The organism is Blastocatellia bacterium (assembly GCA_035275065.1).
GTDB lineage: Bacteria > Acidobacteriota > Blastocatellia > UBA7656 > UBA7656 > DATENM01.
This window is the reverse complement of sequence record DATENM010000105.1, coordinates 1-57,671: the sequence shown is the minus strand read 5'-3', so window position 1 is coordinate 57,671 and position 57,671 is coordinate 1. Positions and strand designations below refer to the sequence as shown.

Genomic DNA, 57,671 nt, shown 5'->3' with positions numbered 1-57,671 from the left:
TTAGAATTCGCCGACATCAACGCGGTGAACGGCACGTAATTGAGGTATTTGTCGGGAACAATACAAATCTGTTTCCGGCTGTCTAGAAAGGGTTCAATAGGACTTATCAGCAGGGTGTATAAGTCTTGCGCGTAACGGATCGCTTCGTCGCTACTGCCCGCCTTTTGTTTTGCGACCAGTTCCCAAAACTTTTTGATCTTTCCATTCAGCTCGTCTACATCTATTTGCTGCTGCTCGCAATGAAAATCCTCCCTGGAAATCACCCAGATCAGAAGCTTGTTGTCGAGAACCGAATACTGCACAATCTGTGATTGCTCAGGCAGGCGCTGCCTGATCTCAGCCAGGGTTAAGGGGCGCGTACTGGATTCGAGTTTTATTTCCGGGCTCCCCGGCTCATCAATCAACTGAACGGTCCCACCCACCATCTCTAATAACGACCGTGCGTGGCTGATCTCGGAATAATTGAAGGCCCGCGCCGAGTCATTCAAGCGCGCCTGGGTAAAGTCTATTGCCAAATCATAGATGCTCTGGGCGAGGTCAAAAAAGTTATTCCTGGCATGCTCCTCTTTAATCTTAGGCCGATACGCCTCGACAGCGGGTAGAGCCACCTCTATCTCTTTGCTCGCCCCATCGTCATCATGCAATTCGATGAGAGAGGAGAGTTTTCCCTTGTGGGCTTGAAAGGTGTAAATGTCTACATCCAGCCTCTGGTGAAGTTGGATCGCTTTATTATAATAATCCAGCGCGTCGGTATAATTCTTGGATTCCATGTAAATCTCTGCCAGGCTCAGGAATGAGCTGGCGATGAGATTGGTTCTGCTCTTTTCCCCGGTGATCTTCTGCGCCTCGGCAAGCGCCAGTTGAATGTCGTCTAGCGCCTGTTGGTATTCTCCCAACTTCTGATGGATCAGCCCCGAAAGCCCGAGCGAACGCGCCTTCAACAGCGGCATGCCGGAAGCGACAGCCAATCCCAACGCCTGGTCTTGAAAATCGCTCGCGATCCTGGGGTGACCGAGCGAACAAAGGTTCGAAGCGGCCTGGTGATAAAATGTCCATAACTCCTGAGGCTCTAGAGACAACGTTCTGGCAAAATCAAAGGCGCTCAGAATCAGTCCTAAAGATTTTAGATAGTCACCGCATTGCTGGTTCACCAGCACAGGGAGTTGTAGGTTCCTGAGCGCTCCCTTGAGGTCCCCGATCTCTTCTGATATCTCAAGCGACTGCTTAGCGCACCTGAGGGCTTCCGAGAAATCTCTTTTACTGGTATGGGCATCAGCAAGGGAATTGAGGGCCTGAGCGAATAGCCATCTGTAGCGTTTCTCTTGTAGCTTTGGCAACAACCGCTCAAGAATCAGCAGGCTACGCTGCGGCGCTGTGCGCAGGTAGCAGGAAGCCTGCCAAATTTGCGCAAATACGGCCTCCTCAGAATCACCTGCCTGCTCAAATCGCCTCTCCGCATTTGAAAAAAGGCCGCCGGCTTGCTCGTATTCGCCGAGTTTGAAATGATCACCGGCAGACTTTAGCAAGGCTCTTGCTTGGGCAAGGGTCTTGCGCTGGGCTGGATTCGTTAGCTTATAAAACCGTGCCAGGTCTTTTGTAAACAGATCTTTTGCCGATTCAGCTTCCAGCTCGCCGGCGTATAACAAGGTTGAAATTTCACGGCTGGCTTCAGGGGAGAGGGGCTTCTCTGATAAAGCGAGAAAATCGTCAAGCAGTTTTTCGGTGATAACATTTCCGGTGCGAGCGCGGCTCTGGTTAAATGCCTGCCAGGCCCTCTGATCATCCCTCATTTTATAAGCATCGATGAAATCATCGAATATCTCGGCCTTACTTCGTGAAGGCGGATTTCGCTCCTGCTCACTTACTTTTAATTTTTCCCGGATCTCGTCTGCCCATTTAGAGTTCGGGTCATTCTCAAGGTAGGTCTGCCAATCTTGATAAGCTTTCTCATGCAGCGACATGTATTCGTACCAGAGGCCACGATTGAAGCGCGCGGCTAGCAGTGAACTGTCCGGCTCAAGCGCTTTATCAAAATGCGCACGGGCTTGTATCAAATCCGCAGGCCGCTCATTAGGGCTCGCGCGGCGGCGAGCCCGCTCGAATAACGCTGCCCCGAGGTCGCTATTAATCTGCGCGTTGTTCGGGTCCATCACCAGGGCCTTTCCGAACTCCTCAATGGCTTCGTCAAACTTCTGTTCGGTGAGATAGACTTGCCCCAGCGAGTAGTAAGATTCCGCCTTGGGGTGATCAGCAACCTCGTTGAGCGCAATCAGCTCCGCACGGTCACGTTCCTTCCGGTTAATAAAGGGTTCCAGACTTCCGCGCTCCTGTAACAGAGGCGCATACTTTAGTCCGACTATGCGTGACTCAAAAGGCCGTTGGTCACGGTAGGCATTGGAGAGGGAGGCCAGTACTTTGTTATGAGGGGATTGGTAGAACACTGCCCATAAACCAATGACAATCCCCAGAATTAAGGCGATTGCGGCTGCAAGTCCGGCTGGAGAGACAAGGAGCTTACGCAGGCGTGATCGTGAAATGTAAAGCCGCTCAAGGCGGGAGCGTCCCCCGTCCACCCTATTATGGGAAATGTACTTCTGAAGAATCCTGGCAAATCTCAGTCTCTCCTTCCTGCCGGGTGATGATAAAAAAAAGGTTTCGAACCTGTGCCGCTCATGCCGAGAGAGTGTGCCTGCCAGATATCTATCTATTAACTCATTCTCTGCGACTTGGAGTTCGTCGAACGCCATTTCGTCTATAAAGAAATTGGCTTCAATCTTGCGCATAGCCTCCTCGTCCAATTCACCCAACAGATACTGAATTAACAGCGCTTCATTTACGGCTTCATTTTCCATATCGGAATAGCCTACTCTTAGTGCCAAAGGGCAAATTTTTATTTCATGTATCAGATGACTGCTCGAGACAGTCGGTCACACACTGCTCCAAGCGCTTCCTTATGCGAAGGGCTTGGATTCTTAATGCGTTGCCGGATATGCCTAATTGCCCGGCGAGCTGCTTTCTGTGTCTTATCTTTGCGCCCCCCACATTCTGGTAGTACTGAATGATCAATTTTCGGTTTGCAGATGAGATTTGTTCCAGACATTGTTCTAAACATTCCATCTCCCGATCAGGCGCGGGGGGCGGCGCCTCAGCCTCCCCGGACGCCGTAAGCTTTTCTATAAGGCGTATCTGACTTGAAGAATCATCGAGTGATAGAGATTTTACTGATGGGTCGCTCCAGGATTCTTGTAGGACCTTATACGCCACCCCGAAAAAATAAGCTGACGGCTTAGTCGTATGAATTTCCACTCCTTCGCTGATACGTTTCGCGACCCGGTTGATTGTGACGTCAGTTAAATCCTCAGGAAAGTGGCAGCCGCGACACTCGAAGAAGGCGACCAGCTTCTTCCGAATCCTCTCATACTCATCAGCAGCGAGGTCGCGGTCAGGATTCAGGAACGCCAGTAAGGTGTCAAAGGACTCTTTAGTTATTAGCCAGGATTTCTTCAATGATGGAACCACCCCACAGGTAGTCATGCCTGATCAACTAACGCTTGCCATCACAACTTAAAACTCTTCTGCGGCACAAAGCAGGCACCGATTTAAGAGAAGGGTTGAGGAGAGACCGGCCGCTCGTTATATGATTTAAGACCCGACTCGGGTCTAATGACATTTGTAGGAAATACTCTAAGCCAAACGATGTTTAAGATTATACGGCCATATGTAATCACAGACGCCAAGACTTTTCAAGCGCCACCAGCAAGAGATTTGACTCCAAAACCGCACAAGTATTAACCCTTGGCAGGCGGCTGGCTTGGGATAGTCCTCCCGACCTTAGAGCGGTTTTCAGATGGGTGAAGCCTGGGAGCGCGGGCATCTTGCCCGCCCGTCTTGCGTATATGAAAGAAAGCGGGCGAGACGCCCGCCCTCCCAGGCCATAGGCAATTGATAACCGCTCTAGGGTTGGCGCAGTCATTCGTCGTTCGTCTAAGCACCTGATTGTTCTCGCCATTCAGCCAACTGCTCACGCACCTTTGCGGCTTTAGGATGGTTGATCTGCTCAAAACGCACAAGGGCAGTCTCAGCATTAATAATCGCTAGCGCCCGTTCTCCAAAAGCATAGAATGCTTGGGCTATATTAAAGAGTGCGACGGCTTCGCCGCGACGGTCGTGAGTGTCTTGAGCCAGCAGTAAGGCTTTTTGGTTAAGATCCATAGCGCGGGCGATGTCGCCGGCTTTCAAGTAAACAATGCCTAAGTTAGATAATGTTCTACCTTCATTCCGCCTATTACCAACCTCCTGCGCAATTTTTAGCGCCCGCTCGTGGAATTCAATCGCAAGACCATACTCACTGGATTCAAAATTCGCTATCCCTAAGTTACTCAATGAGCGATATTCACACCGGCGATTTCCTATGTTTTCAGCAATCTCTAGAGCTTGCTTACAATAATCTACAGCTCGGGTGTATTCACCTAGCGCAATCTGAGCCATTCCTAGATTATTCAGCGCCGTACATTCGTTACGCCTATTACCTATATGGCGTGCAATCTTTAGAGCCTCCAAACAGGATGTAGTAGCTAATTGATATTCACCCAATGCAACATATGCCAAACCTAAGTTACATAATACCGTCCCTTCGCCTCTATAATCATTCAGGTCACGGGCAATAGCCAAACGCTCGTTATAAAGCTCTACCGCGCGGCGCATCTCACTCAATGCTGCGTATGCAAGCCCCATGTTACCCAATAAATTACCCTCAGTGCGCCTGTCACCTATCTTGCGGACAATTGCCAGACTCCTCTCATAGAAGCTAATGGCGAATCTAGGGTCACCTATATTTTGATGAACGATGCCCAAATTCATTATCGCAACGCCTTCATTGTGCGGTTCGTCTAACTCACGGGCTATTAGCAAGGCTCGTTCGTGACACTCAATGGCTTTATTGAACTGGCTTGTATCTTTGTACGCTTTCCCCAGGCTACTAAAGTGGAGCATCTCACTCGATGTATCTTGCAATAATTGAGCTGTTTTAACGGCTACCTCAAGCCAGCGAACTCGTTCACGAGGATGCAGGCGCAACGAAAGCAGGTTTCCTCCGGCACGCGGGTAAGAGTTACATAACTGTGCCGCCTTAGCATCTCTTTCATACTCCATCTCAGCCCACTGTTGTCCGGCTCTGATATTCTCCCATTCTGATTCGTATAGAAGCAGACCCAGACTCAGAGTTTCGCCGCCTTTTCTATAAAGGCTATTTGCTTTGCGCAGCACCTCCTTATAATATGCGGCGTGTCGTGATTGGGCTTCATGAAGACTAGGCATTGATGTCTCGGCTGTCTCAGTTAGGGCATGTCGCTCAAGGGGTAGAGGCTTAGCATTATTGATTACGAATCCGTGCAAAGAGATTTTGCGTGCATTGCAAGCAAGGCGTGCATCTGAAATCTGCCATTGCCGACTGGCTCAAGTAAACCGTGACCGACTAAATCACGAACAACCGGCTTGGGGTCAGCCACTTCCCAGACAGCTTTCATTGCTGCTAAGTCAAATGTTGCTGGTTTCGGTGCGAATGCTCCAAGGTACGCGAAGCACTCTCGGTTAAATTCCGACAGCATAGCAGTGCTCTTTTGTAGCAACGCTTTTACGGTAGGTATTTCTTCTCCTTCAACGCGATCAGGTGGGGCTTGCGCTTCAATTACCGCTGCCCCCTCACGTATATCATTCAGCAACTCTGAAATACCCCATCCAAGACTGGATTCCTTTCGAAGTAGTCGGGCAGCAACATGCAACGCTAAGGGCAGGCATTCGAGGTCTCTGACTAATTCACGGCATTCGGCAGAATGTTGATTCACCACATCTGGTGCAAGAATTCGCATCAGTTTGAGCGCATCATCTTCTGTCAAAACGGGTAAGTTATAGATTGTCCTTTCATCCTGTGCCAACGCATTTGCGACATCTAATTTTCGCGTCGTGAATAGTAGCCCGCAATCACGCCCCCTGGCCTTCAGAAAAAGCGCTCCATGCCCTTCTTCCCATATATCATCTACAATCAGAAGCATCCGCTTACGCTGTAAGATGGCGGCGATTTGCTGAACCGCTTCTTCTGGAGTTGGCACTCGTAGAAGATCATCTCTTCCGAGACCGCGTCCCCACCCGGCCAGTATAGACATTAACGCCGGTCTCTGATCCAGAGAGGTCCAGAGCACACCATCAGGGTACGCCTGCGCAATATCCGGATCTCGTGACAGCACACTTACCAAAGTTGTCTTTCCCACCCCAGGCCAGCCGCGTACAATCGCTTGTTGCGATTGAGAAGAACTGGCCCCCTTAATTCCTAATAGCCCTTTGATATGCAGTAGTGCCTCTTCACGGCCAATGAAAATGAGTCCGGGGAAGGGTGGCGGGATGCCATGAGGCGTAGGGAAGGTCTGCTCTTTCAGCCGCTCGTAGGCAGTTTCATCAAGATCAAGCCTGATCTGGGCTTGGTCGCCAGTGATGATGATCGCCCCGGTCGCATCCCCGCCGATGGCGACACTGCGCTCCCCCGCCGCGTAGACAATGTTGCCAGCAAGCATGGCATGCTGAACAACGCGACGGTCGTCATCCGTTGCAGTTCCGGCAACCAAACGCTCAAGGGATGATTTCAGCGCCTCTGCACTAAGCATGGCTTATTCTCCTACTATCACTTGTCTGACTCATCCCGCTTGTCGGTCCCTACAGTATTCTGATCACCCGCGATTATTACATTCCGCTTCGCGTCACGTCCTATCGCCACACTTCGGTCACCACTAGCAATCACATCTCCGCCAGCGCGTCTGGCTTCCTCTAGATTAAATTCTGGCTTTGACATGAAAGTATGGCTGAGGTAAATCCTCAGCCATACTTTCATGATCGTTGACAATTCATGTGCTTACCCTTGTCAAAATATTCCCTGAGATTGTCAATTAATGCCTGCACTCACAAATCAAACTTTGGCGAGTGTCAGCCCTTGCTGGTCTTGATACTTGCCGCCGCGGTCGCTGTAAGTCGTCTCGCACTCTTCGTCGGATTCAAAGAAAAGAATCTGAATGAAGCCCTCTTCGGCGTACAACCGCACCGGCAGGTTGGCGGCGTTGTAAAGCTCGACGACCAGCCGCCCACGCCACGCGGCTTCCAAAGGAGTCGTATTGGCTATAAGACCGCAGCGGGCCATTGTGCTTTTTCCGATGGCCAGTGCTGTGACGTTGCGCGGCATATTGAAGCGTTCGATAGTGACGCCGAGCGCATAAGAATGTGGCGGCAACAGCCAGTATTCCGAGCCGTCTTCGGCTTTGCGTATGGGTACGTCGAGCAGGCTGTTGGTGTCGAAGTTCTTCGGATCGATCTCGGTGCCGGTGACCGGCGAAAAGACTTTGAACTCGTCGCGCGCCAGGCGGCAATCATAACCATAGCTCGACAGGCCGCAGCTAATGATGCGGCGACCGTCAACGGCGCGCACCAATCGTTCTTCAAACGGCTCGATCAACCCTTGCTCGCGGCACATCCGCTTGATCCATACGTCCGATTTGATTGACATCTCACCTCCACGCCAGTCTTTTTGCAGGCGAAAAATGTAGCCGTCGGGTCTACTGAAAGTCAAATCGCCGACCGCCGCGCTGCTTTGCCTGTGCCGTGGTTTTCGCTAAGATGCTGGCATGACCGCAGGCACCTACGCCAACCTCCGCGAGCTGCTCGAACATCGAGTCGAGCATTATCAGGACAAGCCGTTTCTCTTTGTCGAAAGCGACGGGCGCATGTTCACCTACCGCGAGTTCGACCGCGAAGTGAATCGCCTGGCCGCGTTGTTAACCGCGCTCGGGGCGCGCAAAGGAGATCGCGTCAGTCTCTATCTGACGAACAGCGCCGAATACTTCATCGCCTACTTCGCCTGCTTCAAGATTGGCGCGTGGGCCGGGCCGGTCAATGCGCTGCTCAAGCCTCAGGAGATCGAATTCATCATCTCGAACTCGGAAGCGTCAATCGTGCTGACGCAGCCCGACCTCTACGACAACCTCGCCGCCGTCCGCGACTGCCTGCCGCTCGTGCGCCACGTGGCAGTGGCCAGTGGCCAGTGGTCAGTGGTCAGCGAAGGAGAATCACAAAGCGATTCGCCATCGGCGCGGTTTGATTCAGGAGGGACGCCTCCGGCGGATGAACGGGCAACGGGCAACGGGCAACTGACCGAGGAAGACGAGGCGATCATCATTTACACGTCGGGGACGACCGGCAAGCCGAAAGGCGTTTTACTCACACACGGCAATTTGCTGACGAACGCCCGCGAGATTGCCGAGTGGTTGCAGTTGACCGAAGCCGACCGCTCGCTGATGATCATGCCGCTGTTTCACGTCAACGCCTTGATGACCACGGGGCTGGCGGCGCTGTGGGCGGGCGGCAGCGTCGTGCTGGCGCCGCGCTTCAGCGCCTCGCGCCACTGGCAGACGATCAGCCAGTACGGCGTCACCTACTTTGGCTCCGTAGCAACTATGCTCTCGCGGTTGAATCATGCCTATCCCGAAGGCGTGCCCGATGGATTAGACACCAGCGGTTTGCGGTTCGCGCTGTGCGGCTCGGCGCCGGTGCCGGTCGAAGTGCTGAAGATGTACGAGGCGCGCTTTGCTTGCCCGGTGATCGAAGGCTATGGGTTGTCGGAATCCACTTGCCGCTCGACGTTCAACCCGGTTGACGGCCGCCGCCGGCCCGGCTCGGTCGGCTTGCCCATCGGCAACGAGATGAACGTCTTTGATGATAAAGACTGCGAGCTTGCGCCCTTTCAAGTCGGCGAGATTGTCTTGCGCGGCGCCAATCTCTTGAAAGGCTACTACCAAAACGAAGCCGCGACGCGCCAGGCGTTTCGCTCCGGCTGGTTTCACACGGGTGATCTGGGTTACAGAGACGACGACGGTTTTTATTACGTCGTTGACCGCAAGAGCGACATGATTATTCGCGGCGGCGAGAACATCTACCCGCGCGAGATTGACGAAGTGCTGTACCAGCACCCGAAGGTGAAAGACGCGGCGACCGTCGGCGTCGCCGACGAGTTGTATGGCGAAGAGGTGAAGTCATTCGTCGTGCTGCGCGACGGTTGCGCGGCGAGCGAAGAAGAGATCATCGCCCATTGCCGCGCTCATCTGGCGGATTACAAGTGTCCGAAGGCCGTGGCCTTCTTAGAAGACATCCCCAAAGGGCCGACCGGAAAGTTATTGAAGCGAGAGCTGGCCAAATCGTAAGCGCTAACGGACCGCGCGGCTAACCGACCATCAGCAGGGCGATCCAGAAAGCAAGCCCCAGGCAGGCGAACACCTGCAATCCGCAGACGACCGCTTCGCTGATTCTGATCGCCCGTGTGCCGACGACCTGCGGATAGCGCTGCTCGACCCAGAAGATCGTCAGGACGACCCACGGCGAGGTGATGATCCAGAAAATGACGCCAATGGCAATGCCAATCAGCGCGGCGATGATGCGCAAGCGACACACTCCTTCAGCGAATTTATAAGCCTAGTTCATCGAGCAAGCGCCGGGGCCGCGCGGGTCGCCACAACTGCCGCACGGGCCGGCAGTCGCACGCTGCGGCGCCACGGCCTCCCCTTTGACGCTCGTGGCAAAGACCGAGAGTTGTTTCTCAAGCCGTTGGCCGGCGCACGACGGACATTCAACCACCGTCGAGCCATTGACGATGGCTTCAAACCGATACTCGCAGGTCTTGCAGAGATACTCGAAAATCGGCATAGACTTTCATTCCTCCAAACGCCCTTATCTTAGCACAGCCGGGGCGGCGGGCAGTACCCCTGCTTGTGAGGCGCGAGCGTCGCAGAGTACACTTTCTCTGAGCGCCCATCACGCGACGGCGATTTATAAACCATGACAGTCAACCTCAAGCCATTCCCGATTGGTCGCCTGTTCGGCATTCCGATCCGCGCCCACTATTCGTGGCTGCCGGTCATCCCGCTCTACGCCTGGGCGATTGCCGGCGGGCTGCTGCCGCGCGAAGCGCCCGGCCTGCGGTCCATCGAATACTGGTCGCTCGGCGTGCTGACGACCTTGCTGTTATTCGCTTCGGTGCTGGCGCACGAGCTGGCGCATGCGGTGATGGCGCGCGCCGAAGGGCTGGGCACAGGCGAGATCACGCTTTATATGTTCGGCGGCCTGGCGTCATTAAACGGCCAGCCGGCGCAGCCCATGTCGGAATTCAAGATTGCCATTGTCGGCCCGGCGGCGAGCTTCCTGATCGGCATGATCGCTTACCTGATCGTTGACCTGTTCATTCAAGGGACGACGCACCGCGCGGTCGGGCAGGTCTTTCGCCACCTCGGTTTCGTCAACTGGTTCCTGGCCGGCTTCAACATCCTGCCGGGGCTGCCGCTCGACGGCGGGCGAGTCTTTCGCGCGCTGCTGTGGAAGATGAATAAGAACTTTCGCGCCGCGACGCAACTGGCCGTGCGCTCGGGCTTGATGATCGCGCTAACGTTGATCCTCACCGGCATGTATTACTTTTTGAAAGCGCCCGATTACGGCATCACAGGCATCTGGCTGCTGACGGTTGGGTTGATCATCGCGCTGATGCTCGGCACCACCGAAGGGCGCAATTTCGGCGCGTGGCGCGTCAAGCGCGGCACCGTCGAAGACGTGATGAAGCGCGACGTCGTGCAGGTGCCGCCGACCATGAAAATCTCGGACTTCGTCAACAAGGTTCTGAGTAATAACCATTACACCAGCTTCCCTGTAGTAGATAACCGGCGGCTCCACGGTCTGCTGCTGCTCGACGAATTAAAGAGCGTTCCCCAAGCGCAATGGCCGCAGTTGCTGGCGCGCGACGTGATGCGTCCGGTCAACGATGCCATGTTCATGAACATCAATACGCCGCTGGCGCAGGCAGCTTCACTGTTGCAGAGCAACGGCATTGGCCGCGCCATCGTGCTGGACGCCAACGGCTACATCGCCGGCTACGTTAGTCTGAATGATCTGGCGGCAACGCGGTAAATCGCGACGCGTCTCCGCGTCCCCGCGTCACTTCTTCTCCGCCGGGCGGTTGCGTTTCAGGTAGGCATTCAATCCCGCAAAAAGCGAGGCCGCGACGCGGTCGCGGAACTGTGATGTTTGTAACAAAGCATCGTCCTGGGGATTTGATAGGAAAGAGACTTCCGCGAGCACGCTCGGCATGGCTGCGCCCAGCAGCACGACGAACGCCGCGTGCTTGACGCCGCGATTCATCGCCGTGCGCGGCGACGCCGCGCCGATGCCGCGCACCAATCCCGATTGAATGTAACGGGCCAGCTCGCGCGATTCAGCGACGCGGTTGCCGACCGTGACGCTGGCGACAACCGGACGGGCTTTGTCCGCCGGCGTCTCTGCGGCAACGCGGGCGTTTTCGCGCGCCGCGGTGTCGGCGTCTTCTTGCGGCGCGCGGTCGGGACTGAGGAAATAGGTTTCGACACCCGAAGCGACGCGCGCCGGGCTGGCGTTGGCGTGAATCGAGATGAACAAGTCGGCGCGGCGCGAGTTCGCAATCGCCGTGCGTTCTTCGAGCGCGATGAAGCGGTCGCTGTCGCGCGTCATAATCACTTCGACATCCGGATACCTGTGCTTGATGTATGCCTGTAGCCGACGCGCCACGTCCAGCACCAGGTCTTTTTCGCGCATGCCGCTGGGGCTGATCGTGCCTGTGTCGTGGCCGCCGTGACCGGGATCGATGACGATGCGCTTGATGGGCGCTTCGGCGGCTTTGGCGTCCACCTTTGCGCCCAGCTCCTGTGCCGCTGCCGGCGCGTCGGTCGGTTTCGTCGCGGCAACTGAGCTCATCGGCAGAATCGGCTCGTTGATTTCCGGCAAGCTAAAGATAGCGTTGCGGTCAGCCGTATTCGCGCGCGGTCGAGCCGTGTCCGTGCCGCGCGCCGCGGCTCGTACGGTTGCGGCGGTTGCGGCCGCGGTTTCGCTTACGGCCCTGGAGTCCGCGGCTTCTTTGTGCCGGGCCGCGTCAACCTCTCGTGCCGTGTCGCGCGCCGTTGCACTGGCCGCGCCCGCGGCGTGCAGGTCAACGACAATGCGGTCGGGTTGCGACAGCCGGAAGGCCGAGTAATCCATCAGCGAGCCGACTTCGATATCCACCTGAACCGCGGCGCCGGCTGTGGTGTTTGTCGGCGAGGCCGCGTTTACCGCGCCGCTTTCGGCGACCGTGATGCGCTTCAACAAGGAAGAATCGCTGACGATGAACCGCCTGCCGTAAAGCGACGAAGCGACCAGCGCGCTCGCCAGTCGAATCGTTAAATGATTGCCGGCGCGCTGTTGCTCAAAACCGGCTTCGTTCGACAGATCGATGACGATGCGCGCGTAATCCGGCCCCGCGAAGCTACGGACGTTCATCAGCCGCGGCGGCCCTGTCAGCTCATCCGTGCCCGCGCTGCGGCGTTCGCTGGCCATCATCACGTCAACCGGGCGATGCGCCAGTTGGGCGTCGAAGCGCGCCAGCACGGCGCGGGCTTCGCGCGCCAGGATCGAATCGGGAAAGTGGCTGATCAACTCCCGATAAGCGCCCGCCGCGCCATCCAGGTCTTGCAGGTTCTCTTCATAAATCTGCGCCGCGTTGACCAGCGCCTGGCCGACAAAGGCGCTGTGCGGATGCTCGCTGACCAGGCGGCGATAGCTTTCGATGGCTTGTTGATAGAGCCCCGCGTCGCCGCTGACGTCAGCCATTTCGCGTTGCAGCTCGGCGCGCGCGGCCAACGATTCAGCCGAAAAAAAGTTGTCGGCATTCAGGCGAACAACCTGTGCGTAAGCGTCGAGCGCGCGACGGTAATCGCCGAGGCTGCGCGCTTCGAGCGGGCGCTCGTGCAGGGCGCGGCTCAACTGGTCGGCGTAATCGAAAAGGCTTTCGGCGAGCGCCCCGGTCTTGCGCGCCGGGCGCTCAGCAGGGTTGGCGGCGTTGAGGATGGGCCGCGCCGTCAGGCAGAAGACGACCGCACAGATCACCACATCCGCGATCAACTTGTGTCGGGCTCGCCTGAACATAAGACTTTGAATCACTGGGGACGTTGTAGTCGGGGCCGGGTTTTAAGTCAAGAAGTTTTTTTCTCCCCCGCGCGGGGAAGTCGGCAGTGAAGAGTTGAAAGTGATGAGTGATGAGTGATGAGTAGAAAGGAAAACGTGATCGGCATTCATCCAGATTGCACTCACCACTTTCAACTCTTCACTGCTTCTCCTGCTTCTAATAATTATTCGACAGTCGCCCGCCGGCGAAGGTTTCGGCAGCCGGCGCGAGCGGGCCAGCCGCTGCCGCTTTGGTGTGCGCGACTTTGCCCTTCACGCGGTCATAGCGCGCCGAGATGCTTTTTACGTACGCCTGCGTTTCGCGATAACGCGGCACGCGGTAGCCGGAATTGACCACCGCATTTTCGCCGGCGTTATAACCGGCCAGCACCAGGCTGATGTCGCCGTTGAACTGATCGAGCAGGAAGCGCAGATAGCGCGTGCCGCCTTCGATATTTTGCTGCGGGTCGTAAATGTTGGTGACGCCAAAACGTGCCGCCGTGCCGGGCATCAGTTGCATCAACCCGCTCGCGCCTTTGTACGAGCGCGCCCGCAGGTTGAAGCCCGATTCCTGGCGCATGACCGAGATGATTAAGTTCGGGTCTACGCCGTTGCGCGCCGCCGACTGTTTGACATATTCATCGTATTTCGGATTGCCTGTGGTCTCGGATACCGTTTCGACGCTCGGCGCAGTGACCGCGCCCGAGATGACGATGGGCTGCGCCGCTACCATCGTCGGCGTGGTCGAAGTCGCGGCTTTCGTAGCCGTTCCTTTTACTGCCGAAGTTTTCAGCGCCGCGCCGGCTTTGGCGTCGGCCGCGGGCTTGACGGTTTCGTTGACAAGGACGAGCGTTGGCGTGCGCGGCGTGGCCTGCGCTTCACTGACGATGTAGGCGTCGCTCGCGAGGCGCGCTTCCTGGGCGCGCGCCGTGTCGGCGATCAATCCTAATGCACAGCCGAGCATCAGGACGGCAAAGAATCTCATGCGCGATCTCGCTTCGGGGCTGGCTCATGACACCACTGACGCAGGGGCATGCGTAATCCCGGCCAGTTTAGTTCTGACCTCAAGCCAAGTCAATAATAACTTTCATTTGACCGGGCGCTCGTGTTTTGCTTTCAACGGTTTAAGATTATCCCCGTTACTGCTTTGGATTCATTGTGTCATGGGCCTTCCGGCCACTGCCTGCTATCCTGCCGCCAGGCGCTGCTGGCGAAGGGCATTCACTCCGAGATAAATACTATAAAGGACATAGCCGTGGAACCCTGCACTGAGATACTCGCCGAGCATCAACAGCACCACCCCATCCAGCCCGTAGGCCACCATCCCGGCCACAAACGCCCAGAGCATCATCCGCCGTGCCAGCAGCCCGATGCCAACGAATATGCCTGCGCCGATCAGGTCGAAGACCAGGGCTAGACCCGGGCCTATCCCGCCAATTTGCTGCGCCACGGCGTCAGCGACTGCCGTGATCCCCAGCCCTAAAAAGAAGTGCCAGTGGCCGCCGAGATGCGCGGCAATCGAGTTGATCAGCGACAGCCCCGCGATCCAAAAGAACCAATTGGCTGAGCGGAAGACACGGTCGCGTACCTCGGCTGGCATCAACGCCGTATTCGGCTGTTGGTTCGTCGGCGCGTTTGCGTCAGCCAATATGGAAGGGCCATAAGAAGGCGGTGTCTTTGAATCAGGAGTTTCCATTGTCGTTTTCCTCAACCTGAGAATGAATGGTGATTGTTTCAGTGATCACGCAATATCGTGATCCCTTTATTGAACAGATCGGGGCCGCAGCCCTGGCGCTTCAGATTATCGGCTGAAGGCTTCGCACTACAGGCCAAACGAATCAGATGTGGAGCAGTCAGCTAGGGGCTGTAGGCCAAGGGCAGCTATTACACCTCAACGTGACGGCGGACACGATATAAGAAAACCCTCAACCGCGCAAGCCTGGATGAACTCTATCGGCTATCGCTTCGGGCTTCTGCCCGAGTTCACCCGCTCATTCGAGTTGACGCTTCAGCAGGAGGGAATAAAAATGGCAACTCTTCGCTCTGCACTTACAATGACCAATAAAAATAGGCAGGCTACCTCGCGCTAACGAGACGGCGTGGCCTGTGCAGATTTTACGCCGCCTGTTGGTTCAGACTTTGAAGCCAGGCTTCGGCCTCACGGCTGGTACGGAACCGATACCTCGGAATGCCAGATAATTCAGCCAGCCATTGCGGATAGTCTCGCCTTTTGATGCGATAAGATTTGACCGCATGGCGGAGGCCCGAAAGGGCCCTTTCGAGCGTCATCCGATTGCCTGACCAGGTCGGCTGCCGGGTTATCACCCAGTGAAAATTGCGGAAGACAATGCGACGACAAATGGTCAGCAAAGAATAGTCGAGCCAAATAATGCAATCCGCTCGACACCAGACGGATTCGCGCTCGTCGTCAAAGTTGCCATCCAGCACCCACGCTTCCTGACGGATGACCTCCCTGAGTTGCTGGCGAACTTTCTCTGATGAGGCCACTCTCCAGCCCGGCTCCCAATAAAAATGGTCTGAGGCAATAAAAGGCAGTCCCAAGCATTTTGCTACGCGCTGTGCCAGCGTCGACTTGCCCGCACCTGAGGTCCCGATCACTAAGATGCGTTTCATTCCGGCATCTCACTCCAGGCGGCCGACCGCCGCGCACCAGCGGGGCCGCGCATGCCACTCCGAGATTGATGAGAGACTCGCGTTCGCGGCCCCTGCTGTAGGCGCTTGTTCGGTGGCGTCATCAGCCAATCCCTTCTCCGTATTTCTCAACCTCATGATAACGGCTCGACTTAAAGATGGGAACAGAGCGGCTAAGTCAACGACGATTCCAGGCGGCTCTATTGCCACCCCCTATTCAATGTTGTATAGAAGTAGTCGGCCAAAGCAGGGAAAGGATCGATTGGCTCGCCTTCAGTCTCAGCAGGGCGCGGCACGGCGACCGTCATCATCGCCAATCAGACGACCTGCCAGATCACCGATCAGAACATGGCGAACAATGGCTGCCCGTGCCCGCTGTTGCCGATGGGCTCGAAGCGTTGAGCGCGGCGTTGCAATCGGCACAGGCGATCCGAGATAATGCCGCCGCAGCATCTGAGCCAAAGGAGACTCGACGCGATGAACGGAATCCCACAACCCGGCGACACGGTATTGAACTTCATTGATGGCCGCTGGCAACCTGCCGCTTCCGACAAGTGGACAGAGCGCTTCGACCCCGCGGATCGCAGCCTGCTTGCGGGCCGCGCCCCCGATTCCGCGGGAGAAGACGCGCGGCAGGCTATTGAAGCCGCCGCCCGCGCCTCTGCCGCGTGGCGCGCATGGCCGGCGCCGCGCCGCGGCAAGCTGCTGTTCGATTGGCTCGCCTGGCTTGAGGCCAACAAAGACCACCTGGCCATGCTGCTGACCCGCGAAGAAGGCAAGACGCTGGCCGAATCCGTCGGTGAAGTGCGCCGCGCGCTCGACATCCTTGAATACACGGCGGGGATGGGCCGGCGGCTCGGCGGGCGCGTCCTGCCTTCGGAAGACGAGAGTATTTTTTGTTACACGAACACGCAGCCGCTCGGCGTCGTCGGCTTGATCAGCCCGTGGAATTTCCCTGTCGCCATCCCCGTGTGGAAGCTGGCGCCGGCGCTGGTCGCCGGCAATACCTGCGTGTTGAAGCCGTCGCCGCTGACGCCGATGACCGCGGCCATGCTGGTGCGCGGCCTCGAAGAAGTCGGCCTGCCCGCGGGCGTCGTCAATCTGGTGCATGGCGATGCCGAGCCGGGCGAAGAATTGATTGCGAGCGACGTGGTGCGCGGCGTGTCGTTTACCGGCTCGACCAAAGTCGGCAAGCTGATCGCGCGCGCGGCAAGCGACCGCTTATTAAAATTGCAACTGGAGTTGGGCGGCAAGAACCCGCAGATCATCCTCGAAGACGCCGACCTCGACATGGCGGTGGCGGGCGCGGCGGCGGGCGCTTTTGGCGCAACCGGCCAGCGCTGCACGGCGACGAGCCGCGCCATCGTCGTCGGGAATATTTATGACCAGTTCCTTGAGCGGCTGGTCGCGCGCGCCGCCGCGTTTCGCACAGGGCCAGGCATGCAAACGGGCATCGAGATGGGGCCGCTGGTCGACGAGCGGGCGATGGCGGGTGTGGCGCGCTACATCGAATCGGGCCGCCGCCAACAGGCGCGCTTCTGCACAGGCGGTGAAGCGATGCAGGGCGACGGCCTGGAGCGCGGCTACTTCTTTCCGCCGACGGTTATCGAAGCGCAGCCCGACATGGAAATCGCCCGCGAGGAAATCTTCGGGCCGGTGCTGGCGGTGATCCGCGCCCGTGATCTCGACGAAGCGCTGCGGATTGCCAACGCGGTGCGCTATGGGTTAACGGCTTCGATCTTCACGCGCGACGTCGGGCGCGTCTTCCAGTTCGCCGAGCGCATCGAATCGGGCATGGTGCATGTCAACCGCCCGGGCGTCGGCGGCTATTCGCACGCGCCGTTCGGCGGCATCAAAGAGAGCGGTTACGGCGGGCGCGAAGTCGGCGACGCGGTGCTGGATTTCTACACAGAGGCCAAGACCGTCTACATCAACTACAAGTGAATGGCCCTAGCGCGCCCCGCTTCCGCCGCGTTCTGCCGGCGGTTAGACTGGTAAGCGATGGAGAAATTCCTGTTCTATCTCGCCGCCGTCACGGTCGCGGCTTACGTCCTCATGACGATTGATCTATGGCAGGGCAACCGGCGCATCCGCTCGCTGAAAGATATCGCGCCGCTCGAACAAACAGTGTGGCCGCGCGTCTCTGTCGTCATCGCGGCGCGCAACGAGGCCCGCCACATTGAAGAAGCCTTGCCGTCGGTGCTCAATCAAGATTACCCGCAGCTCGAAGTCATTGTCGCCGATGACCGCTCGACCGACGGGACGGGCGGCATCCTCGACCGCATGGCCGCAAGCGGCCTGCGGCTGCGCCCGCTGCACATCAGCGAGCTGCCGCCGGGCTGGCTCGGCAAGAATCACGCGCTCGACTTTGCGGCGCGGCAGGCGACAGGCGATTTCCTGCTATTCACCGACGCCGACATCGTCATGCATCCGACGGCGATAAGGCGGGCCGTGAGCTATGCCGAGCGTGAACGCCGCGACCACATTACGCTGGGGCCGGAAGGGCATATGCCGGGCGTGATGTTAAATGCTTTTCTCGGTGTCTTCGGCCTGTTCTTTGCGCTCTTCGCGAAACCCTGGAAGGCGGCGGACCCGCGCAGCTCGCGCTTCATTGGCATTGGCGCATTCAACCTGGTGCGGGCGGAAGCCTATCGGCGGATCGGCGGCCATCAAAAAATTCGCATGCGGCCCGATGACGACATGAAACTCGGCAAGGTGCTGAAGCAGAGCGGCTACCGGCAAGAGGTGTTGCATGGCGTCGGCATGATCTCTGTCGAATGGTACGCGTCGGTACGCGAGCTGATTGCCGGCACGGAGAAGAATTTCTTCGCGGGGCTTGAATACAGCCTGGCGCTGGTGGCGGGCGGGGCGCTGCTGCAACTCGTCTGGTTCCTCTGGCCTTTCGTCGGCGTGTTTGTGACGCATGGCGCGACGCGGTGGCTGAACCTGGCTTCGGTGTTGATCGTGATGGCCGGCTACGCGCGCGGCGCGCCGCTAGTCGGCGTGCGCCGCAGGTATGCCCTGCTCTTCCCCGTAGCGGTTTTGCTGTTCCTCTACCTGATGTGGAACGCGACGCGCAAGACGATACGCAATGACGGCATCAACTGGCGCGATACGCATTACTCGCTCGCCGAACTGAAGGCCAACAAGGTCTAGCCCTAGATTGACGCCTGCCATCGCCTCGTAGTTAAATAATCGCGCTTCCACACATCGCGCTAATCATCAGACTGGAGGTTTCGATGGCCGCACAAAATCCGACGACGCAATCCGCAACCGACGACCTAGTTGCCAAACAGCAAGAGTACATCTGGCCATGCGCCGCGACTTATTATAAAGAGCCAATCGCGCTCGAACGCGGCGAAGGCATGCACATCTGGGACACCGAAGGCAACCGCTATCTCGATTGCTTTGGCGGCGTGCTGACGACTTCGGTCGGCCACGCGCGCCCGGAAGTCGTCGAAGCCATCAGCCGTCAGGCCGGCGCCATCGCTCACACCTCGACGCTCTACATCAACCGCCCGCAGGCCGAGCTGGCCGCGAAAGTGGCCGGGATTACGCCGGGCCGCTTGCAGAAGAGCTTCTTCACGAGCAGCGGCACCGAAGCCGACGAGACCGCGATGGTGCTGGCGCGGCTCTATACAGGGCGCACCGAAATCATCGCCCTGCGCCATGCCTATCACGGGCGCTCGGTGATGAACATGACGGCGACCGGGCATTCGACGTGGAAGCACGGGCCGTCGCTGGTCGCCGGCATCGTCCACGCCCATGCGCCTTATTGTTATCGCTGCCCGTTCAACCTCAATCCCGAATCGTGCGCCCTGGAATGCGCCCGCGATGTCGAAGAGCTGATCCAGACTTCGACAACCGGTCAGATCGCCGCCTTCATCGCCGAGCCGATCATGGGAGTCGGCGGCTTCATCACGCCGCCGAAGGATTATTTCAAAGTGGTCACGGAAATCGTTCGCCGTTATGGCGGCATCTACATCTGCGACGAAGTGCAGACCGGCTGGGGACGCACGGGCGATCACTGGTGCGGCATCGAGCATTGGGAAGTCGAGCCCGAGGTGATGACCTTTGCCAAAGGCATGGCGAACGGCTCGCCCATCGGCTGCACGACGGCGGTGCCGGAGGTCGCCGACAAGTACCCGTCGCTGACGTTTTCGACTTTCGGCGGCAACCCGGTGAGCGCGGCGGCGGCGCTGGCGACGATTCGCGTCATCGAAGAGAACGACCTGCCGCGCAACGCCCGCGAAGTCGGCGGCTACCTGCGCGCGCGGCTCGAAGAACTGAAAGACAAGTATCCGGTGATTGGCGATGTGCGCGGCATGGGCTTGATGCAGGCGATTGAATGCGTCAAGGACCGCACGACCAAACAGCCCGACGCCGAATCGGTGGCGCGCGTCTTTGAAGAGACGCGGCGGCGCGGCGTGCTGATTGGCAAGGGCGGCCTGTACGGCAACATCATCCGCCTGGGGCCGCCGTTGATTGCCAGCAAAGCGGACATTGACGAGCTGGTCACGGCGCTCGACGGCGCGTTCGCGGCGCTGGGGTAGGCGAGCGGCGAATCGTTCGATCCCTGGCGACTGGCGCGGCTCGCGGATCGAGAGGTCAACTCATGAAAACGCTCATTCAGAACGGACGCATCGTCACGGCGGTCGATGATTACATGGCCGACGTGCTTGTCGAAGACGAAACCATCACGCTGATCGGCAAAAATCTTGCCCAGGTCGTCGGCGAAGTCGACAAGACGATTGATGCCACAGGCATGCTGGTCATCCCCGGCGGCATTGATCCGCATACTCACATGGAGTTGCCTTTCGGCGGCACCTCTTCGTCGGACGACTTCCACACAGGCACGCGGGCCGCCGCGCACGGCGGCACGACGACGATCATCGATTTCGCCGTCCAGTACAAAGGCGAGTCGCTCATTCAAGCCGTCGACAACTGGCACCAGAAGGCCGAAGGCAAGCCGGTCGTTGATTACGGCTTTCACCTGATCACCACGGATCTGCCCGACGAGAAGATTCCTGAGATGAAGCAGCTCATCCGCGAAGGCGTGACGAGCTTCAAAATGTTTATGGCCTACCCCGGCGTCTTTCTCGTAGACGACGCGACCATCTTCCGCGCCATGAAGGTCGCAGGCGGCAGCGGCGGCCTGATCTGCATGCACGCCGAGAACGGCATCGTCATCAACGAGATCATCCGCCACGCGCTCGCCGAAGGCCACACCGCGCCCAAGTACCATGCGTTGACCCGCCCGACCAAAGCCGAAGCCGAAGGCGTGCATCGCGCCATCGCCATCGCCGAGATGGCCGACTCGCCGGTCTACATCGTCCATCTCAGTTGTTATGACGCGCTCCAGGAAGTGCGCGAGGCGCGCGACATCGGGCTCCCGGCCTTCGCCGAAACCTGCCCGCAGTACCTCTTCCTCGATTACACGCATTATGAGCAGGAAGGATTCGAGGGCGCAAAGTACGTGATGACGCCGCCGCTGCGCGAGAAGTGGAATCAGGACAAGCTCTGGCAGGGACTCGCGGGCAATGATCTGCAAGTCATCTCGACCGATCACTGCCCGTTCTGTTTCAAGGAGCAGAAGACGCTCGGCCTCGACGACTTCACCAAGATTCCTAACGGCGGCCCCGGAGTCGAGCACCGCATGAGCCTGGTCTACAACGGAGGCGTCGTGGGCCGCCGGATCAGCGTCAACCGCTTCGTCGAATTGACCTCCACCGCCGCCGCCAGGCTCTTCGGCCTGTTCCCGCGCAAAGGCACTATCGCCGTGGGCAGTGACGCAGACATCGTCATCTTCGATCCCGAGCAGGAGCAGACGATCTCTGCGGCGACGCACCACATGAACGTCGACTACAGTTGTTATGAAGGGATGACGGTGCGTGGCGTCACCCGCACCGTCTTGTCGCGTGGTAGCGTGGTGATCGAAGACGGCGAGTATCGAGGCCGCCAGGGCGCCGGCCAGTTCCTGCGCCGCGGCGCCTTCAACGGCCCTTATTGACCGCGCTTCAATCGATCAGTCCCTGGCCGATGGTGTAGGCATCAGTGAAACGATCCAGGCCGTGCGAGCCGCCATTGACCAGCTTGCGCGCGGTCTTCAAGTCACCCGCGTTGAGTGCCTGCCTGATTTTCTGCTCTTTGCTCTTGATGAAGCTGGCCAGCAAGCGGGCGGCAATCGTCGGATCATTAGCGCGGTCGGGCACGCTGATCAAGTCCACGCCGATGGCGGCGCCGTGGACTTTGTAATTGCTGCGGCCAGTCAATTGGACGAAACCCCGGCCCTTGAAATTCGGACCGTCCGGTCGCCCTTGATTGCCGAGATCGCTGCGCTTGTCGTAGAGGTCGAAGGGCTGGCCGCCCTGCGAGGTGTTGAACCTCGACTTGAATTCGCTGATCGGCTCGAAGCTTTCGGTCTCGGCGCGAATGGTTCCCAACGCCATCAAGACCATGTTCTTGTCTGCCAATTCCGCCTCTTCAAGCGCCTGCAAAACGAAAGGCAGATGGGTGCGGATATTGGCGACGGGGGTCTGCGGGAACATCTTTGAGACCACATCGACCGTCACCTGCGGGATGACCGACGGGCCGACTTCAATGGGAAGATCGTCGGGAGCTTCAATCGTCAGGTCGAGCGCCGCAAGCGTTTGCGGCCCGGCGACCCCATCGGCCCCAAGCTGTTTGCTCTTCTGAAAGGCGATCACCGCGGCTTCGGTGCCCGGGCCGAAAACGCCGTCAATCACGCCGATATCGAACCCCAGGTCCTTGAGCCGCTGTTGCAGTTGGGCGACTGCCGCGCCAGAGGTTCCACGCTGTAAAGTCTGCATACTGACTGCCTCCTTTTGGCCATGTTAGATTCCATTGAACATATGAGTTTTAGCACAAAATATTTCATTGGCAAGCGCCATCGTTCCAGACGAGGCGCGCCGCCCGCCACAGTCAAATGCTGTTGACTAAAGGTCTATGCTTGACGCGATACTTAATTCAATGAGAGACTTTTACCTTTGTTGCTGCTCAACACGGCCCTGAAGGAGTAAATCATTATGTTTAATACAAGACGCTGGAATCGTCGCGTCGGTCTGCTTGTGCTTACACTGTTTGGCCTGACCAGCCTGGTCGCCTGGCATGGCAAGGCGTCTGACCGCGCCGCCGCCGATAACCCGCCTGCCGGGGCCGCTGCATCAAACGACGCGCAAACCCGCGCCCGGCTCGACGAAGCTTACGGCAAGCTGCCGCTGAGCTTTGAAGCCAACCGCGGCCAGGTTGCCCCCCGCGTCCAGTTCATCTCGCGCAGCAGCACCGCGACGCTTTTTCTCACCGCCGACGAAGCCGTGCTCGCCGTGTCGCCGCCGCACGCCGCGACTGCCGCCGTGCGCATGAAGGTGGTCAAGGCCAACCCGGCGGCTCGCCCCGAGGGCCTGGCGCCGCTCGCAGCCACGGCCAATTACTTCACCGGGCGCGACCCGAACCACTGGCATACCGCCGTGCCGACTTTCGCCCGCGTGCAGTATGGCGATATCTATCCCGGCATCAACCTTGTCTACTACGGCAATCAGCGGCAGCTCGAATATGACTTCGTCGTCGCGGCGGGCAGCGACCCCAGGCAGATCAAGCTGGGCTTTGCAGGCGCGCGGCGGCTGCGCATCAGCGCCGAAGGCGATCTGGTGCTGCGCGTGGCGGGCGGCGAGATGCGTTTTCACAAGCCGGCGGCTTATCAGGAGACGGACGGCGGCAAACAGATGGTCGAGGCGCGCTACCAACTGAAGGGGCGGCGCGTGGTGGGGTTTGTGTTGGGCGCTTACGATCACAGCAAACGGCTGGTGATCGATCCGGTCCTCAGCTATTCAACTTATCTCGGCGGCAACAACACGGATACAGGCCGGGGCATCACCCTGGACGCAAACGGCGACGCTTACATCGTCGGGATTACGGGTTCCTTTAACTTCCCGATCACGATTGATAGTTATGATTCGACCATCGCCAACGGCTCGGACGTGTTCGTGACCAAGCTCAAAGCGGATGGCACCGAGCTGGTCTATTCGACCTACATCGGCGGCACCTCACAGGACGAAGGGTATGGCATCGTCATCGATAGTGCCGGCAACGCCTACGTCACGGGCTCGACCGGCTCGGGCGACTTCCCGACGACGCCGGGGGCGTTTCAGGCCTCGACGCCCTCTGGGACTTCAACCCATGGCTTCGTCACGAAGTTAAACGCGGCGGGCACGGCACTGGTCTATTCGACCTACCTTGGTGGGTCAGGCACTGACCTGGCAAAGAGCATCGCGGTTGACTCGTCGGGCAACGCCTACGTCGTCGGCTATACCGCTTCGACCAGCTTCCCGACAACACCGGGGGCGTTTCAGACGACGTATATCGGCGGCGGCGGCCCTGCGGCGGATGCCTTTGTCACCAAACTGAACAGCACAGGCACGGCGCTGGTTTATTCGACTTTCCTCGGCGGCGCGGCCTCCGATCAGGCGAGCGGCGTTAAGGTCGATGCGTCCGGCAATGCCTACGTCACAGGCAACACGCTGTCGGGCAACTTCCCAACGACGGCGGGGGCGTTGCAGACCACGTATGGCGGCGTCGCCAGCAGTTATTACGGCGCCACGGGCGACGGCTTCGTCACCAAGCTCAACAGCACGGGCACGGCGCTCGCCTACTCGACCTATCTGGGTGGCCGCGGCGATGATGCCGGTTACGGCATTGAGGTGACGGCTGCGGGCGAAGCTTACGTGATTGGGCAGACCAACTCGGGCAACTTCCCGACGACGCCGGGCGTCGTGCGCGTCGGCGACGGCGGCATCGCCAAGTCCGCCAACAGCGGCGCGAGCTGGGCGGCAATCAATGCCGGCATCAACAACTTCACCATTCTGGCGCTGGCGGTCAATCCGCTGACGCCGGCGACGATCTACGCAGGGACTCAGAGCGCGACCAATGACAACAATACGTTGACCGGAGGAGTGTTCAGAAGCACGGACGGCGGCGCCAACTGGAGCGCGATCAACTCTGGCCTGACCGACCTCACGGTCAGATCGCTGGCGATTGATCCGGGCGCGCCGACGACGATCTACCTGGGGACGAACTCGCGCGGCGTCTTTAGAAGCACCGATGGCGGCGGCACATGGCGGGCGATCAACACCGGCCAGAACGGCATGGATGTCAACAGCCTGATGATCGATCCGAGCAACTCTTCGACGATTTACGCAGGCACTGACCAGGGCGTCTTCAAGACCACCAATGGCGGCGCCAACTGGGCAGCCCAGAACAACGGCCTGTCGCAGGGGACGTCCATCTACGCGCTGGCCATTGATCCGTTGACACCGGCGACAATTTACGCCGGCCTCACTTACGGCGACGTCTATAAGAGCACCAATGGCGGTGCCAGTTGGAGCCCCACCGGCCTTACCAACTCTGGCGTCAGGGCCCTGCTGATCGATGCGTCGGCGACTTCGACGCTGTACGCGGGAATGTGGAATGGCTTGTACAAGAGCACCGACGGCGGCCAAACCTGGAATGGCAGCAATAATGGCCTGCGCAACCGGTCGGTGAGCTCGCTCGCCCAGTCACCGAGCGATTCGACGGCGCTCTACGCCGGCACCGGCAACGGCGTTTTCAAGTCCATTGATGGCGGCAATCTCTGGGCGTCGGCGGGCGCGGGGCTAGCCGGCGCGGTCATTAACGCAATGGCCTTTGACCCGGCGACCCCCTCGACGATGTACTCGGGCAGCGAGAGCGGCCTCATGGATGCCTTCGTGACGAAGTTGAATGCGACGGGCGCTGCCCTGGTCTATTCCACTTACCTGGGCGGCAGCGGCGCGGATCAGGGATCGGCCATCGCCGCCGACAACGCCGGCAACGTCTACGTCACCGGCAACACGCTGTCCCTCAACTTTCCGACGACGACGGGAGGCTACCAGACGCTCGGCTACACCTACTCCCCCGACGCCTTCACCACCAAGCTGAATCCGACGGCGACCGCTCTGACCTACTCCTCTTACCTCGGCGGCAATGACTACGACTACGGCTATGGCATCGCCGTGGACGGGTCGGGCAGCGCCTACGTTACCGGCGCGACCGCATCGCGGAACTTCCCGGTCACGCCCAACGTGTTCCAGAACACGACGGGCAACCTCAATTACAACTCTTATTATGACGCGTTCGTTTCGAAGTTTGCGGTGACGCCGAGTGTGACCTCCGACCTCGCGATTACGATGACGGCGACGTCGAGCCCCGTCTCTGCGGGGGACAACCTCACCTATACCCTCACAGTCACCAACAATGGCCCGGACCGCGCCCTGTCCGTTGTCGTCCAGGATGACCTGCCGTCGACGGTCAACCCCAGCTCATGCAATTCCTCGACGGCGAGTTGCACGACTGTCGGCCACAGCATCACCTTCAGCCTCAGCACGCTGGAGCCGAGCGCCTCGGCGACCATGATGGTCTACGGCTACGTCAGTTGCACGGTCCAGAACGGCGCGTCGCTCATCAATACGGCGACGGTTACGGCGTCGGGCACAGACTCCATACCCAACAACGATACGGCAACGACAATCTTGACGGCGACCAACCCGCCGGCATCGTTGTCGCCGAACCTTCAGACGGTTGCGGTCGGCGGCGGCAACGGCTCGGTGAACGTCTATCGTGGCGTCCCGTGTAACTGGACATCGATCAGCAATGCGCCGTGGATCACCATTACCTACAGCAGCAATTATGGCAACGGCTTCGTCAACTTTACGGTGGCGGCCAATAGCGATGCGGCGCGTCAGGGCACGATGACCATCGCCGGCCAGACCTTTACGGTTTATCAGGCGGGAGCATGCAGCGCCGCGCCGGCGAGCAGCAGCGCGGTATTCAACACCCATGCCAGCGCGGGCTCGGTGACGATCAACGCCGCCAGCGGTTGCAACTGGAACGCCGCCAGCAACACGCCCTGGATCACCATCACCTCGGGCGCCAGCGGCTCGGGCAATGGCACAGTCAACTATTCGGTCACCGCCAACACGACGGGCGCTCAGCGAGTCGGCACCATGACGATTGCCGGACAGGCCTTCACCGTCACGCAGGCTGGCACGCCGCCGGTCAAACTCAACTTCGACGACGACCTGAAGTCCGAGATCGGCTATTACCGCAACGGTCTGTGGGGCTTCCTCAAATCGTCGGAGAGCTTCAACATCGGGTTCTTCTATAGCTGGGGCGGGGCGGGGCGCGCGCCCATCGTCGCCGACTTCGACGGCGACGGCAAGGTTGATCTGGCCTACATCGAGCCGCCCGCCGGCAACCAGAGCGCGAGCTATGCGATTCTGCTGTCGAGCCATGGCTACAGCTTTGCGGCAGGCCAGCCGCTGTTCGTGCCCGCAGGTTACCCGTCAGTCGGCGATACGCCGGTCGTCGGTGATTTTGATGGCGACAACAAGGCCGACCCGGCCATCTGGCGCTCGTCACAGGGCGTCTGGATTATCCCGGAATCATCGTGGAACTATACGCAATACATCTTCAGCCAGTGGGGCCAGTCGGGCGACACGCCGGTTGTCGGCGACATCGATGGCGATGGCCGCGCCGACCTCGGGTACTACCACGATGGCGTGTGGGCTTTCCTACAGTCCTCGCAAGGCTACAGCTACGGCAGCCCGCGCTTCTTCAACTGGGGCAGGGCGGGACGTGCGCCCATCATCGCCGACTTTGACGGCGATGGCCTGAGTGATCTGGCTTACATCGAGCCGCCCGCCGGCAACCAGAGCGCGAGCTATGCGATTCTGCTGTCGAGCCATGGTTACAGCTTCGCGGCGGGCCAGCCGCTGTTCGTGCCCGCAGGTTACCCGTCACTCGGCGATACGCCGGTCGTGGCCGACTATGACGGTGATGGCAAGGCCGACCCCGGCATCTGGCGCGCCTCGCAAGGCGTCTGGATCATCCCGACGTCGTCGTCCAACTATACCAACTATATCTTCAGGCAGTGGGGGCAGGCGGGCGACGTCGCCGTGCCGAACACACTGAGTCAGCAGTAAGCGCCGGGCGGCGGCGGCTTTTGCTTTTTGCGGTTCAGATTAGGTAGCTTGTAGGTGTGAGCCATCTCGTCGCGCAGATCAAAGAAGCCGCCCGCCGCCTCGGCTTTGAAGTCGCCGGCATCACTTCGGTCGCGCCGCTTGCGGACGACGAGCGGCGTTATCATTCATGGATGGAAGCCGGCTTTGCCGCCGATATGGGCTATATGACGCGGCGGCCCGAATTGCTGGCACATCCCGGCGCGCTTGTACCCGACGCCCGCTCGCTCGTCACCCTGGCGGTGAACTATTACGCCGAAGCGCCGCCTTTCACTCACGAGAGCCGTTACGGTCGCGTGGCGCGTTACGCCTGGGGATTGGATTATCACGATGTCGTCAAGTCGCGGCTGCGGGCGCTTACGGCAGAGATCGAGGCGCTGGCCGGGCGGCCCCTGCACGCCCGCTGCTTCGTGGACGCGGTGCCGTTGCTTGAGCGCGCGGCGGCGGCGCGCGCCGGCATCGGCTTCGTAGGCAAAAATACAAACCTGCTAGACCCGCGGCGCGGCTCGTGGTTCTTCCTCTCAGAGATTCTGCTCGACCTGGAATTGCCCGCGGACGACCGACCGGTCGGCGTCAGTTGCGGCACCTGTCACCGCTGTCTCGCCGCCTGCCCGACCGATGCCTTTGCCGGGCCGTACCAGTTGGACGCGCGGCGCTGCATCTCTTACCTGACGATTGAGCACAAGGGAGCGATTCCGCTAGAGTTGCGCGCAGGTCTCGGCGAATGGGTGTTCGGCTGTGACGCCTGCCAGGAGATGCGCCCCGAAACCGGCAGGCGGGGTCCGCTGCCGGTGATCGTGCGGGGGGAATCGGCATCGGTCTGTCCCTTCAACCGTTTTGCGAGCGAAACCGAATGGCGAGAGTTTCACCCTGAAGCCGGCGTCGGGCCGCGCCTTGATCTGGTCGAAGCTCTGTCCATCGCCACCGACGCCGAGTTTCGCGCCCGTTTCAAAGGCACGCCGCTTCTGCGCCCAAAGCGGCGCGGCCTGCTGCGCAATGCGGCAGTCGCTGCGGCCAATGTCGGTTGCACGGCGGCGGTTCGGGCGCTCGTCGAGCGCGTGACCTCTGACCCTGAGCCGCTGATCCGCGCTCATGGATTGTGGGCGCTGGCGCGGCTGGCAGCAGACAAAGCTGCGCCGCTCATCGAGCGCGTTTTGAATGATCCCGACCCAATGGTGCGCGATGAAGCCCGGCAGTTAAAGGATGGCTGTCCTTCGTCCGTCGTTTCTGATCAATAAAAAGCGGCGGGAGAGATGCCGCCTTTTATTGCTCGCATGAGGGTAAGAGGCGAGCGTGCAACGAAAGAAAGGCTGACATCGGTAACTCTCCCGCCGACAACCCCGTCCCGCGGCACCGGTTCGCAACCGGGCGTCCCCAGGCGGGTTGGAGGTGATTAATTGGAGGAACTTTCTCTGGTCCCTCAATAGGGATAGACGCAAAAGAAAGCCAATCCTTGCGGAATTTTTGTCTTTTACTTGTTGTAATTTTTGCCACAATCGGGGCCGCGCTTCATTCTTGAAGCACGGCGGTGCGAAACAGCGGCTGGCCGGCGAGCGCCACATAGAAGCTGTAAACCGCCACCGCCACCGCCAGCCCCAGCGTGATGTACATGCCCTGGGCATACCAGCTCGACCAGTTTGTCGTGACCACGTAATGAAAGCTCAGGTTGAAGAAGAATTGAAACGCGATGGTCGTCAGCAACCCGAATCGCGCCACCGCGACGACGATCAGCGTCGCAATCACCGGCGGCACGACCCACAGGGCGAGCGGACTGGGCGCGATAAATGCCAGGCCATTTACCGTAGCAATTAACGTCCATAATACCGCGATGGCGAGCCATTGCCGACGCAGCAGGATATAGAGCAACAAGAGCAGAAAGAGGAATCCCAGTCCGCTGAGCAGCCATTGCAAGACGCTGTCGCTCAGCAGCAGCATGGCCAGCCGGCGCGACCCTTCGAGCATCGCCCCGTCCGCCCCCGGCGCCGGTTTTCCCTTCAGCCCCATCAGCTTGAGCATCATCATCCCCGAATAGATGGACAGCGTATGGCCGAGCCCCAGAAGGCTGCCGACCAGCACATCGCGCCCGACCATCGGGTCGCGGAAATCGCCCGCCAGCAGCCGGCTCCAGGAGATCAGCAGGCGCGGCCAGCGCCGCCGCACGTAAGGCTCAAGCGCCATATAGATCATCCATAAGAAGGCCGCCGCCAGCAGCGACCAGCCGGCGGCTTTCGCTAAGAGGCTCAGCTCACCGCCGAGCGTCGGAATGTGATGCACGCCACAAAGCAAGCCGATCAAGGTGGTCGCAAAAACCGTGAGCGCCAGCTTGGACGCGCCGCGCCGGTCGCCGCGCCCCAATCGCAGGTTGCGCCGCGCCAGCAAGGTGGCGGCGACGAGCGAAGCGAAAAAGACCGCCGACATAATCACGCCGGCAGCCCGGCGGCTGGCCTGAGACGTGACCTCTTCTTGCCGCGTCGCCGTCGTCCACGGAAAGATCACCTGGAAGTAAACCAGCCGCCCGCGATGAGCCGCCGCCTCGACGCGGATGGGAAGCTCCGGGCGCTCAGCAAATGTTCCCGCCCAGGCCATCCGCGTATCAGCAAACACCAGCGGCGTCCACTCGGAATCGGTCGCGGTCAACCGCGCAGGGTCGAGCCCGGCGTCAGCAAGCAGCCCGCCCCAGTCGGGCGCGGCGTTCCGCGGCGCGTAGGGTTCGAGCTGCGGCGGCGCGGCATGAAATTCGAGCAGCCGCCCGCGTGTATCGAGAATGATATTGACCATGCCGGCGACTTCAAGCGGCGGGTCCGCCGGCCCGACTCCGTTATCGCCGAGCGCTTCGAGCGGGCGCGGGCTTTGCCGATACCAGAAGTAATAAACTGCCGGCTGGCCGCTCTCGAGCTTGTCGGCAAATCCGAGCGCCGGCGACTGGGTGGCATAGTGGTAGGCGATCAAGTCGTCGCCCATGCCGTAAGCCATATCAGCGGGGGCGCCGTCGTATGCCAATTTGCCGACGATGCCGCGAGCGCGGTCGGCCAGCACTTCGGGCGACTTTTCGAGCGGCACGCGGTTGTGCAGGGCGATCTTGCTCGAAAGCCAGATGGCGGCGGCCAGCTCAAGCGCAAACAGCGTCAGGCAGATGATCGCGACGGTGGGCCGCAATGCGCCTTCGCGAGGCGCGGCGGCGACCATCTCCGGCGAAGGGGTTTCGCCCGCCGCCAGCGCCGCCGCCAGCGGATCGCTGCCCGGCAACGCCACCGCGACCTGTGTGACCGACGTCGGGCGCGATAATGGGTCGCGCTCCAGACAGCGCCGGATGACGCGCTCGACCAGCGGGTCCACGTCTTTCACATAATCAGAGATGCTCGGCGGCGAGCCGGACTGCTGCTGGCGCATCAGCTCTTCGACGGTCGTCGCTTCAAAGGCTTTCTTGCCGGTGAAGATTTCGTAAAGCACGAGGCCGAGTGCGTAGAGGTCGCTGCGCCGGGTGACTTCGCGCCCGGCGAGCTGTTCGGGAGCCATGTAAGCGGGTGTGCCGGCGCGCACTTCGTTGCCGTGAAAGTCGTCGGCCAGCCCGGCCAGGCCAAAGTCGGTGATGCGCGCCTTGCCGCGCCCATCGATCATGACATTGGCCGGTTTAAGATCGCGATGCAGCACGCCTTCGTCGTGCGCCGCCTGGAGCCCTGCGCAGAGCTGGCGGGCGATCTCGGTCGCTTTGTCGGCGGGCAATCGCCCGATGCGGCGCAATAGCGACGACAGGTCTTCGCCGTCAATGTATTCCATGCTCAGGAAGTGATGGCCGCCGACTTCGCCGATGTCAAAGACGCGACAGACGTTCGGGTGCGAAATCTGCCGCGCGATACGCACCTCGCGGTGAAAGCGTTCAAGCATGGCCGCATCTCTGGCGACGCTTTCGGGCAAAAACTTGAGGGCGACCGGCTGGCCCAATTTCAGGTCGTCGGCGCGATAGACTTCGCCCATGCCGCCGCGCCCGAGCAACCCGATGATGCGATAACGCGTAGCCAGAACCGTGCCGGGGATGAAGCGCGCTTCGCCGGTGACGGGTGGCGGCGGAAAGAGCTTGACCGCGTCATGCACGAGCGTCGAGATGAACTGGCCGGTCGGCTGCTGATGCGCGAGCAGCGATTCGACTTCGCGGCGCAATGCCGCGTCATCGCCGCAGGCGTCATCGAGAAAAGCGGCGCGCGCTTCGGGCTCGCGCTCAAGCGCTGCTTCGAAGAGCGTTTCAACTTGTTTCCACTTTTCGGGTGTCATCATGCGCTTGAGGTTACGTTTGATTCATCTCGCGGTGCAGCCAGGCTTCAGCCATGCGCAGTCGGCGGCGCACCGTGGCCACAGAGACATGTTCGACTTCGCCTATCTCTTCGATGCTCAAGCCGCCGAAGTAGCGCAGCTCGACGCTGCGGCTGCGCTCCGGGTCAAGCTCGGCAAGCCGCTGCAAAGCATCATCAAGGGCGACCAGCTCCGCGGCGCGCTCGACCGAAAAGATGGCCGCCTCGCTGAGCGACACAGGCGTCTGGCCGCTGCCGCGCTTGGCCGCGTTGTGACGGCGCGCGTGGTCAACCAGGATTTCGCGCATCAAGCGCGCTGCGACGCCGAAGAAATGCGCGCGGTTCTGCCAGTCCTGATTCCCATGACCGAGCAGCCGTATGTAGGCTTCGTTGACCAGCGCCGTCCCCTGTAGCGTGTGATTGCGGCGCTCGCCGCGCAAGTAACCGTTCGCCAGCCGCCTGAGCTCGTCATAGACGAGCGGCGTCAGGCGGTCGAGCGCGCCGCGGTCGCCGTTGCGCCAGTCGGCGAGCAGTTGGGTGATTTCAGCCGGCGACCGTGTGGGCATATCTTCTCACAGGTGGCGTCGCGTAGCGGGCTTGAGCCCGCCAGAGCATATTCACTGGCCGGGCCGAAGTCAACGACGAAGCCGCCCGCCGCTCAGGTCGAAGATTCTCCGAGCCAGCCGCGCTCGCCTAATCGTCGCGAAGTGGGCGGGCGCCTGGCTACAGAGCCGCCGGCGCGCTTTGCGATTGATGACCGCTGCAATTCGGAAAGGCAAAGCCACACCAGAATAATCAACAGCACCGCGCCGATGATGGCGGCGGCATTGGCATACATATCGATCAAGGTTTCGAGCATCTCGATCAGGTGATTGCCCGACGCTTGCAGGTAAGGGTAAGGCGTGTTGAGCATGAGTTCTCCTCGCGCGGCGCGCCGCTAGATTCTCTCCGTCCACCTGTACATGCGTATTCGCTCGGCGAAACCGCTCAGGCCGAGCGATTGGCTTGCGGTCGGTTGCCAGGGCTATTGGGATAGACGCCGTTGATACGTCGCCGGGGCGGTGATAGGATTGCCGCCGCGCTGAAAATCCGAAGCCGTCCGCTCGGCTGGTTTTCGATGAGGCGCATGGATATGGACGACGAGATTCGAGCGCTGATGCAGCCATTCGCGGCGCATGGCGCGCCGCCGGCATCTGGAAGTGAGGGGTGAGAGGTGAGGGGCGAATGAGTGACAAGTGACAAGTGACAAGACATTGTCACTGCGGCATCCCGACAAGCTCAGCTTGCGAAATCCCTCTTGTCACTTGTCACTCGTCACTTGTCACTATTTGATTCTGAGCGTGCCCGACAGGCCGAAGACGCTGGAGTCGCTTGAATCGGCGATGCGCACGACGACATCGCGTGACTTGGGCTTGCGGGCGGTCACGTTGAAGCTGCCGGCGCTGGCATCAACGCTCGTCGCCAGCGGCGTCCAGGTGGCGCCGCCATCGCGCGAGATACTGATGTCAACGCGGCTGATGCTGCCGGTGATTGACCAGGTGACATTATAGTTCTGGTTCTTGCGCCAGAGGTCGCCGCTCGCCGGCGAAGTCACGGCAATTGTCGCGCGCGGCTGCGGTGTGATGGCGTTCAACTGGAAAGAATAAACCGAGCGGTCGTTCGAGCCGACGAAGACACGATCCGCGGTCACGGAAACTCCGCCCCACATCGCGCCGCGCTGCGCGCTCCAGACAGTCGCGCCGCTCTCTGCATCATAAGCCCGCAACAACCCGTCCGCGCCGCCGCTGAAGACCAGGCCGTTGGCGACCGCCACCGCGCCGGTGACCGGTTTGGCCTGCGGCTGTTCCCAAACGATCTGGCCGAGGCGCTGTTCGAGCGCCACGATTTTGCCGGTGCCGTCAGCGATGCGCGCGCCGAAGAAAATCTTGCCATTGGCCGCCGCCGCCGAGGCGATGATGCCGGTATCGCCTGAAGCGTCGGTTACGCGCGTTGACCAGAGCAGCTCACCCGTGTCGCGCCGCACCGCATAGCAGTAGCCGTCTTTCGAGCCAATCGCCAGCGCCGGCTGTCCCGACACATCAAACAAGACGGGCGAAGCGCCGAAGTCGAGGTTTTCGATGTCGCGATTGCGCGCCGTGTTTTTGAACTGCCAGGCAATCGTGCCGTTGTCGGCGTTGAAGGCGAGAATCGAATCGCCATAGGTGTCCGTGCCTTCGCAGAAATTGCCCGACGCGACGAAGACCAGGCGGCGCTGCGGGTCGGCGGCAAACGATGACCAGACGCCCGCGCCGGTGCTGCCTTCGGGCGCGGTATAGGTGCGCCACAACTCCGTGCCGTCCGTGGCGCTCAGGCACAGGACGGTGCCGCGCACGCACGGCGCGTCACAGTGCGAGGCCAGGCCGACATAAATCTTGCCGTCGAAGACCAGCGGCGATGACCACAGGTGCCAGCCTCTTGAGGCGTCGGCCAGTTGTGTGCGCCAGATCACACTTCCGTTGCCGGCGTTGACCGCGTAGAGCGAGCAGTTGGCAGCGCCGAAATAGAGGCGGCCATCTACAATCGCGGCAGTGCTATCTATGCCATAGGTCAGATCACAGTTGCTGGTCACCTGACCGGTCTGAAGGCTCCAGACCACCTGGCCGTCGGCTTCGCGCAGCGCGTACATTCGCCCATCCCATGAGCCGACGTAGACCATGCCGCCCGCTACCACTGGCGTGCCGGTGACGATGCCGCCGGTCTGATAGCCCCATGCCTGCCTGAGGTTCGCAATGTTCGAGGCGCTGATGTTCGAGGCAACCGCATAGCCTGTGTGCGCCGCGTCGCGCTGGTACATCGGCCACTCGGCGGCGGCGTTGATTGAAAGCGCGCCGATGGTCGCATTATCGATCCGCCCATTCATGGCGACAAAGACGGTGTCGGCAATCAGCGGATAGGTGGGCCGTTTCTGGCTGACGTAGATCAGACTGCCATTCTGATAATACTTAACGACGCCGTTCTCGTCGGCGATGCGGAAAATGTCGCCGGTGTTATAGCGCACTTCCCACTTGTAGACGTTATTCTCGCGCACCTCTGCGACGTTATAGTCGGTGATCTTGAAAGCGAAATCGATCTCCGCGAAGTCCGTGCCGATAGCGGCGTGGGTCAGGCCGGTGAAGAGCAGGCGGTTGGTCTGCGCCGGGGTGAATTCGTAATAGGCGTCGCCGGCGGCAATCGTCTGTTGTGAGCGCGCCGCCGCGTCGGCGGTGTCATCGCGCCCGCCGGTCTTTTCCAGGCTGCCGCTGTTCGCCGTGCAGTTAATCCGGTTGACCCAGGCGACCGTTTGCGACGCGGATTGCCCCGTGGTGCGGGACACGAGAGCCACTGAAAGCATCAGGGTGACGGTAAGTAGTGCAATAACCCGTTTGCGCATAGTCGAAGTCATGCTCCATCGCTTGAAGGTCTCGCTCGCCGGCGCGGGCCACCTCGACGTGGCGCGCATTTCTAGCCGTTGAGCGAGGCTGCATCACGCAGCCTGTCTCCTGGAAGAAATGGTCAATGCGCAAGAAATTCCAAAGTCTCACCTACACAGGGAGTCTTGATGTAGCGCAAGGCGGTTAGATTGCGCAGTGGCTCGCGCAAGCTAACCGCCTTGCGCTACAAGATCGACACCACCTTAAAGCATGCCGAGGCGACTTGACGGGCGCGCGGCGAGCAATGAGAATGGAGCCATCCCCGTTTTGGCGAGCCGCGGTATTGGGAGTCCCACAATGCAAGAGTACATTTCTCGTTTCGGCGATCATTTGAAGTATGAGCGCAACGTCAGCGAGCACACGCTGCGCAATTACATGAGCGACCTCGAACAGTTCCTCGATTTCATCTGCCCTGTAGACGCATCGGGCAGCCGCCGCGAGGTCGACGTCAAGCAGATCGATCACATCACCATCCGCGAATACCTCTCGCGGCTTTACCAGGAGAAGCGCAAGAAGACTTCTATCGCCAGGAAGCTGGCGACGCTGCGGACGTTCTTCAAGTTTCTCTGCCGCGAGCAGGTCTTAGAGATGAACCCGGCGAAGCTGGTTTCGAGCCCGCGGCTCGAAAAGAAGCTGCCGAAGGTGATGCAGGTCGAAGAGGTCATCCGCTTCATCGAAACGCCCGACACCGACACGGTCCTGGGCAAACGCGACCGCGCCATCCTGGAGATGCTCTATGCGACCGGCTGCCGCGTCGCCGAGCTGGCGGGGATGAATCTCGACGATGTCGATTTCAGGAACGAGACGGTGCGGCTGCGCGGCAAGCGGCGCAAAGAGCGCATCGTGCCGTTCGGCTCGAAAGCCAAAGAGGCGTTGCAAATTTACCTCGGCGTGCGCGGCGAATTGCTCATCGAAGCGACAGAGTCTGAGCGCGACGTGCTGGCGCTCTTCTTGAATTACCAGGGCACGCGCATCACGACGCGCTCGGTGGCGCGCATGCTCGACAAGTACGTCAAGGAATGCGCGCTGGCGCACGGCGTCAGTCCGCACGCGCTGCGTCACTCGTTTGCGACGCACCTGCTGTCGGCGGGCGCCGACCTGCGCTCGATTCAAGAGCTGTTGGGTCACGCGCGATTGTCGACAACGCAAATCTACACGCAGGTTTCCGTCGAGCAACTGATGCAGGTCTACGACAAGGCCCACCCGAAGGCGTGATGCGGGGACACGGCGACGCGGAGACGCGGCGAGGGAATACGAATGATTGCAGGCTTCGACGGTGAAGCGTACCGCATCCACGAAGCCAGCGAGGTGATGACGCCGGCGCTGGCCATCTACCCTGAGCTGGTGGACGCCAACATTCAGACGACGCTGCGACTGGTCGGCGGCGATGCGAATCGCTTGCGGCCTCACGTCAAGACGGCGAAGCTGCTATCGGTGATGCGGCAATGGGCGGCGCGCGGCGTCTCGCACTTCAAATGCTCCACCTCGCTTGAGCTGTTGACGGTCTGCGAGGCCGGGGCCGCTGACGTGCTATTGGCATACCCGGCGGTCGGGGCCAATGCGCGGCGCGTTCGCGAGCTGGCCGAGCAATTCCCTGCCGCGCGCATCTCGGCGCTGGTTGAATCCGCCGCGCAGATTGACGCCTGGCGCGGCAGCCCGGTCAGCCTGTTCATCGATGTCAATCCCGGCATGGATCGCACGGGCGTCGAGCAAGAGGCGCTCGGCGAGATCATCCGCCTCGCCGAAGCCATTCAGGCCAGCGGTCAGGCGTTTCGTGGCTTGCATTACTATGACGGACACCTGGCGAAATACGAGATGGCCGAGCGTGAAGGGCTCGCGCATCGCGGTTACGACCGACTGATGGAGATCATCGCGGCGCTGACGCAGGCGGGCCTCAAGGTCAAGGAAGTCGTCACTGCCGGGACGCCGGCCTTTCCCTGCACGCTCTCTTATTCGGCTTTTAATGGAGCAACGTTTACGCACCGCGCATCGCCGGGGACGGTGGTCTATTGTGACTGCACAAGCCTGAGCCAGTTGCCCGCTGAGTACGGCTACCGCCCGGCGGCGGTCGTCATTTCGACGGTCGTTTCACAACCGGCGGGGCGGCGCGTCACCTGTGATGCGGGCCACAAAACGGTTTCCGCCGATGCCGGCACGCCGACCTGCCGCGTGCTTGGCCGCGAAGAACTCCTGCCGGCCAAACCGAGCGAAGAACATTTACCCATCGATGTCGCTGACGGTGCGAGCCTGCCTGAGATTGGCGAGACGCTTTACCTCATGCCCATGCACATCTGCCCGACGGTGAATAATTTTGATCACGCGTTGATTGTGCGAGGCGGGCGCGTCGTCGCCGTCGAGCGCGTCACCGCCCGTGGCCGCGAACTGCCCCTCCGCCGCGAAGCGCGCTGAAGTTTCATGTATGATTTCCCGGCGTCGCTCGCCGCACTCTAGCTCACCGATTACCTGTGCGGGGGCTCCCGCACCGGCATCCGAGTTGCTCCTGATTAACCCCGGACGCTTGTGTCAGTAGCTTTCTATCACTTAAGGGGGAAAATCATGGGATTGTTTGATCAGATGTTCGGAAAGGGTGCGAAGGAAGACGACGCATCCGTCCAGCGATTCAACGAGCTGCAACAAAAGTACCAGACGGCGCTTGCGGTCATCGACCAGCAGCACGTGCAGTTGCAGAACCTTCATGTCCAGGACAATAAACTTTATCTGCGCGGCACGGCGCCCTCACAGGATGTGATTAACAAGGTGTGGGATCAAGTCAAGCTGGTCAATCCGGCGCTTGACGACATCACGCTGGAACTCACGGTCAGCCAGCCGCAAGCACAGCAAGCGGTGGCGAATGCGCCTTCGCAGTCGGCGCAGGCTGGCTCACAATCCTATACGGTAAAGGCTGGAGATACGCTGTCAAAGATCAGCCGCCAGTTCTACGGCGACGCCAACGAGTACATGCGCATCTTCTACGCCAACCGTGACAAATTGAACGATCCGAACAAGATTCAGGTCGGCCAGCAACTGGTCATCCCGCCGGACACCGACGCCTAGCGCGGTGTTCAATCGGGAGTAGCGCAATCTAACAGATTGTGCGAGACAGTGCGCAATCTAACAGATTGCGCTACAGGGCAAACGCAATTGGAGAACGGCGCGGCAATGGCCTTATGGTCGTCGCCGCGTCGCCGCGTCACGGTGTCTCCGCGTCGCGCTTTTGGCGTTAACCATCACGACGGCGCCGAGCGCCGCCAGCTCCTGGCGCAGCCGCGCCGCGTCGCCGACGACCACGACCGTCGCGTCGTCTGTGCGGACGTAGCGGCGGGCGACGCGCTGCACGTCAGCGGCGGTGACGGCTTCGATGCGCGCGCGATAATCGTTCAGATAATCCTTGCCCAGCCCGATCAGCTTCATCGTCATCAACTCGTCGGCGATGCCATTCTGTGTCGCCAGCGACAGCGAAAACAATCCTTCAAGGTAATGCTTGGCGTTCTCTAAATCTTCGGCTGAGACCTCGGCGTTTCTCAGCCGCTCGAACTCCGCGAGCATGGCGCGGATGGCCGCCGCCGTGACTTCTGTGCGCGACTGCGCAAAGCCGAAAAACGCGCCGCCGGTCTTCATCGCGCTCAAGGCGCTCGCCACGTCGTAAGCGAATCCCTGCTGCTCGCGAATGTTTTGAAAGAGCCGCGAGCCTGTGCCGTCGCCGAGGATGGCATTCGCCACTTCGAGCGCATAGTAATCCTTGTCGCCGCGCCCGACGGCCAGATTGCCGATGCGAAAATTCGCCTGCGCCGAGCCCGGACGGTCAATCAGGTAGATGCGCCGCGCCGCCGCGGGTTTTGTGGCGGCAATTACCTTGACTGGCTGGCGGGCTTGAAGCGCGCCGAGCGGTCTCGGCGCGCGCCGAGCGGCTTGACCGGCAATATGCCAGCGGCCCAGCGTCGCCTGCGCCACCACCTGCATGCGAGCGGCGTCGAAATCGCCGACGATGATGACGACCGTGTCGGCGGGCGAGTAAGCCGCCTTGTAGAACTGCTCGATGCGCGGGCGCGACAGGGCGCGCACCGCTGCGGGCGTCGGCGCGCTGAAGGCGTAAGGGTGCGCGCCGTAGACGAGCCGGTTGAAATTCTCGCGCGCCAGAAAGTCCGGCTCCTGCCGCTCGACGTCGAGCTTATCGATGCGGCTGTTCTTGTAGAGCGTGACTTCGTCGGCGAGAAACCGGGGCCGCGCCAGCGCCTCGGCAAACAGCGGCAGCAGGCGCTCGGCATTTTCGGCAATCACCACGCCGGTCAGAATCGCGTAATCGGCCCCGGCATGCGAATCCACCTGCGCGCCGAGCGATTCGACGGCGCGGGCAAAAGGTTCGCCGGCGCCTTCCGTCAACAAATCCGCCGTCGCTTCGACGAGCGTCATCTCGCTGGTCATCTCAGCGATGCGGTTACGCCAGCGAATCTTTTGCGCGACGCCGGCAGCCAGCGTGACGAGCGGCGCGCGGTGATCTTCGATCAGCAACAGCGTCAGCCCGTTATCGAGGCGGCTCTCGCGAGCGGCGGGCAGCCGCAGCGGACGCGCAGGCGAGGGCGTCGGCGGACGCTGCCGCAGGCTTTGCGTCGCGGCATCTTGCGCGAAGGCGCTCGCCGAAGCGAGCCCAAGCGCCAGCACGATGACGAGTGATAAAAATTTACGCAGACTGTTCATTGCGGTTTCGCGGGACGGATGAAGAGGACGGCTTGATTCGATTCGACAAAGAGACGGCGCGCGGCGGCGCGCACCTGCTCGGCATTGACGGCGTAATAGCGATCCAGCTCCGTGTTGATGAGCGCCGGGTCGCCGTCGAACAGGATAGATTCGGCCAGCTCCAGGGCGCGACCGAGCGCGGTTTGCAGGCCGGTGCATTCAATCGGGTTTTCGCAGGTGAAGCGGCCCAGGCGATATTGATTCTTGGCCTTGGCGAGCTCGTCTGCCGAGACGCCGTCGCGCTTGATGCGGCTGATCTCGGCTTCGATGATGGCCTGCACCGCATCGCTTTTGACTTCGGCCTTGTGAACGACGAAGACGGCGAGCTGGCCCGGCCCGCGCCGCTCTTCGAGGGTGCCGCGGACTTCGAGCGCGGCGGCGGCTTTCTTGACCAGCGCTTGATAAAGCCGCGAGCTGTCGCCGTCAAAGAGGATGGCTTTCAACAGCGCGATTGCATAAAAGTCCGGCTCGCGGCGGTCGGGCGTCTTCCAGGCAAGGGCCACGGCAGGCGTGTCGGCCTGCGGATCATCAACGATTTTTTTGTGCACGACGACGCCGGCAGGCTCGGACACGTTAACCGGCGGTGGCGCGGCGCGGCGCGGGATGCCGGCGAAGTATTTACGCACCAGGGCTTCGGTCTGCGCCGTGTCAATGTCGCCGGCGATGGCCAGCACGGCATTGTTCGGCGCGTAGTAGGTGTCGAAAAACTGCTGCACGTCGCCGATGCCCGCGGCGTCGAGGTCAGCCATCGAGCCCATGGTCGAATGCGCGTTCGCCCAGTTGTGAAAGACCATCTCGTCCATCTGCTCAAGCGCCGGAGCATACGCCTGGTTGTCGTAACTCAAGCGCTTCTCTTCCTTGACCGCTTCTTTCTGATTTTGCAGATTGGCCGGCGTGATCTTCAACGAGCGCATGCGGTCGCTTTCGAGCCACAGTGCCAACTCAAGCTGATTCGACGGCAGAAACTCGAAGTAGTTGGTGAAATCGACGTGCGTCGAGCCGTTCAGGTAACCGCCATTACTTTCGACGTACTTGAAATGCTCGCCCTTGCCGACGTTTTGTGAGCCTTGAAACATCATGTGCTCGAACAGGTGAGCGAAGCCTGTGCGGCCGCGGACTTCGTTGCGCGAGCCGACATCGTAATAGACGGCGACGGCGACGACCGGCGCGGCGGTGTCTACGGACATCACGACGCGCAGGCCGTTGTCGAGGTGAAACTCGGTGTACGAGACGCGGAAGGATTGCGCTTGCGACACGGGCAAGCCGGCGCACAAGGTGAGCGCGACCAGCAGCGTGGCGAGTGTTTTTCTCATGCGAAGGATAAGTCTAAGCGGCGGGCTAATGATTTTCAAACCGGCGGCAAGGCCAGCGGCAACAAGCCTATATTAAACACGGAGGCACAGAGACAAGGAAACACGCAGACACAGAGGCACAGAGGAAGCACGGAGCTTTCTCCGTGTCTCCGTGCCTCTGTGCCTCCGTGTTTTTATTCCGCCCGCGGGTTCGGGCGCTTCACGCCTTCAGCTTCTTCTTCGCTTCCGGGTAAGCTAGGGCGCGCTCTAACGTCACCTGACTGAACTCGGTGATCTCTTTGTAAAGCTTCTGCGCTTCGGCGGTGTTGCCGGCTTTTTCATAAGCGCGCGCCAGCAGCAGCTTGTGGAACGGGTCGGTCATGTCTTGCTGCTTCAGGTGCTCCAGGGCCTCGTCGGTTTTACCGGCTTCGAGCTTCAGATAGCCGGCGATGTAATGATACGACGGCCAGAACTGCTTGCCGTCTTCGCCGCCCTGCTCGATCATCTGCTTGATCAGCTCGGCTTCTTTCCAGGCTTCGTCGGCGCGGCCCAGCTTGGCCAGCGCGCGGCCCTTGCCGTGATGCAGGCGACCGAGCCAGATCTTCTTTTGCAAATCATCAATTGAGCTGCCGGGCACCGTGGCGTAGCCTTTCTCGTAATACTTCAGCGCCTCGTTGGCGTCGCCGTATTCGAGGTGCAGGCGGGCGATGGAATTCCAGATGAAGACCGACGGAAAGACCTTCTCCTGGCCGGTCTTGATGTACTCGTTGCCATAGGCTTCGAGCGTCTTGACCGCTTCCTTGAAGTTGCCTTCGTAGACGTAGAGGTAGGCCATGCCGTAATTCGGGCCGAAGGGCGCGGTGTTGGGGGCTTTCTTTGCAAGCGATGCCTTGAACAGCTCGCGGGCTTTGCCGTAGTCGCCTTTCAGCAGGGCGAGGTTGCCCAGAAAGGTGTAAACGCGCGGCGTGCTGCCGTCGAGCTGGGCGGCGCGCTCGAAGGCGACGCGGGCGTCGTCGAGCTTGCCCATGCCTGTGTAGACCTGGCCGAGCAGCATCTGCACCATGCGCTCTTCGGGGTACTGCTTGGCGAGGTCAAGGAAGATCGGCACCGAGTCGGCGAACTTCGGCGAGCGCGCAATCAGCACGGCTTCGATGTAACGGCGCTCGGCTTCCGAGGCGCTCTTGGCCAGCTCGACGGCCTTATCAAGGCTCGGCTTGCCTTCCTGCGGTGTGGCGGCAGTGGTGCCCAGCAGGTAATAGCCGAAGGCGAAATTCGGGTCGGCTTCGACGGCCTTGCGGGCGATGGCGTTCATGTCGGGGCCGCCCTGGAAGGTCTCGATCTTGTAGACGATCTGCGCGACGGCCTCGCGGGCTTCTTTCGATTGGGTGGTGAACTCAAAGCGCTTGCCATTGGTCTTGCCGGCCGCAAAGGCGCCGGCGGCAAGCGCGCCGGTTAGCGACAGGCAGACGGCGGTGCGGAAGAGAAACTGGCTGATCTTCATCTCTTGCTCCTTGTGGATTAGTCTTGAACTTCGCGCAATCGGGGCACCGCGAGCGCGATTACCTTAGTGTGGCTTGAGTGCTGACACTTCGATCAACGAGGCGGCGGCGGGAGAGGTTTCGCGAGCGTTGTAACAAGTTGTAAACGGTGTGAAAAAGATGTGATAAGCCGTGAAAAGGTCAGCGTGATTCAAACGTTTTTACCGCAGAGGGCGCAGAGGAACGCGGAGGAGGCAGCTCATTCTCCGCGTTCCTCTGCGCCCTCTGCGGTAATCAAGCAATGACGCCGAGGCGGCGACCGACTTTCTGAAACGCCGCAAGCGCGCGGTCTAAGTCATCGCGCGTGTGGGCGGCGGAAATCTGCGACCGCAAGCGCGCCTCGCCCTTCGGCACCACGGGATACCACAGGCCCTTGATGTAAACGCCTTCGCCGAGCAGCTCGCGGCTCATGTCCTGAGCCACTGCCGCTTCGCCCAGCATCACCGGCACAATGGGGTGCCGGCCTTCGATGATCGTAAAGCCGAGATTGACGATCTCGCGGCGGAAGTATTCGGTATTCTCGTGCAAGGCATTCACAATCGAGGGATCGTTTTCAACCAGATTCAAGGCTTCGATGGAACCGGCAACCACGGACGGCGGCATGGTGTTCGAGAAAGTGTAAGGCCGCGACTTCTGGCGCAGGAACTCGATGAGCGGCGCGCGCCCCGCGATGAAGCCGCCCGATGCGCCGCCCAATGCTTTGCCGAAGGTGCCGGTGATGATGTCAATCTCGCCATAGACGCCAAGCTCTTCGGGCGTGCCGCGCCCGGTGCGACCGAGCGCGCCGGTCGCGTGCGACTCGTCAACAAACAGCAGCGCGTTATTCTCGCGGGCAATCTCGACCAGATCGGCAAGCGGCGCCAGCAACCCTTCCATTGAAAAGACGCCGTCGGTGGCGATGATCTTGATGCGGTAATTCTTGTCGCGGTCTTCGGCCAACATCTCGCGCAGGTGGTCGAGGTCGCGGCTGCGATAGAGGCGCGACACGGTCGGCTTGGCGATCTGCCGGCACAAGCGCACGCCGTCAATGATGCTGGCGTGGTTGAGCATGTCGCTGTAGATAACGTCCTGATAATTCGACTCGCCAAAGTCGTTGGCCAAGAGCGCCGCGAAGAAGGCTTCGTTGGCGGCAAAGCATGACGAGTGCAGGATGGCCGCTTCGCAGCCGACAAAGCGCGCGATGCGCCGCTCTAATTCAAGGTGAATCGGTTCGGTGCCGCAGAGGAAGCGCACGCTCGCCAACCCGTAGCCCCATTCATCGAGGCCGCGATGCGCCGCCTCTTTGACGCGCGGGTGATTCGACAGGCCGAGATAATTGTTTGACGCGAGCATGACGACGCGCTGATGATCAACTGTCACCGTGCCGCCCTGCTCGCTTTCCAGCGGCACTTCGTACTTGAACGTCTTGGCTTCTTTGATCTGATCGAGTTCGCGGGTGAGCGTCGAATAAAGTTCGTTGGGATTCATGGCATGCTCCTGATGGTCTCAAGATGGCGTATCATTACGGCTCCGATAAGAAATGTGACGGAGCGATTCTCTAGCTTACCCGCGCCGGCGGGCTTGTTCAAATGCGCATGCACTTGTATTCAGGCAGCGCGAGTTATGGAATAATATCCGGCATCGCCGTCATACAAACATGAGCCAGGAATGAACCATGAAACTCGTCTCACTCAACGTTGGGTTGCCGCGCGAAATCGTTTACAAAGGCCGCTCGATTATCACCGGAATTTTCAAGGCGCCGGTTGACGGCCGAGTCCGGGCGCGGCGATTGAATCTCGACGGCGACCGGCAGGCCGATCTCACCGTGCATGGCGGCGCTGAAAAAGCCGTCTACGTTTACCCGGCGGAGCATTACGCTTACTGGCGCGACGAGCTGTCGGATATGCAAATTGACTACAGCATGTTCGGCGAGAACTTCACCAGCATGGGCCTGCTCGAAGACGAGGTGCAGATCGGCGACCGCTACTGCATCGGCTCAACGACGTTCCAGGTGACGCAACCGCGCATGCCGTGTTACAAGCTGGCGGCGAAGTTCGGGCGCGACGACATCCTTAGACGCTTTCTGAAAAGTCTTCGCACCGGCTTTTACTTCTCGGTTATCGAAGAAGGCGAGGTCGGCGCGGGTGACGCGATTGAACAAGTCAGCCGGGTCGCGGCGGGCGTGACCGTCAGCGACGTCACACGGCTCTATGTCGGCAAGGGCAAAGATCAAGCCTTGCTGCGCCGCGCCGTGCAGGTCGAAGCGCTGCCGGCAAGCTGGCGCGATTATTTTCTCGACCAGATACGCTGATCAACTATAGGAGGCAGTCCGCATGGCGACAACATACGACGCGATCATCATCGGCACAGGACAGGCGGGGCCGTCGCTAGCGGCGCGGCTGGCGGGCGCAGGCTGGCGCGTCGCCGTGGCCGAGCGCAAACGCTTTGGCGGCACTTGCGTCAACAACGGCTGCATCCCGACCAAGACGCTGATCGCCAGCGCCCGCACCGCTTATGTGGCGCGCCGCGCCGGCGATTACGGCGTCATGATCGACGACGGAATCAAAGTTGACATGCAACGCGTCAAAGCGCGCAAAGACGAAATCGTGCGGCGCTCGAACACCGGCGTCGAACAATTGATGCGCACGACCGAAGGCATCACCGTCTACGAAAACTACGCGCGCTTTGAATCGGCCCGCACGGTGCGCGTCGGCGATGATCTGCTCGAAGCCGATCACATCTTCATCAACGTCGGGGGCCGCGCTTACGCGCCGCCGATGCCCGGCCTCAGTGAAGTAAGCTCGCTGAACAACTCCAGCATGATGGAAGTCGATTTTCTGCCCGAGCACCTTGTGATTGTCGGCGGCAGCTACATCGGCCTGGAGTTCGGGCAGATGTACCGGCGCTTCGGCAGCCGCGTCACCATCATCGAGAAGATGCCGCGCTTGATTGCGCGCGAAGACGAAGACATTTCGGGCGCCATCAAAACGATTCTCGAAGACGAAGGCATAGACATTCGCCTGAACGCCAACTGCATCGGGGTTGCGCCCGACGCGCAAGGCGTCGCCGTCAACATCGATTGCGACCGCCCGGAGAAACAGGTCGTCGGCTCGCACCTGCTCTTAGCCGTGGGCCGCGTGCCGAACACCGATGATTTGGGATTGGACAACGCCGGCATCGAAACCGACAAGCGCGGTTATATCAAAGTAGACGATCAGCTACGCACTAACGTCGCGGGGGTTTATGCGCTCGGCGATTGCAACGGCAAAGGGGCGTTCACGCACACGGCTTATAACGATTATGAGATCGTCGCGGCGAACCTGCTCGACAACGACCCGCGTCGCGTTTCGGATCGCATCACGGCTTACGCGCTGTATATTGATCCGCCGCTCGGGCGTTGCGGCATGACGGAAAGCGAAGTGCGGCAGTCGGGCAGGAAAGCCTTGATCGGCAAGCGCGAGATGGCGCGCGTCGGTCGCGCCGTTGAGAAGGGCGAAACCGCAGGCTTTATGAAGGTCGTCGTTGACGCCGAGAGCAAAGCGATACTCGGCGCGTCGTTGTTAGGCATCGAGTGCGACGAGATCATTCACATCCTGCTCGACGTGATGTATGCCGGTGCGCCCTACACGGTCATCCAACGCGCTATGCACATTCACCCGACCGTCGCGGAGTTACTCCCAACCCTGCTCGGCGAGCTAAAGCCGCTTGAGTGACGTTATCACTCGCCGTTGGGCGCGAGCAGCAGTTTGACGGCCTGGTGCGAGCGCACCATGTCGAAGCCGCGCTCGAAGTCGGCAAGCGGCACCATCTCGCGGGTGATGATCTTTTCGAGGCGGGCTTTCAGTTGCGACTTTTCCGAGGCCAGCAGATCAAGCATGGCGTACCAGGTCTCGAACATGCGCCGCCCGAAGATGCCTTTGATCGTCACGCCTTTCCAGACGGCGTACTTGCCGAAATCGAACGAGCGCAGCGGGCGCGCCGGAATCCCTAAGAGCAAAATCTGCCCGCCGTTTTTCACCAGCCCGCCGGCATCGTTATAAGCCGACTCGGCGCCGCTCATCTCCAGAATCACGTCAATGCCGCCGCCGTGCTCGCTGTGGGCGCGCTCGAACAACTGCGGGCGTTGGCCGGGCGCGGCCTCTTCGTTGGTGTCGAAGCAGAAATCGGCGCCAAGCTCGCGCGCCAGCTCGAAGCGGCTGGCGAGCAGTTGCGGGCCGAAGTGACCTCGCGGGTTTGAATAATCGGTGACGTAGATGCGTGTCGCGCCCAGCGTGCGCGCTACGGCGGTCGCCATCAAGCCCTGCGCGCCACAGCCGAGGATCGCTACCGACTTGCCTTCGATGTCGCCTTCCATGACGGTGTGAACGGCATTGCCGAGCGCATCGAGAAAGGCGCCGAAACGCGGCGGGATGACGGCGCGCCCGCCGAAGGCTTCGAGGTTGATGACGTTCTCGCACGGCACGACGACGTATTGCGCAAACGCGCCGTCCAGGTGCAGCCCCTTGACGCGAATGTTCATGCAGATGTGGCGCTGGCCGGTGCGGCACTGCTGGCAGTGGCCGCAGGCGATGTGCATTTCGCTGGTGACGTAATCGCCGACGCCGACCAGCCCCGGATCAACGTCTTCGCCCAGCTCGACGACCTCGCCGCAGAACTCGTGGCCGATGATAATCGGCTGATAGCCGGCGACGTCGCCGCCGTTATAGGCCAGCATCTCGTCGCGCATTCCCTGCCGCGAAGTGATCTGATAGATGCTCTGGTCCGTGCCGCAGATGGAGGCGGCTTCGACGCGAATCTTGACGTCGCGGTGGCCGACGCGAGGCTCGGGCGCGTCGCTGACGTACTGCAACCCATCTTCGGTGAGTGACGGTTTCTTAAGTGCTTGCATTGATGTCTCCTGTCGGTTTTGATTATAAGCCCGGCGACCGCCGCGCGCATTACGAAAGCCGCGTTATGCGCTGATAATCTCGGAGGCGGCGCGGCGCAAGCGATCCATCACCGCCGCGCCCGCGCCCGCGTCGCTGATGCCCTCGACAATGACAACGCCGGCGCCGCGCGCGTCCATCTCGCGCAACGCCGCATAGATGTTGCCGGCGTAATCCGCGGCCTCGGCCCGCAAGCTCACCGCCTGAAAATTCGCGGCCTCAATCGCCAACGCGGTGTGGCCGATGAAGCCGACGGTTGCGCTTTTGAGATGGGCTTTACAAATCGCTTCGAGCGACGCCGTCGCGCCCGGCTCGACCAGCACGACGCGGGCGCGCGGGCTGTAGTGGCGATAGCGCGTGCCCGGCGAGCGCTGCAACTCGGCGGGCGCGGCAGCGTGAGTGACCGCTCCTGTGACCGCGGCGACCTGCTCTTCGGTAACCCAGCCGGGCCGCAACACCATTGGTACGTCGCCGGTCATGTCGAGCACGGTGGATTCGATGCCGATGGCGGTTGCGCCGCCGTCGAGAATCATCTCGATGCGCCCGCCGAGATCGGCAAGCACATGCGCGGCGCTCGTCGGGCTTGGGCGTCCCGAACGGTTGGCACTCGGCGCGGCAATCGGCGTGTTCGCTGTTCGTATCAAGCTCAAAGCGATGCCGTTGAAAGGCATTCGTACGGCGACGGTCAGCAACCCTGCTGAGACTGAAGCAGGAACATCGGCCTTCCGCTTCAGCACCAGGGTCAGCGGGCCGGGCCAGTATTTTTCGATCAAGCTTTCGGCCTGCTCGCCGACCTCGGCGGCGACACGGTCGAGCATCCGGCGGTCGCTGACATGGACGATGAGCGGGTTATCGGCGGGCCGGCCTTTCGCCGCAAAGATGCGCCCGACCGCCGGCTCGCTCATGGCGTCCGCGCCCAGGCCATAAACGGTTTCCGTGGGAAATGCGACCAGACCGCCCTCGCGAATGATGGCGGCGGCCTGCTCAATGAGCTGTGCTTCGGGATGTTCGCGATTGATCTGGATGACTTGCGTCATGGGTATTGGGTGTCAGGTGTTGGCTGTCAGGCGTCGGGTGCCGGGTGAAGTTTCATGCCCGTCTTTCATACCCGACGCCTGACAGCCAACACCTGGCCCCTAGTATTCAAAGCTGGATTCCGACTTGATGCGGGCGGCGAACTCCGCGAGCGGCACTGCGCCTTCGTCGCCTTTCTCGCGTGAGCGCACGGCGACCGCGCCGGCTTCGGCTTCCTTGGCACCGACGACCAGCATGTAAGGCACCTTCTCTAGCTGCGCGTCACGAATCTTGGCACCGATTTTGTCGTCGCGCACGTCAAGCTCGACGCGCAGGTCTTCTTCCATCAAGCACTCGTAGACCTGCTGCGCGTAATCGGCAGTCTTCTCCGAAATCGATAGCACCTTCGCCTGCACCGGCGCGAACCAGACCGGAAAGGCGCCGGCGTAGTGCTCGATCAGGATGGCGATGAAGCGCTCGTACGAGCCGTAGATCGCCCGGTGAATCACGACCGGACGCGACTCGGCGTTGTGCTCGTTGACATAGGTCAGGTCGAAGTTCGACGGCTGTTGAAAGTCGAGCTGAATCGTTCCCAGCTGATGCTCGCGCTTGAGCGAGTCCATCACCAGTTGATCGATCTTCGGCCCATAAAACGCCGCGTCGCCCGGAGCGATGCTGTATTCCAGCTTGCTCTGCTCAAGCATGTCGCGCAGCATCGCTTCGGCTTTGTCCCACACCGCCACGTCGCCCATGAACTTTTCCGGGTTGCGCGTCGACAGCACGAAGCGGAACGGCATGTCGAACGCTTTATAGACGCGCGCCACCAGGTTCAACAGGCGGTTCACCTCATCGCCGATCTGCGCTTCGGTGACGAAGATGTGCGCGTCGTCCTGCTGGAACTGGCGCACACGGGTCAGCCCCGAAAGCGCCCCGGCGCGCTCGTTGCGGTGCAGCACGCTCTGCTCGGCCAGCCGCAAGGGCAGCTCGCGATAGCTGCGCCGCTTGGCGCCAAAGATCAGCATGGCTTCGGGGCAGTTCATCGGCTTGAGCGCGAACTCGGCATTCTCTTTGTGCGCCGCCTTCGCCTCTTCATCGTCAACGATGAACATATCGTCTTTGTAGTGCTGCCAGTGTCCCGAAGTCTTGAACAACTGCTCGTTGGCAAGCAAGGGCGCTTTGACTTCGACGTAGCCGTTGTGGCGCAGCAGCCGCCGCATCTTCTCCTGCAAAGTGTTATAGACTACAGTTCCTTTAGGCAGCCAGAAGGTCGCGCCCGGCGCCCACTCGTGCAGCATGAACAGCTCTAGCTCGCGGCCCAGACGCCGATGATCGCGCCGCCGGGCTTCTTCGAGATTGTGCAGATGCTCTTCAAGCTCGTCTTTCGTCGGCCAGACCGTGCCATAGATGCGCTGGAGCATCGGGTTCTTTTCGTTGCCGCGCCAGTAAGCGCCGGCGACCGAGGTGAGCTTGAAGTGTTTGCACTCGCCGGTGCGGCGGACGTGCGGCCCGGCGCAGAGATCTGTGAACTCGCCGATACTGTAGATGGATACGGTTTCCGACGGGATGCCCTTGATCAGCTCAAGCTTGAATTCCTGGTGGTGCGCGCCGAAGAAGTCGAGCGCCCGCGGCTTGTCCCAGTTGGCGCGCTGAAACTCGCGATTCTCTTTGACAATCTGCTTCATGCGCCGCTCGACCTCTTCGAGGTCTTCCGGCGTCAGCGCCCGCGACAATTGCATATCATAATAGAAGCCGTTTTTGATCGGCGGGCCAATGCCGAACTTCGCTTCGGGAAAGACCTGCTGCACGGCGGCGGCCATGATGTGCGAAGTCGAATGGCGCAAACAGTGTAATTTGTACTCCCGCTCGGAGCCGAAGTCTGCCGCGCCGAGCGCAAAATCCTGATCGCTTTGAAAATCTTCCCCCATCGTCGCTCTCCTCTTCCAAGTGACGAGTGAGGAGTGAGGAGTGATGAGTTGCGGTGGCGGTGATTCACACCTTTCCGCCAGCTTATTACTCATCACTCATCACTCATCACTCATCATTTATCCTACACGACCGCTGCCGTCGCGGAAAGCCACGCGGCAGAACAATTGAATGGCGCAAAGCCTGTATGGATGCTACAATCTGGCATCTGCCGAACCTGATGTGGTGCCTGTAAGGAGATGCGTAAGCAAGGCATAGAATCGAGGCGGCAAGTTGCCGGACGCGTTCGCGAGCCTTTTTTCCCTCCCCCTTTTTCGCCGGCATCACTAGTAATGCAACACAAGCCATCGTGGCCGGCTCCTTGATATCAGCGGTCGCTGACCCATATTCGTTAAGAGTATGACGTCCGTATGAGACGCAAACTGGAACAGAAGAACATGGCGGGTGAGGCGGAAGACCTGTTTGCCATTGTCTTCAAGGCGACGCCACACCCGCACGCCATCATCACGCTTAAGGAAGGGCGGCTGCTGGAGGTGAATGACGCCTTCCTTGAGACTGCCGGTTACAGGCGCGACGAGTTGATTAACCAGGCGGTTGCGGAAGTGCTGTGGCGCTCGGCCACAGAGCGCCGCGAGGCCGCCCGCTGCCTGCGCGCCGGCCATGCGGTGACCGGCCAGAAAGTCGCTCTTTACACCAAGTCAGGCGAAGCCCTGGCCATGCGGTTCGTAGCGGTGCCGGTCGAGTTCCACGCTGAGCGTTGCGTGCTGTTCACCGCTGTCGCCCCCGCCGAAGGCCGGCGCGACGAGCCCGTGCCCGGCAACCTGCTGGCTCGCGAAAAAGCGGCGCGCCTCGAAGCCGAACACATCAACCAGCTCTATGCCCGGCTGTTCGGGCGCGAGCAACTGGCGCGCGCCGAGGCCGAGGCGGCGCACCACGAATGGCAGACAACCTTTGACGCCATGGCCGATCAGATCCTGCTGATTGACCGCGACGATCAACTGGTGCGCGCCAACCGCGCGTTTTACGAGGCCAACGGGTTAACACCGGAACAGGTCATCGGTCGCCCGGTCAGCGCCATCATCCACGAGGCTCGCGGCACGGTCCCCGCCGACGCCTGTCCAATTTGTAATCTGCGACACAAGAAGGAACGCGCCTTCATCGAGCTGCCTGCCGGCATCATTGCGGCCTACCCGGTCGCCGTCAGCCTTGATCCGATCAACGACGAGGCCGGCAACCTCATTGGACTCGTGCAGATCATCCGCGACCTGACAGAGCTCTACCGCGCCCGCGAAGAGGCCGAGCGCGAGCGCGCCAGCCTCAACGCCACCATCGAGCAGATGGTCGAAGGCTTCATGATCTTTGACGCCCAGGCCAACTTGATCCGCGCCAATTGCCGCGCCCGCGCCCTGCTCGGACTGCCCGCCAACCCGCCCCACACGGCCACGGATTATGCGCCGGTCGAGCATTTCACAGATGACCGTGGCATCAAGATCGCGATTGAAAATCTGCCCGTGGAGACGGCACTGCGCGAACAGCGCGTCGTCGAAGCGCGCCTCTGGTTCAGGCGTTTTGATGATCAGCGCATCTTTCTGGCGGTTGACGCCTCGCCGCTCTTTAATCAGCAGAATCAGCTGGTGGGCGCCATCGCCTTGCTGCGCGACGTTACGGAACAGCAGCGCGAACAGGAGCGCGCCTTACAAGCCGATAAGCTGCGGGCGCTCGGGCAACTGGCATCGGGCGTCGCCCACAACTTCAACAACGCCCTGGCCGCCGTGCTCGGTTACACACAGCTCTCTCTCCCCAAGGTCAAAGGCACCGAAGTCGAAAACCACCTGCGCGTCGTCGAGCAGTCGGCCAAAGACGCGGCGCGCATGGTCGAGCGCATCCAGAACTTCGCGCGCGGCGGCTCGGGCGCCGACAACTTTCTGCCGCTCTGCGTCGGCGACATCGTGCAGGACGCCATTGACATCACGCGCCCGCGCTGGCGGCACGACGCCGAGGCGCGCGGCGTCAAGTACGATGTGCAGCTCGACTGGCAGGCGGACGACGCCGTTCTGATTAATGGCGAGCCGTCGGAGCTGCGCGAAGTCTTCGTCAACATCATCTTCAACGCCCTCGACGCCATGCCGGAGGGCGGGCGGCTGGTGGTGCGCGCCACGGCGGACGACCGCTACCTGATCTTGAGCTTTGCCGATACCGGCGGCGGCATGTCGGAAGAGGTCAAGCAGCGCATCTTCGAGCCGTTCTTTACCACCAAGGGGGTGTCGGGCCTGGGGATGGGACTGAGCGAAACCTATCGCATCGTCGAGCGCCACGGCGGGCGCATTGATGTCGAAAGCCAGCCGCGACGCGGCGCCGCCTTCACCATCCTGCTGCCGATTGCGCGACTGCCGAAGTATGAAACCATCAGCGCGCTGACCGATGCGGCGGTGCGCAGCCTTGAGGTGCTGGTGATTGACGACGAGGAACCGGTCGGCACCGTGCTGGCCGCGCTGCTGACCGACATGGGCCATCGTGTGACCGTCACGGCGAGCGCCGAAGCCGGCCTGCGACAGGCCGAGCAGCGTACCTTTGATATTGTCTTCACAGACCTGGCGATGCCGAAACAAGACGGCATCGCCGCAGCCACCGCCATCAAAGCGCGCCAGCCGCAGACCCGTATCGTGCTGATGAGCGGCTATGGCTCGGAGCGCGCCAGCGAGCGCGCCGCGGAGACCGACTGTATTGACGCCACGCTCAGCAAGCCCTTCCGCGTCTTCGAGCTTCAAGCCGCCCTGCGCTCGCTGTTGTCTTAATCACGCAACGCGGCGATCAAGTCGGCAAAGTCTGCTGGCAAGGGCGCGACAAATTCCTGCCACTCACCGCTCACCGGATGATGAAAGGCCAGCCGCCATGCGTGCAGGCACAATCGCGGCGCGTCGCCGCGTCCCTCTTCCGCGTCGCCATAAATCTCATCGCCGATGATCGGATGGCCAACGTAGGCCGCGTGAATACGCAACTGATTGGTGCGGCCCGTGACCGGCTCTAGCTCTAAAAGAGTCGCTTCCGCGAACCGCTCGCGCACAGTGAAGTTGGTTACCGAAGGCTTGCCGCCGTCGCTTACCCACCAGTGCGGCTGCTGCTCGTCGCGGCGCTCAATCGGCGCTTGCCATTGCCCGGCATCAGCGGTGACCGCACCGGCGACGAGCGCCAGGTAACGCTTGTCAATCAGGCGGCGGTTGAAGTGGCGCGACAACTGGCTGAGCGCGCGTTGCGTTTTGGCGACGACCATCACCCCCGAGGTTGCGCGATCAAGGCGGTGGACCAAGCCGGGCCGCATCAACGCGTGCGCTTCGCCATGCGTCGGCGTCGCGAGCGTGGCCGCCGCGTCGTAGTAGTCGCGGTTGAGATGATAGGCGAGGGCGTTGGCGAGGGTGCCGCGCTTGGTGCCTTTGTTCGGATGGACGAGCAAGCCTGCCGGCTTGACGACGACGATGATCTGCTCGTCTTCGTAGAGGATGTCGAGCGGCGTCGGCTCCGGCTCCATCGCCGTCGGCGGCGCATCGTCGAGCGTAATCTTGACCACATCGCCCGCCAATAGCCGCCAACCGGGTGGCATCCGTTCGTCATTGATTTGACAGACGCCCGCCTTGATCAGGTTCTGCAAGCGCATGCGCGATAGGCCGCCGAAGCGCGAGGCGAGAAATTCATCGAGCCGTCGCCCCGTATCTTCGGCGGCAATCTGAAAGTGAAATGACTGACTCATCGCGCTACGCACGAAAGAGACGCGGCGACGCGGCGACACGGTGAAGGAACAACATCAAGCCTTGTTGCCAGGTTTCCCGTCGCCGCGTCGCCGCGTCGCCGCGTCGTTCCTACTGGCCCGGCACGAGCAGGATCACCGTGCCGTCTTCATGGATGAAACGAATTAGCACGCCGTTGATTTCACTCGGCGCTCGCCCGTCGCTCAGCCGCCCGCGTTGCAGGAATATCTTGCCGTCCTTCTTGATCTTCTTCGGCTTGTTGAAGGTCAGGCAGGTGCCTGTGCTTGGGTCGAACGCCTCGATGCGATCACCATCCTCAAAGCCGCTGCCCGACAAGCGCACGTTGTCATCAATGGTCACCGAATCAATGACCGGGAATCCGGCGATGCTCTGCGCCTGCTCGGGCGGCACGCTCACCAGTACCACGGCGTTATCCGGCTGGCCACAGGCGACCACCGCGAGGCGGTTCGACAGCGGCGGCGGCGGCATCGGCAAGTTGATGGTCGAATCAACGCCAGTGGCGACGCCGCGCGGCCTGACGCACATCTTCAAACCGTCGAGCGGCACCGACACGACTTGATCGATGCGCGTGTCGAGCAGTCCGATGACGCCAGCGCCATCGTCTGTGAAGATCAGCGGGTGATTGGTAGTGCCGCTCGCCGCAATGCCGAACGGCCCGCCGCCGCCGCCGCCCGCTCCCGGCGTCGTCCCCGTCGCGCTGTCACGCACGAGCGGCGCGGTCGGCGCGGCAATCCCCGAAGCGCCGGCGCTGCCCGCCGCTGTGCCGCGCGTCTGATCGTCGAGCATGGCGCGCAGGAATTGATCGTTGCAGGTGTCGAATTCGACAATCGCGCCGTTGGGGAAAACGTTGCCGGCGCTGCCCCAGTAGGTCACATAGAGGTTGCCATTGCTCGCCGCAATGGCGCCGCGCCAGGGATTGGTCAGAGGCACGTTGACGCTGGCCATGCCGAACGACTGCGGCACCGGCGCGCTCGGCGCGGGGATGTCTTTGAGCTTGTGGTCGGTCTTCGGATCGATGACCGAGATCGTGCCATCGCCAAAATTGGTGACGTAGAGCTTCGCGCCGCCCAGCCCCACCGTGACGCTCGACGGATCGAGGCCGACAGGAATTTCGGCGATCTTCGTATTGGTGGCGGTATCGATAACGTCTACGCGGTTGGCCCCGCCGCATGGCACGTAGAGCTTGGTCTTGCCCGCCGCCGTGGCAATCGCCGGGTAGCGCGGCCCTTTGCCGACGTTGATCGTCACCGCCGGCGTGAAGCTGTTGCCCGGCCCCTGGTTCAGGACGACGACGCGCCCCTGGCCGACGTTCGCATAATCAATCGGAAATTCTTTTGACGGGATGGTGTTCGATCCGAACAGCGTCACATAAGCTTTGACCGCCGCCGCCGCGCCCTGGCCGATTGAAACCGGCCCGACGACGCCGAACGGCCCATCACTGTTGCCGCCCGGCCCATCGCCGAGCGCCACGTTGGTGAAGGTGTGGTTGACTGGCGTAATCACCGTCAGGTTGTCCGAAACATAATTCGTAACCAGCGCGAAGCCGTTGCCGATGCTGACGTCCCAGGGCTCGACCGCCGCCGGGTCTTTGATCGTCGTGATGTTGAGGGCGTCGACCGCGCCGGTTTCAATCGTCGCGCGAATGAAGAAGCTGCCCGGCCGATTGCATTGGCCCTGCCCGGAAAACGGCACATCAATGAGGCTGACCCAGTGCTGCCCGCCGTCCTGGCTGATGTAGGAGGCTGAGCCGGGCGGCGACGATTTGCCCGGCGTGTCATAGACCGCGGGGAAGCCTGCGATCTTAAACTCATCGATGACGGCGATGACGAAGCTGCCGCTGGTGATCGTCAGCGGCACGGCGAGGTTGAAGGTCAAGACCTTCTCTCTGCCGCGCGCCCGCGCCAGAAAGGTCGCCGCCGGCGTCTGCCCATCGGCGGGGCCATCGCTTTCCGGGTCAACATAAATCGCGATGCGGTAGAGCTGATCGGGAAGGACTTCCTGGCCGGTCGGGCCTAGCCGGTTCAAGCCGATGGTGACGACGCGCAGGGTCGCCGGGTAGCTTGAAGGCGTCAGCTTGTTAGCCCAGCTAAACTGCACCTGGCCGCGCGGCGTTTGCGGCGAATCGGCGAGGCCGAAGGCGCAAGCGAGCGACGCGCTATCCGACGAAGCGTTATCGATGGAAAGCTCGGTCAGCGCCGTCGGGCTGACATCCTGCGCGGCGACCGTGATGGAAGGATTCGGCAAGTAAGACGTGAACAGAAGGAAGGTCAGAGCCGTTGCCAGGCCAAGGACAAGGGCGAAACGTGATTGATTTGTCATAACCTCTCACCTCACATCAGAGCGCGCAGCTCCGATGAGTTGGCAGCCGATGCGGCGGGCGGATCGTGACGATGATCCAGCAATCTCGAACGACGAGCATCGGACGGTGGGCCAGTTGCTCGGTTGCCAAGTTAAGAGTCCACGGGTACGGGGTCCCTGTGCGAATGAATTGATCGAACGGGCACAAACATTGTAAAGCATGAGCCGATAATTAGAAATTGCATATGGTGTGCCACGGGCGAGAGCGCGGGCGACAGCCCCAACAGGCCGTTTTTGTGGCCGCCGGGATAGGTATCAGTTAACCACTGGGAAGAGACTTTCCAGGTCGTCGGCAAAAAAGTAGCGGCGCTGGCAATTCGGTAATCACCAGAGCGGTTCTTGATTGGGTTTAACGGAAAGAGGCGCGGGCGGCTTGTTTATCATCCTGACCTGGGCGGCGTAGCCTTCGCCAACGCTGCGCCGCCTTTTGTTACTCATGGGGCTCTGGATTTTCAGTTGCGGTATTGATCCCCCAAAGAAGTAGACATCCTACATACCGGGGTGTAGAATGCCTACTTATTGGAGGGCCTTATGAAACGTCGTCACCAGAATCGCATCGAGGTGCTGCAAGGCACACTCGACCTGATCATCTTGCAGACCTTGCAGTGGGGGCCGCAGCACGGCTACGACATCAGCCGCGCCATCCGCGTCAACTCCGGCGAGGTCTTGCAGGTCGAC

39 protein-coding genes (1 of these 39 running past the window's edge) are annotated in these 57,671 nt (G+C 60.7%); 14 read left to right on the top strand and 25 right to left on the bottom strand.

From position 1 onward, the window contains the following. From VJ464_23245 to dcd, 5 genes are all read right to left on the bottom strand, one after another. Positions 1–2,852 carry the 5' portion of a CHAT domain-containing protein gene (locus VJ464_23245; GenBank protein HKQ08061.1) on the bottom strand. Its footprint begins 748 nt before the window's first position, so only the first 2,852 of its 3,600 coding nucleotides appear in the window; it begins with the start codon at positions 2,850–2,852; its stop codon lies beyond the left edge, outside the window. 43 nt (positions 2,853–2,895) lie between these two features. Then, on the bottom strand, positions 2,896–3,507 hold the full coding sequence (locus VJ464_23240) for a hypothetical protein (protein ID HKQ08060.1): 612 nt from the start codon (positions 3,505–3,507) through the stop codon (positions 2,896–2,898). Between the two features lie 477 nt (positions 3,508–3,984). Continuing rightward, on the bottom strand, positions 3,985–5,316 hold the full coding sequence (locus tag VJ464_23235; protein HKQ08059.1) for a tetratricopeptide repeat protein: 1,332 nt from the start codon (positions 5,314–5,316) through the stop codon (positions 3,985–3,987). A 62-nt stretch (positions 5,317–5,378) separates the two neighbouring features. Beyond that, entirely contained in the window at positions 5,379–6,656 is a 1,278-nt protein-coding gene (locus VJ464_23230; protein HKQ08058.1) for an NB-ARC domain-containing protein, read from the bottom strand. 299 nt (positions 6,657–6,955) lie between these two features. Beyond that, complete coding sequence (dcd, locus tag VJ464_23225; GenBank protein HKQ08057.1) at positions 6,956–7,546, bottom strand: dCTP deaminase; 591 nt, start codon at positions 7,544–7,546, stop codon at positions 6,956–6,958. A gap of 118 nt (positions 7,547–7,664) precedes the next feature. On the opposite strand from dcd, the gene VJ464_23220 reads away from it, so the two are divergent. Further along, entirely contained in the window at positions 7,665–9,236 is a 1,572-nt protein-coding gene (locus VJ464_23220) for a long-chain-fatty-acid--CoA ligase (GenBank protein ID HKQ08056.1), read from the top strand. 19 nt (positions 9,237–9,255) lie between these two features. On the opposite strand, the gene VJ464_23215 is transcribed toward VJ464_23220, so the two are convergent. Both VJ464_23215 and VJ464_23210 read right to left on the bottom strand, forming a co-directional pair. Further along, positions 9,256–9,474, bottom strand: a complete 219-nt coding sequence (locus VJ464_23215; protein ID HKQ08055.1) for a hypothetical protein — start codon at positions 9,472–9,474, stop codon at positions 9,256–9,258. A gap of 30 nt (positions 9,475–9,504) precedes the next feature. Continuing rightward, complete coding sequence (locus VJ464_23210) at positions 9,505–9,735, bottom strand: zinc ribbon domain-containing protein (protein HKQ08054.1); 231 nt, start codon at positions 9,733–9,735, stop codon at positions 9,505–9,507. Positions 9,736–9,867: 132 nt separating this feature from the next. Between VJ464_23210 and VJ464_23205 the strand changes: the two genes are divergently transcribed. Next, on the top strand, positions 9,868–10,986 hold the full coding sequence (locus tag VJ464_23205) for a site-2 protease family protein (protein ID HKQ08053.1): 1,119 nt from the start codon (positions 9,868–9,870) through the stop codon (positions 10,984–10,986). A gap of 27 nt (positions 10,987–11,013) precedes the next feature. On the opposite strand, the gene VJ464_23200 is transcribed toward VJ464_23205, so the two are convergent. The 4 genes from VJ464_23200 to VJ464_23185 all read right to left on the bottom strand — a co-directional run bounded on the left by VJ464_23200 (position 11,014) and on the right by VJ464_23185 (position 15,663). After that, on the bottom strand, positions 11,014–13,011 hold the full coding sequence (locus VJ464_23200) for an N-acetylmuramoyl-L-alanine amidase (protein HKQ08052.1): 1,998 nt from the start codon (positions 13,009–13,011) through the stop codon (positions 11,014–11,016). Positions 13,012–13,207: 196 nt separating this feature from the next. Then, complete coding sequence (locus tag VJ464_23195; GenBank protein HKQ08051.1) at positions 13,208–14,014, bottom strand: lytic transglycosylase domain-containing protein; 807 nt, start codon at positions 14,012–14,014, stop codon at positions 13,208–13,210. Between the two features lie 201 nt (positions 14,015–14,215). Further along, a complete protein-coding gene (locus VJ464_23190) occupies positions 14,216–14,725 on the bottom strand; it encodes a hypothetical protein (GenBank protein HKQ08050.1) in 510 nt (169 codons plus the stop codon). Positions 14,726–15,144: 419 nt separating this feature from the next. Beyond that, the gene (locus VJ464_23185; GenBank protein HKQ08049.1) at positions 15,145–15,663 is read right to left on the bottom strand and encodes a shikimate kinase; all 519 of its coding nucleotides are present in this window, start codon (positions 15,661–15,663) and stop codon (positions 15,145–15,147) included. Positions 15,664–16,158: 495 nt separating this feature from the next. On the opposite strand from VJ464_23185, the gene VJ464_23180 reads away from it, so the two are divergent. The 4 genes from VJ464_23180 to hydA all read left to right on the top strand — a co-directional run bounded on the left by VJ464_23180 (position 16,159) and on the right by hydA (position 21,691). Then, positions 16,159–17,625, top strand: a complete 1,467-nt coding sequence (locus tag VJ464_23180) for an aldehyde dehydrogenase family protein (GenBank protein ID HKQ08048.1) — start codon at positions 16,159–16,161, stop codon at positions 17,623–17,625. Between the two features lie 57 nt (positions 17,626–17,682). Next, positions 17,683–18,837: a glycosyltransferase family 2 protein gene (locus VJ464_23175; protein HKQ08047.1), complete on the top strand. Its 1,155-nt coding sequence runs from the start codon at positions 17,683–17,685 to the stop codon at positions 18,835–18,837. A gap of 83 nt (positions 18,838–18,920) precedes the next feature. Beyond that, on the top strand, positions 18,921–20,234 hold the full coding sequence (locus tag VJ464_23170) for an aspartate aminotransferase family protein (protein HKQ08046.1): 1,314 nt from the start codon (positions 18,921–18,923) through the stop codon (positions 20,232–20,234). Positions 20,235–20,296: 62 nt separating this feature from the next. Further along, entirely contained in the window at positions 20,297–21,691 is a 1,395-nt protein-coding gene (gene hydA, locus VJ464_23165) for a dihydropyrimidinase (protein HKQ08045.1), read from the top strand. A gap of 7 nt (positions 21,692–21,698) precedes the next feature. On the opposite strand, the gene VJ464_23160 is transcribed toward hydA, so the two are convergent. Further along, a complete protein-coding gene (locus VJ464_23160; protein HKQ08044.1) occupies positions 21,699–22,511 on the bottom strand; it encodes a peptidoglycan-binding protein in 813 nt (270 codons plus the stop codon). A gap of 216 nt (positions 22,512–22,727) precedes the next feature. On the opposite strand from VJ464_23160, the gene VJ464_23155 reads away from it, so the two are divergent. Then, a complete protein-coding gene (locus tag VJ464_23155; GenBank protein ID HKQ08043.1) occupies positions 22,728–27,695 on the top strand; it encodes an SBBP repeat-containing protein in 4,968 nt (1,655 codons plus the stop codon). Between the two features lie 56 nt (positions 27,696–27,751). After that, the gene (gene queG, locus VJ464_23150; GenBank protein HKQ08042.1) at positions 27,752–28,969 is read left to right on the top strand and encodes a tRNA epoxyqueuosine(34) reductase QueG; all 1,218 of its coding nucleotides are present in this window, start codon (positions 27,752–27,754) and stop codon (positions 28,967–28,969) included. 271 nt (positions 28,970–29,240) lie between these two features. On the opposite strand, the gene VJ464_23145 is transcribed toward queG, so the two are convergent. The 4 genes from VJ464_23145 to VJ464_23130 all read right to left on the bottom strand — a co-directional run bounded on the left by VJ464_23145 (position 29,241) and on the right by VJ464_23130 (position 35,378). Then, complete coding sequence (locus VJ464_23145; GenBank protein HKQ08041.1) at positions 29,241–32,003, bottom strand: serine/threonine-protein kinase; 2,763 nt, start codon at positions 32,001–32,003, stop codon at positions 29,241–29,243. A 10-nt stretch (positions 32,004–32,013) separates the two neighbouring features. Then, a complete protein-coding gene (locus tag VJ464_23140) occupies positions 32,014–32,583 on the bottom strand; it encodes a sigma-70 family RNA polymerase sigma factor (protein HKQ08040.1) in 570 nt (189 codons plus the stop codon). A 92-nt stretch (positions 32,584–32,675) separates the two neighbouring features. Next, positions 32,676–32,930, bottom strand: coding sequence for a hypothetical protein (locus VJ464_23135; GenBank protein ID HKQ08039.1), 255 nt, complete (start codon positions 32,928–32,930; stop codon positions 32,676–32,678). 411 nt (positions 32,931–33,341) lie between these two features. Then, positions 33,342–35,378: a PQQ-binding-like beta-propeller repeat protein gene (locus tag VJ464_23130; GenBank protein HKQ08038.1), complete on the bottom strand. Its 2,037-nt coding sequence runs from the start codon at positions 35,376–35,378 to the stop codon at positions 33,342–33,344. Positions 35,379–35,763: 385 nt separating this feature from the next. On the opposite strand from VJ464_23130, the gene xerC reads away from it, so the two are divergent. The 3 genes from xerC (at position 35,764) to VJ464_23115 (ending at position 38,520) form a co-directional block, all read left to right on the top strand. After that, positions 35,764–36,681, top strand: coding sequence for a tyrosine recombinase XerC (gene xerC / locus VJ464_23125; protein HKQ08037.1), 918 nt, complete (start codon positions 35,764–35,766; stop codon positions 36,679–36,681). 42 nt (positions 36,682–36,723) lie between these two features. Beyond that, positions 36,724–37,875: a D-TA family PLP-dependent enzyme gene (locus tag VJ464_23120; GenBank protein HKQ08036.1), complete on the top strand. Its 1,152-nt coding sequence runs from the start codon at positions 36,724–36,726 to the stop codon at positions 37,873–37,875. Positions 37,876–38,022: 147 nt separating this feature from the next. Further along, positions 38,023–38,520 (top strand): LysM peptidoglycan-binding domain-containing protein, encoded by a 498-nt coding sequence (locus tag VJ464_23115; GenBank protein ID HKQ08035.1) that lies wholly within the window; start codon positions 38,023–38,025, stop codon positions 38,518–38,520. A 111-nt stretch (positions 38,521–38,631) separates the two neighbouring features. Here the strand turns inward: VJ464_23115 and VJ464_23110 are convergent, their stop codons facing one another. The 4 genes from VJ464_23110 to VJ464_23095 form a co-directional block, all read right to left on the bottom strand. Then, complete coding sequence (locus tag VJ464_23110) at positions 38,632–40,161, bottom strand: pitrilysin family protein (GenBank protein HKQ08034.1); 1,530 nt, start codon at positions 40,159–40,161, stop codon at positions 38,632–38,634. After that, positions 40,158–41,513 (bottom strand): pitrilysin family protein, encoded by a 1,356-nt coding sequence (locus VJ464_23105; protein HKQ08033.1) that lies wholly within the window; start codon positions 41,511–41,513, stop codon positions 40,158–40,160. Before VJ464_23105 ends, VJ464_23110 begins: the two co-directional genes overlap by 4 nt. A gap of 199 nt (positions 41,514–41,712) precedes the next feature. Beyond that, positions 41,713–42,993, bottom strand: coding sequence for a tetratricopeptide repeat protein (locus tag VJ464_23100; protein HKQ08032.1), 1,281 nt, complete (start codon positions 42,991–42,993; stop codon positions 41,713–41,715). Between the two features lie 271 nt (positions 42,994–43,264). Further along, positions 43,265–44,497: a glycine C-acetyltransferase gene (locus VJ464_23095; protein HKQ08031.1), complete on the bottom strand. Its 1,233-nt coding sequence runs from the start codon at positions 44,495–44,497 to the stop codon at positions 43,265–43,267. Positions 44,498–44,684: 187 nt separating this feature from the next. Here VJ464_23095 and VJ464_23090 point away from each other — a divergent pair, with 187 nt between their 5' ends. Both VJ464_23090 and VJ464_23085 read left to right on the top strand, forming a co-directional pair. Further along, positions 44,685–45,320 carry an MOSC domain-containing protein gene (locus VJ464_23090; protein HKQ08030.1) on the top strand — a complete coding sequence of 212 codons (636 nt, stop codon included), beginning with the start codon at positions 44,685–44,687 and terminating at the stop codon, positions 45,318–45,320. A 22-nt stretch (positions 45,321–45,342) separates the two neighbouring features. Continuing rightward, positions 45,343–46,722 carry an FAD-containing oxidoreductase gene (locus VJ464_23085; protein HKQ08029.1) on the top strand — a complete coding sequence of 460 codons (1,380 nt, stop codon included), beginning with the start codon at positions 45,343–45,345 and terminating at the stop codon, positions 46,720–46,722. 5 nt (positions 46,723–46,727) lie between these two features. Here VJ464_23085 and VJ464_23080 read toward each other — a convergent pair whose 3' ends face one another. From VJ464_23080 to thrS, 3 genes are all read right to left on the bottom strand, one after another. Then, positions 46,728–47,897 (bottom strand): alcohol dehydrogenase catalytic domain-containing protein, encoded by a 1,170-nt coding sequence (locus VJ464_23080; GenBank protein HKQ08028.1) that lies wholly within the window; start codon positions 47,895–47,897, stop codon positions 46,728–46,730. Between the two features lie 63 nt (positions 47,898–47,960). Next, positions 47,961–48,971, bottom strand: a complete 1,011-nt coding sequence (locus tag VJ464_23075; protein ID HKQ08027.1) for an L-threonylcarbamoyladenylate synthase — start codon at positions 48,969–48,971, stop codon at positions 47,961–47,963. A 99-nt stretch (positions 48,972–49,070) separates the two neighbouring features. Then, entirely contained in the window at positions 49,071–50,873 is a 1,803-nt protein-coding gene (gene thrS / locus VJ464_23070; GenBank protein HKQ08026.1) for a threonine--tRNA ligase, read from the bottom strand. A 408-nt stretch (positions 50,874–51,281) separates the two neighbouring features. Between thrS and VJ464_23065 the strand changes: the two genes are divergently transcribed. After that, complete coding sequence (locus VJ464_23065) at positions 51,282–53,666, top strand: PAS domain S-box protein (protein HKQ08025.1); 2,385 nt, start codon at positions 51,282–51,284, stop codon at positions 53,664–53,666. On the opposite strand, the gene VJ464_23060 is transcribed toward VJ464_23065, so the two are convergent. Beyond that, complete coding sequence (locus tag VJ464_23060) at positions 53,663–54,616, bottom strand: RluA family pseudouridine synthase (protein HKQ08024.1); 954 nt, start codon at positions 54,614–54,616, stop codon at positions 53,663–53,665. The two genes, VJ464_23065 and VJ464_23060, sit on opposite strands and share 4 nt — an antisense overlap. A 109-nt stretch (positions 54,617–54,725) precedes the next feature. Then, the gene (locus tag VJ464_23055; GenBank protein HKQ08023.1) at positions 54,726–56,954 is read right to left on the bottom strand and encodes a YncE family protein; all 2,229 of its coding nucleotides are present in this window, start codon (positions 56,952–56,954) and stop codon (positions 54,726–54,728) included. Positions 56,955–57,671: the final 717 nt, after the last annotated feature.

Excerpts from the sequence above, each read along its gene's own strand:
- VJ464_23235 (HKQ08059.1), bottom strand. The coding sequence starts at position 5,316 with ATGCCTAGTCTTCATGAAGCCCAATCACGACACGCCGCATATTATAAG.
- VJ464_23230 (HKQ08058.1), bottom strand. The coding sequence starts at position 6,656 with ATGCTTAGTGCAGAGGCGCTGAAATCATCCCTTGAGCGTTTGGTTGCC.
- dcd (HKQ08057.1), bottom strand. The coding sequence starts at position 7,546 with ATGTCAATCAAATCGGACGTATGGATCAAGCGGATGTGCCGCGAGCAA.
- VJ464_23220 (HKQ08056.1), top strand. The coding sequence starts at position 7,665 with ATGACCGCAGGCACCTACGCCAACCTCCGCGAGCTGCTCGAACATCGA.
- VJ464_23210 (HKQ08054.1), bottom strand. The coding sequence starts at position 9,735 with ATGCCGATTTTCGAGTATCTCTGCAAGACCTGCGAGTATCGGTTTGAA.
- VJ464_23205 (HKQ08053.1), top strand. The coding sequence starts at position 9,868 with ATGACAGTCAACCTCAAGCCATTCCCGATTGGTCGCCTGTTCGGCATT.
- VJ464_23200 (HKQ08052.1), bottom strand. The coding sequence starts at position 13,011 with ATGTTCAGGCGAGCCCGACACAAGTTGATCGCGGATGTGGTGATCTGT.
- VJ464_23195 (HKQ08051.1), bottom strand. The coding sequence starts at position 14,014 with ATGAGATTCTTTGCCGTCCTGATGCTCGGCTGTGCATTAGGATTGATC.
- VJ464_23190 (HKQ08050.1), bottom strand. The coding sequence starts at position 14,725 with ATGGAAACTCCTGATTCAAAGACACCGCCTTCTTATGGCCCTTCCATA.
- VJ464_23185 (HKQ08049.1), bottom strand. The coding sequence starts at position 15,663 with ATGAAACGCATCTTAGTGATCGGGACCTCAGGTGCGGGCAAGTCGACG.
- VJ464_23180 (HKQ08048.1), top strand. The coding sequence starts at position 16,159 with ATGAACGGAATCCCACAACCCGGCGACACGGTATTGAACTTCATTGAT.
- VJ464_23175 (HKQ08047.1), top strand. The coding sequence starts at position 17,683 with ATGGAGAAATTCCTGTTCTATCTCGCCGCCGTCACGGTCGCGGCTTAC.
- VJ464_23170 (HKQ08046.1), top strand. The coding sequence starts at position 18,921 with ATGGCCGCACAAAATCCGACGACGCAATCCGCAACCGACGACCTAGTT.
- hydA (HKQ08045.1), top strand. The coding sequence starts at position 20,297 with ATGAAAACGCTCATTCAGAACGGACGCATCGTCACGGCGGTCGATGAT.
- VJ464_23160 (HKQ08044.1), bottom strand. The coding sequence starts at position 22,511 with ATGCAGACTTTACAGCGTGGAACCTCTGGCGCGGCAGTCGCCCAACTG.
- VJ464_23155 (HKQ08043.1), top strand. The coding sequence starts at position 22,728 with ATGTTTAATACAAGACGCTGGAATCGTCGCGTCGGTCTGCTTGTGCTT.
- VJ464_23145 (HKQ08041.1), bottom strand. The coding sequence starts at position 32,003 with ATGATGACACCCGAAAAGTGGAAACAAGTTGAAACGCTCTTCGAAGCA.
- VJ464_23140 (HKQ08040.1), bottom strand. The coding sequence starts at position 32,583 with ATGCCCACACGGTCGCCGGCTGAAATCACCCAACTGCTCGCCGACTGG.
- VJ464_23135 (HKQ08039.1), bottom strand. The coding sequence starts at position 32,930 with ATGCTCAACACGCCTTACCCTTACCTGCAAGCGTCGGGCAATCACCTG.
- xerC (HKQ08037.1), top strand. The coding sequence starts at position 35,764 with ATGCAAGAGTACATTTCTCGTTTCGGCGATCATTTGAAGTATGAGCGC.
- VJ464_23120 (HKQ08036.1), top strand. The coding sequence starts at position 36,724 with ATGATTGCAGGCTTCGACGGTGAAGCGTACCGCATCCACGAAGCCAGC.
- VJ464_23115 (HKQ08035.1), top strand. The coding sequence starts at position 38,023 with ATGGGATTGTTTGATCAGATGTTCGGAAAGGGTGCGAAGGAAGACGAC.
- VJ464_23110 (HKQ08034.1), bottom strand. The coding sequence starts at position 40,161 with ATGAACAGTCTGCGTAAATTTTTATCACTCGTCATCGTGCTGGCGCTT.
- VJ464_23105 (HKQ08033.1), bottom strand. The coding sequence starts at position 41,513 with ATGAGAAAAACACTCGCCACGCTGCTGGTCGCGCTCACCTTGTGCGCC.
- VJ464_23100 (HKQ08032.1), bottom strand. The coding sequence starts at position 42,993 with ATGAAGATCAGCCAGTTTCTCTTCCGCACCGCCGTCTGCCTGTCGCTA.
- VJ464_23095 (HKQ08031.1), bottom strand. The coding sequence starts at position 44,497 with ATGAATCCCAACGAACTTTATTCGACGCTCACCCGCGAACTCGATCAG.
- VJ464_23090 (HKQ08030.1), top strand. The coding sequence starts at position 44,685 with ATGAAACTCGTCTCACTCAACGTTGGGTTGCCGCGCGAAATCGTTTAC.
- VJ464_23085 (HKQ08029.1), top strand. The coding sequence starts at position 45,343 with ATGGCGACAACATACGACGCGATCATCATCGGCACAGGACAGGCGGGG.
- VJ464_23080 (HKQ08028.1), bottom strand. The coding sequence starts at position 47,897 with ATGCAAGCACTTAAGAAACCGTCACTCACCGAAGATGGGTTGCAGTAC.
- VJ464_23075 (HKQ08027.1), bottom strand. The coding sequence starts at position 48,971 with ATGACGCAAGTCATCCAGATCAATCGCGAACATCCCGAAGCACAGCTC.
- thrS (HKQ08026.1), bottom strand. The coding sequence starts at position 50,873 with ATGGGGGAAGATTTTCAAAGCGATCAGGATTTTGCGCTCGGCGCGGCA.
- VJ464_23065 (HKQ08025.1), top strand. The coding sequence starts at position 51,282 with ATGAGACGCAAACTGGAACAGAAGAACATGGCGGGTGAGGCGGAAGAC.
- VJ464_23060 (HKQ08024.1), bottom strand. The coding sequence starts at position 54,616 with ATGAGTCAGTCATTTCACTTTCAGATTGCCGCCGAAGATACGGGGCGA.
- VJ464_23055 (HKQ08023.1), bottom strand. The coding sequence starts at position 56,954 with ATGACAAATCAATCACGTTTCGCCCTTGTCCTTGGCCTGGCAACGGCT.